This is a genomic window from Nesterenkonia sp. AN1 (assembly GCF_000582475.1).
Taxonomy (GTDB): domain Bacteria; phylum Actinomycetota; class Actinomycetes; order Actinomycetales; family Micrococcaceae; genus Nesterenkonia; species Nesterenkonia aurantiaca.
Genome location: NZ_JEMO01000001.1, coordinates 111,067 through 166,745, shown reverse-complemented (window position 1 = coordinate 166,745; position 55,679 = coordinate 111,067). Strand labels below are relative to the sequence as shown.

The 55,679-nt window shown below is 68.8% G+C and carries 53 protein-coding genes, 4 tRNA genes and 4 pseudogenes (2 of these 61 only partly in view); 28 read left to right on the top strand and 33 right to left on the bottom strand.

Annotated elements, in window-relative coordinates:
- Together BG28_RS14005 and BG28_RS00805 are read left to right on the top strand one after the other, a co-directional pair.
- Positions 1-933, top strand: the 3' portion of a protein-coding gene (locus BG28_RS14005; RefSeq protein ID WP_051500773.1) for a PspC domain-containing protein. Its footprint begins 441 nt before the window's first position; the window shows 933 of its 1,374 coding nt (coding positions 442-1,374); the start codon falls outside the window, past its left edge; it ends in the stop codon at positions 931-933.
- The gene (locus BG28_RS00805; RefSeq protein ID WP_036473232.1) at positions 930-1,397 is read left to right on the top strand and encodes a hypothetical protein; all 468 of its coding nucleotides are present in this window, start codon (positions 930-932) and stop codon (positions 1,395-1,397) included. The genes BG28_RS14005 and BG28_RS00805 overlap by 4 nt, the downstream gene beginning before the upstream one ends.
- Before the next feature lie 154 nt (positions 1,398-1,551).
- On the opposite strand, the gene rplL is transcribed toward BG28_RS00805, so the two are convergent.
- The 7 genes from rplL to BG28_RS00770 form a co-directional block, all read right to left on the bottom strand.
- A complete protein-coding gene (gene rplL, locus BG28_RS00800) occupies positions 1,552-1,929 on the bottom strand; it encodes a 50S ribosomal protein L7/L12 (protein ID WP_036473230.1) in 378 nt (125 codons plus the stop codon).
- A gap of 60 nt (positions 1,930-1,989) precedes the next feature.
- Positions 1,990-2,508 (bottom strand): 50S ribosomal protein L10, encoded by a 519-nt coding sequence (rplJ, locus tag BG28_RS00795; RefSeq protein ID WP_036473229.1) that lies wholly within the window; start codon positions 2,506-2,508, stop codon positions 1,990-1,992.
- 378 nt (positions 2,509-2,886) lie between these two features.
- A complete protein-coding gene (gene rplA / locus BG28_RS00790) occupies positions 2,887-3,591 on the bottom strand; it encodes a 50S ribosomal protein L1 (protein WP_036473228.1) in 705 nt (234 codons plus the stop codon).
- Positions 3,592-3,699: 108 nt separating this feature from the next.
- The gene (rplK, locus tag BG28_RS00785) at positions 3,700-4,131 is read right to left on the bottom strand and encodes a 50S ribosomal protein L11 (protein ID WP_036473227.1); all 432 of its coding nucleotides are present in this window, start codon (positions 4,129-4,131) and stop codon (positions 3,700-3,702) included.
- A gap of 239 nt (positions 4,132-4,370) precedes the next feature.
- Entirely contained in the window at positions 4,371-5,267 is an 897-nt protein-coding gene (gene nusG / locus BG28_RS00780) for a transcription termination/antitermination protein NusG (RefSeq protein ID WP_084479290.1), read from the bottom strand.
- Positions 5,268-5,371: 104 nt separating this feature from the next.
- Positions 5,372-5,683 (bottom strand): preprotein translocase subunit SecE, encoded by a 312-nt coding sequence (gene secE / locus BG28_RS00775; protein ID WP_084479289.1) that lies wholly within the window; start codon positions 5,681-5,683, stop codon positions 5,372-5,374.
- Between the two features lie 38 nt (positions 5,684-5,721).
- Positions 5,722-5,794: transfer RNA gene (locus BG28_RS00770), tRNA-Trp, on the bottom strand.
- A gap of 174 nt (positions 5,795-5,968) precedes the next feature.
- On the opposite strand from BG28_RS00770, the gene BG28_RS00765 reads away from it, so the two are divergent.
- The 3 genes from BG28_RS00765 to BG28_RS14000 all read left to right on the top strand — a co-directional run bounded on the left by BG28_RS00765 (position 5,969) and on the right by BG28_RS14000 (position 9,128).
- Positions 5,969-7,183 (top strand): pyridoxal phosphate-dependent aminotransferase, encoded by a 1,215-nt coding sequence (locus BG28_RS00765; protein WP_036473225.1) that lies wholly within the window; start codon positions 5,969-5,971, stop codon positions 7,181-7,183.
- 139 nt (positions 7,184-7,322) lie between these two features.
- Positions 7,323-8,354 carry a 6-phosphofructokinase gene (locus BG28_RS00760; RefSeq protein ID WP_036473224.1) on the top strand — a complete coding sequence of 344 codons (1,032 nt, stop codon included), beginning with the start codon at positions 7,323-7,325 and terminating at the stop codon, positions 8,352-8,354.
- 66 nt (positions 8,355-8,420) lie between these two features.
- On the top strand, positions 8,421-9,128 hold the full coding sequence (locus tag BG28_RS14000; RefSeq protein ID WP_051500772.1) for a hypothetical protein: 708 nt from the start codon (positions 8,421-8,423) through the stop codon (positions 9,126-9,128).
- Between the two features lie 58 nt (positions 9,129-9,186).
- Here BG28_RS14000 and BG28_RS00750 read toward each other — a convergent pair whose 3' ends face one another.
- The 4 genes from BG28_RS00750 to BG28_RS00740 form a co-directional block, all read right to left on the bottom strand.
- The gene (locus BG28_RS00750) at positions 9,187-10,350 is read right to left on the bottom strand and encodes a folate-binding protein YgfZ (protein WP_036473223.1); all 1,164 of its coding nucleotides are present in this window, start codon (positions 10,348-10,350) and stop codon (positions 9,187-9,189) included.
- An 81-nt stretch (positions 10,351-10,431) separates the two neighbouring features.
- Positions 10,432-11,067, bottom strand: coding sequence for an FABP family protein (locus BG28_RS00745; RefSeq protein ID WP_036473221.1), 636 nt, complete (start codon positions 11,065-11,067; stop codon positions 10,432-10,434).
- 60 nt (positions 11,068-11,127) lie between these two features.
- Positions 11,128-11,262 carry a hypothetical protein gene (locus BG28_RS16425; protein WP_255342456.1) on the bottom strand — a complete coding sequence of 45 codons (135 nt, stop codon included), beginning with the start codon at positions 11,260-11,262 and terminating at the stop codon, positions 11,128-11,130.
- A gap of 18 nt (positions 11,263-11,280) precedes the next feature.
- On the bottom strand, positions 11,281-12,126 hold the full coding sequence (locus BG28_RS00740; protein ID WP_036473219.1) for a hypothetical protein: 846 nt from the start codon (positions 12,124-12,126) through the stop codon (positions 11,281-11,283).
- Between the two features lie 166 nt (positions 12,127-12,292).
- Between BG28_RS00740 and BG28_RS00735 the strand changes: the two genes are divergently transcribed.
- From BG28_RS00735 to asd, 8 genes and pseudogenes are all read left to right on the top strand, one after another.
- Positions 12,293-13,003 (top strand): response regulator transcription factor, encoded by a 711-nt coding sequence (locus tag BG28_RS00735; RefSeq protein WP_036473218.1) that lies wholly within the window; start codon positions 12,293-12,295, stop codon positions 13,001-13,003.
- Between the two features lie 39 nt (positions 13,004-13,042).
- A pseudogene (gene mshD / locus BG28_RS16615) lies at positions 13,043-14,061 on the top strand (mycothiol synthase).
- 32 nt (positions 14,062-14,093) lie between these two features.
- Positions 14,094-15,116 (top strand): NUDIX domain-containing protein, encoded by a 1,023-nt coding sequence (locus BG28_RS00725; protein ID WP_036473525.1) that lies wholly within the window; start codon positions 14,094-14,096, stop codon positions 15,114-15,116.
- 50 nt (positions 15,117-15,166) lie between these two features.
- Entirely contained in the window at positions 15,167-15,502 is a 336-nt protein-coding gene (locus BG28_RS00720) for a GNAT family N-acetyltransferase (RefSeq protein WP_036473216.1), read from the top strand.
- 70 nt (positions 15,503-15,572) lie between these two features.
- Positions 15,573-16,382, top strand: a complete 810-nt coding sequence (locus BG28_RS00715) for a thymidylate synthase (protein WP_036473215.1) — start codon at positions 15,573-15,575, stop codon at positions 16,380-16,382.
- A gap of 29 nt (positions 16,383-16,411) precedes the next feature.
- Positions 16,412-16,915 (top strand): annotated as a pseudogene (locus BG28_RS16610) (dihydrofolate reductase); the annotation flags it as partial.
- Positions 16,916-16,924: 9 nt separating this feature from the next.
- Complete coding sequence (locus tag BG28_RS16605; RefSeq protein ID WP_369797169.1) at positions 16,925-17,332, top strand: NF038396 family protein; 408 nt, start codon at positions 16,925-16,927, stop codon at positions 17,330-17,332.
- 37 nt (positions 17,333-17,369) lie between these two features.
- A complete protein-coding gene (asd, locus tag BG28_RS00705; protein WP_051500771.1) occupies positions 17,370-18,578 on the top strand; it encodes an aspartate-semialdehyde dehydrogenase in 1,209 nt (402 codons plus the stop codon).
- A gap of 71 nt (positions 18,579-18,649) precedes the next feature.
- On the opposite strand, the gene BG28_RS00700 is transcribed toward asd, so the two are convergent.
- The 7 genes from BG28_RS00700 to BG28_RS00670 all read right to left on the bottom strand — a co-directional run bounded on the left by BG28_RS00700 (position 18,650) and on the right by BG28_RS00670 (position 23,877).
- On the bottom strand, positions 18,650-19,828 hold the full coding sequence (locus BG28_RS00700; protein ID WP_235180901.1) for a UDP-N-acetylmuramate dehydrogenase: 1,179 nt from the start codon (positions 19,826-19,828) through the stop codon (positions 18,650-18,652).
- A gap of 59 nt (positions 19,829-19,887) precedes the next feature.
- Positions 19,888-20,736, bottom strand: a complete 849-nt coding sequence (locus BG28_RS00695) for an amino acid ABC transporter ATP-binding protein (RefSeq protein WP_084479307.1) — start codon at positions 20,734-20,736, stop codon at positions 19,888-19,890.
- Between the two features lie 14 nt (positions 20,737-20,750).
- Positions 20,751-21,545 carry an amino acid ABC transporter permease gene (locus BG28_RS00690; protein ID WP_036473213.1) on the bottom strand — a complete coding sequence of 265 codons (795 nt, stop codon included), beginning with the start codon at positions 21,543-21,545 and terminating at the stop codon, positions 20,751-20,753.
- 5 nt (positions 21,546-21,550) lie between these two features.
- Positions 21,551-22,300, bottom strand: coding sequence for an ABC transporter substrate-binding protein (locus tag BG28_RS00685; RefSeq protein WP_084479288.1), 750 nt, complete (start codon positions 22,298-22,300; stop codon positions 21,551-21,553).
- A gap of 369 nt (positions 22,301-22,669) precedes the next feature.
- Positions 22,670-23,167, bottom strand: a complete 498-nt coding sequence (locus tag BG28_RS00680) for a MaoC/PaaZ C-terminal domain-containing protein (protein WP_036473211.1) — start codon at positions 23,165-23,167, stop codon at positions 22,670-22,672.
- Positions 23,164-23,616, bottom strand: coding sequence for a MaoC family dehydratase N-terminal domain-containing protein (locus BG28_RS00675; protein ID WP_036473209.1), 453 nt, complete (start codon positions 23,614-23,616; stop codon positions 23,164-23,166). The genes BG28_RS00680 and BG28_RS00675 overlap by 4 nt, the downstream gene beginning before the upstream one ends.
- Positions 23,617-23,877 carry a hypothetical protein gene (locus BG28_RS00670; RefSeq protein ID WP_036473208.1) on the bottom strand — a complete coding sequence of 87 codons (261 nt, stop codon included), beginning with the start codon at positions 23,875-23,877 and terminating at the stop codon, positions 23,617-23,619.
- 213 nt (positions 23,878-24,090) lie between these two features.
- Here BG28_RS00670 and BG28_RS00665 point away from each other — a divergent pair.
- The 4 genes and pseudogenes from BG28_RS00665 to BG28_RS00650 all read left to right on the top strand — a co-directional run bounded on the left by BG28_RS00665 (position 24,091) and on the right by BG28_RS00650 (position 29,293).
- A pseudogene (locus BG28_RS00665) lies at positions 24,091-25,502 on the top strand (MFS transporter).
- Positions 25,502-27,763, top strand: a complete 2,262-nt coding sequence (locus BG28_RS00660) for a molybdopterin oxidoreductase family protein (RefSeq protein WP_036473206.1) — start codon at positions 25,502-25,504, stop codon at positions 27,761-27,763. The pseudogene BG28_RS00665 and the gene BG28_RS00660 overlap by 1 nt, the downstream one beginning before the upstream one ends.
- A gap of 160 nt (positions 27,764-27,923) precedes the next feature.
- Positions 27,924-28,661 (top strand): annotated as a pseudogene (locus tag BG28_RS16600) (FAD-dependent oxidoreductase); the annotation flags it as partial.
- 452 nt (positions 28,662-29,113) lie between these two features.
- Positions 29,114-29,293, top strand: a complete 180-nt coding sequence (locus tag BG28_RS00650) for a (2Fe-2S)-binding protein (RefSeq protein ID WP_036473203.1) — start codon at positions 29,114-29,116, stop codon at positions 29,291-29,293.
- Between the two features lie 31 nt (positions 29,294-29,324).
- Here the strand turns inward: BG28_RS00650 and BG28_RS00645 are convergent, their stop codons facing one another.
- The 3 genes from BG28_RS00645 to nirB are packed head-to-tail and all read right to left on the bottom strand — an operon-like array spanning position 29,325 to position 34,047.
- Positions 29,325-30,494: a uroporphyrinogen-III synthase gene (locus BG28_RS00645; RefSeq protein ID WP_084479287.1), complete on the bottom strand. Its 1,170-nt coding sequence runs from the start codon at positions 30,492-30,494 to the stop codon at positions 29,325-29,327.
- Entirely contained in the window at positions 30,494-31,309 is an 816-nt protein-coding gene (gene cobA, locus BG28_RS00640) for a uroporphyrinogen-III C-methyltransferase (protein ID WP_133726307.1), read from the bottom strand. The genes BG28_RS00645 and cobA overlap by 1 nt, the downstream gene beginning before the upstream one ends.
- Complete coding sequence (gene nirB / locus BG28_RS00635) at positions 31,306-34,047, bottom strand: nitrite reductase large subunit NirB (RefSeq protein ID WP_084479286.1); 2,742 nt, start codon at positions 34,045-34,047, stop codon at positions 31,306-31,308. The genes cobA and nirB overlap by 4 nt, the downstream gene beginning before the upstream one ends.
- A gap of 259 nt (positions 34,048-34,306) precedes the next feature.
- Between nirB and nirD the strand changes: the two genes are divergently transcribed.
- The 4 genes from nirD to BG28_RS00615 all read left to right on the top strand — a co-directional run bounded on the left by nirD (position 34,307) and on the right by BG28_RS00615 (position 39,581).
- Complete coding sequence (nirD, locus tag BG28_RS00630) at positions 34,307-34,675, top strand: nitrite reductase small subunit NirD (RefSeq protein WP_051500769.1); 369 nt, start codon at positions 34,307-34,309, stop codon at positions 34,673-34,675.
- A gap of 10 nt (positions 34,676-34,685) precedes the next feature.
- On the top strand, positions 34,686-35,447 hold the full coding sequence (locus tag BG28_RS00625; RefSeq protein WP_036473507.1) for a sirohydrochlorin chelatase: 762 nt from the start codon (positions 34,686-34,688) through the stop codon (positions 35,445-35,447).
- 110 nt (positions 35,448-35,557) lie between these two features.
- Complete coding sequence (locus tag BG28_RS00620) at positions 35,558-37,123, top strand: alpha/beta fold hydrolase (protein WP_051500768.1); 1,566 nt, start codon at positions 35,558-35,560, stop codon at positions 37,121-37,123.
- A gap of 331 nt (positions 37,124-37,454) precedes the next feature.
- Entirely contained in the window at positions 37,455-39,581 is a 2,127-nt protein-coding gene (locus BG28_RS00615; RefSeq protein WP_036473502.1) for a DEAD/DEAH box helicase, read from the top strand.
- A gap of 131 nt (positions 39,582-39,712) precedes the next feature.
- On the opposite strand, the gene BG28_RS00610 is transcribed toward BG28_RS00615, so the two are convergent.
- The 6 genes from BG28_RS00610 to BG28_RS00585 all read right to left on the bottom strand — a co-directional run bounded on the left by BG28_RS00610 (position 39,713) and on the right by BG28_RS00585 (position 45,973).
- A tRNA-Met gene (locus tag BG28_RS00610) sits at positions 39,713-39,786 on the bottom strand.
- A gap of 98 nt (positions 39,787-39,884) precedes the next feature.
- Positions 39,885-39,956 (bottom strand) — tRNA-Thr (locus BG28_RS00605).
- A 139-nt stretch (positions 39,957-40,095) separates the two neighbouring features.
- Entirely contained in the window at positions 40,096-42,255 is a 2,160-nt protein-coding gene (locus BG28_RS00600; RefSeq protein ID WP_084479285.1) for a DEAD/DEAH box helicase, read from the bottom strand.
- A gap of 388 nt (positions 42,256-42,643) precedes the next feature.
- On the bottom strand, positions 42,644-43,270 hold the full coding sequence (locus BG28_RS00595) for an MOSC domain-containing protein (RefSeq protein WP_084479284.1): 627 nt from the start codon (positions 43,268-43,270) through the stop codon (positions 42,644-42,646).
- A 4-nt stretch (positions 43,271-43,274) separates the two neighbouring features.
- On the bottom strand, positions 43,275-44,432 hold the full coding sequence (locus BG28_RS00590; protein ID WP_036473200.1) for a cystathionine gamma-synthase: 1,158 nt from the start codon (positions 44,430-44,432) through the stop codon (positions 43,275-43,277).
- Positions 44,429-45,973 carry a pyridoxal-phosphate dependent enzyme gene (locus tag BG28_RS00585; RefSeq protein ID WP_036473199.1) on the bottom strand — a complete coding sequence of 515 codons (1,545 nt, stop codon included), beginning with the start codon at positions 45,971-45,973 and terminating at the stop codon, positions 44,429-44,431. The genes BG28_RS00590 and BG28_RS00585 overlap by 4 nt, the downstream gene beginning before the upstream one ends.
- Before the next feature lie 116 nt (positions 45,974-46,089).
- Between BG28_RS00585 and BG28_RS14685 the strand changes: the two genes are divergently transcribed.
- Positions 46,090-46,995: a hypothetical protein gene (locus BG28_RS14685; RefSeq protein WP_051500767.1), complete on the top strand. Its 906-nt coding sequence runs from the start codon at positions 46,090-46,092 to the stop codon at positions 46,993-46,995.
- A gap of 20 nt (positions 46,996-47,015) precedes the next feature.
- Positions 47,016-47,171 carry a hypothetical protein gene (locus BG28_RS15965; protein WP_235180899.1) on the top strand — a complete coding sequence of 52 codons (156 nt, stop codon included), beginning with the start codon at positions 47,016-47,018 and terminating at the stop codon, positions 47,169-47,171.
- A 61-nt stretch (positions 47,172-47,232) separates the two neighbouring features.
- Here the strand turns inward: BG28_RS15965 and trxA are convergent, their stop codons facing one another.
- The gene (gene trxA / locus BG28_RS00575) at positions 47,233-47,619 is read right to left on the bottom strand and encodes a thioredoxin (protein WP_036473198.1); all 387 of its coding nucleotides are present in this window, start codon (positions 47,617-47,619) and stop codon (positions 47,233-47,235) included.
- A 145-nt stretch (positions 47,620-47,764) separates the two neighbouring features.
- Positions 47,765-47,849: transfer RNA gene (locus tag BG28_RS00570), tRNA-Tyr, on the bottom strand.
- A gap of 207 nt (positions 47,850-48,056) precedes the next feature.
- Here BG28_RS00570 and BG28_RS00565 point away from each other — a divergent pair.
- Both BG28_RS00565 and BG28_RS00560 read left to right on the top strand, forming a co-directional pair.
- Positions 48,057-49,424 (top strand): PLP-dependent aminotransferase family protein, encoded by a 1,368-nt coding sequence (locus BG28_RS00565; RefSeq protein WP_051500766.1) that lies wholly within the window; start codon positions 48,057-48,059, stop codon positions 49,422-49,424.
- 206 nt (positions 49,425-49,630) lie between these two features.
- Positions 49,631-50,119 (top strand): YajQ family cyclic di-GMP-binding protein, encoded by a 489-nt coding sequence (locus BG28_RS00560; protein WP_036473196.1) that lies wholly within the window; start codon positions 49,631-49,633, stop codon positions 50,117-50,119.
- A gap of 100 nt (positions 50,120-50,219) precedes the next feature.
- Here the strand turns inward: BG28_RS00560 and BG28_RS00555 are convergent, their stop codons facing one another.
- Positions 50,220-51,197, bottom strand: a complete 978-nt coding sequence (locus BG28_RS00555; protein WP_235180898.1) for a Na/Pi symporter — start codon at positions 51,195-51,197, stop codon at positions 50,220-50,222.
- Positions 51,197-51,454, bottom strand: a complete 258-nt coding sequence (locus BG28_RS15960; RefSeq protein ID WP_235180897.1) for a hypothetical protein — start codon at positions 51,452-51,454, stop codon at positions 51,197-51,199. Before BG28_RS15960 ends, BG28_RS00555 begins: the two co-directional genes overlap by 1 nt.
- Before the next feature lie 275 nt (positions 51,455-51,729).
- Between BG28_RS15960 and BG28_RS00550 the strand changes: the two genes are divergently transcribed.
- Positions 51,730-52,611 carry a M48 family metalloprotease gene (locus BG28_RS00550; protein ID WP_036473194.1) on the top strand — a complete coding sequence of 294 codons (882 nt, stop codon included), beginning with the start codon at positions 51,730-51,732 and terminating at the stop codon, positions 52,609-52,611.
- A 76-nt stretch (positions 52,612-52,687) separates the two neighbouring features.
- Here the strand turns inward: BG28_RS00550 and BG28_RS00545 are convergent, their stop codons facing one another.
- Positions 52,688-54,127, bottom strand: coding sequence for an FAD-dependent oxidoreductase (locus tag BG28_RS00545; protein WP_036473193.1), 1,440 nt, complete (start codon positions 54,125-54,127; stop codon positions 52,688-52,690).
- A 99-nt stretch (positions 54,128-54,226) separates the two neighbouring features.
- On the opposite strand from BG28_RS00545, the gene BG28_RS00540 reads away from it, so the two are divergent.
- Both BG28_RS00540 and BG28_RS00535 read left to right on the top strand, forming a co-directional pair.
- The gene (locus tag BG28_RS00540) at positions 54,227-54,673 is read left to right on the top strand and encodes a hypothetical protein (protein WP_036473190.1); all 447 of its coding nucleotides are present in this window, start codon (positions 54,227-54,229) and stop codon (positions 54,671-54,673) included.
- A complete protein-coding gene (locus BG28_RS00535; RefSeq protein ID WP_084479282.1) occupies positions 54,670-55,179 on the top strand; it encodes an HIT family protein in 510 nt (169 codons plus the stop codon). The genes BG28_RS00540 and BG28_RS00535 overlap by 4 nt, the downstream gene beginning before the upstream one ends.
- A gap of 28 nt (positions 55,180-55,207) precedes the next feature.
- On the opposite strand, the gene BG28_RS00530 is transcribed toward BG28_RS00535, so the two are convergent.
- Positions 55,208-55,679, bottom strand: the 3' end of a protein-coding gene (locus BG28_RS00530; protein WP_036473188.1) for a polyprenyl synthetase family protein. Its footprint extends 581 nt past the window's final position; only the last 472 of its 1,053 coding nucleotides appear in the window; its start codon lies off the right edge, out of view; its stop codon occupies positions 55,208-55,210.

Genomic DNA, 55,679 nt, shown 5'->3' with positions numbered 1-55,679 from the left:
GCAGGCACGCAAGGATCAGCCTCCGGCGCCGCGGGCCGGTCGACCCCGGGCCGCTTCGACGCCTCAGGTCAGGGCAGCGCGGGAAAAGCTGAGGCCGGGAACTCGAAGCCGCCGCGTGCGGACGGGAAACCGGCCTGGTATCCCAAGGAAGATTCAGCCACACCGAGCCCGGCCGCTCACGCCTCCCCTGCTGCTTCCGCTGCGGCCCCGGCGAGCTCCGTGTCCGCCAGGACCCGGGAGCCCCGCCCGCAGCCCTCGTTCCGAGAGCAGGCCGCCCGGCGTCGTCGCCGTCAGCTGAGCTGGGGTCTGGCGATGCTGGCCCTGCCGGTCATCGTGGGACTCGCCTGGTTCGGCGGAGGACTCGGGCTCTCCAGCACCACCGTGGCCATCGCGGCCACCGCCGGTCTGGTGCTGGTACTCGGGCTGACCCACTTCACGGCGGCGCTGCGCGGGCGCCCCGGCACTCCGGGGCTGCTCGCGCTGAGCACTGCGGTCATGCTGGTGCTCTTTGCCGGACAGAGCGCCTCCGGCTTCGGCGGCGGATCGAACCACGCTTTCGGCGACTACACCACCACGGAGACCCAGGTGCAGAGCGTCTTCGCCAACACCACGGTGGACCTGCGCGACCTTGAGGCGCTGAGCGGACCGGCTGATCCCGTCGTCTGGGACGCCCAGGTCAACCAGGCCTTCTCCAACACCACGGTGATCGTCCCCGACGAGACCCAGGTCCTCCTCAGCAACGGGCAGGCGCTGAGCAACCTGGAGATCGCCACGCAGGACGACGGCCTGGAGCGTTCGGGCATCTCCGGCGGGGACCTGGTCATAGGACCCGAGGACTCCGAGGATCAGATCCATCTGGAGCTCAACTCCGCCTTCGGCAACATCACGATCTATGACTCCACCACCTACGAGCAGGAAGGTGAGCAGCGATGACCGCAGAGCACCCCGAGCAGGACGCGCGCACCCACCCCACCCGGCCGCTTCCGCCCGAGCCGGCCGAAGTCGACGAGCTGCTGGCTGAGTCGCTGCGGGCGCAGAGCGAACGAGACTTCACCTGGAAGGAGCCCGAGCGCGGCCCCCGCTGGTTCGAGCGCGCCGAGGCGGAGGCGGCGCTCAGCGCCGGGACCGCTCCCCCGACCGGCACAGCGGCGGCCCCCGCCGGGAAGGGTCCCCTGGCGGCGACCTCCGGCCGAGCGGACTCCAGGTCGATCCACGGACCCCGCATCTCCGGGGCCATCTATGCCGCGATCGCGGTGGCCCTGGCGCTGTGGGTCTTGGCGAGCACCGTGCTGGGGATCTACATCGACTGGCTCATCGTGGCTCTCGGAGTCTTCGCCCTGGCCGGGCTCGCCCTGGTCGCGACCGGGCTGATGCCCAAGCCTGGCAGCCGACTCTGATCAGACATCCAGCGTCTCGGGAACACGGAGTTTCTGGAACACGGAGTTTCAGCAATACAGAGATCCAGCAATACAGAGATCCCCCGGAAGGAAGCCTTCCGGGGGATCTCTGTATGCAGTCAAGACTGCCTGGATGCGGCTCTCGCCGCCCCGATCACTTGAGGGTGACGGTGGCGCCTGCGGCCTCCAGGGTCTCCTTCGCCTTCTCGGCGGTTGCCTTGTCGACACCCTCCAGGACGGCCTTGGGAGCGGAATCGACGACGTCCTTCGCCTCCTTGAGACCGAGGGAAGTCAGACCGCGCACCTCCTTGATGACACCGATCTTCTTCTCGCCTGCGGCCTCGAGGACCACGTCGAACTCGGTCTGCTCTTCTTCTTCCTCAGCGGCTGCTGCGGGAGCTGCTGCGGCTGCTGCGGGAGCAGCTGCAGTGACGTCGAAGGTCTCCTCGAAGACCTTGACGAACTCGGAGAGCTCGATCAGGGACATGTCCTTGAACTGTTCGATCAGTTTGTCGTTGCTCATCTTCGCCATGGGGGCGCTCCTTCTAAGTGTTTAGGGGGTGTTGCTTGCGGATCTGTGGTGAGCTCGAGCTCAGGCAGCTTCCTGCTTCTCGCGCAGCGCCTCGACCGTGCGAACGGCCTTCGACAGCGGCGCCTGGAACAGTGCAGCAGCCTTGGACTGGACGCCGATGAGGGCACCAGCCATCTTGCCGAGCAGAACCTCACGGGATTCAAGATCCGCGAGCTTCTTCATTCCTGCCTCATCGAGGGCTACGCCATCCATGTAGCCGCCCTTGACGATGAGCTCAGGGTTGCTCTTGGCGAAGTCACGCAGCGCCTTGGCCACGTCCACGGGGTCCCCGTGGACGAAGGCGATTGCGGAGGGTCCGGACATCTTGCCTTCAAAGGCGTCGATGCCGACTTCCCGGGCCGCAATCTCGGTGAGCGTGTTCTTCACCACAGCGTAGTGTGCGTTCTCTCGCACGGACCGGCGCAGAGTCTGCAGCTGGCCCACGGAGAGGCCGCGGTATTCCGTGAGCACTGCGGCAGTCGAGTTGTTGAAGAGTTCCTTCAACTCATCGACGGCGGCAGCCTTCTCAGGATTCGCCATGGCACTCCTTCCGATCATGTAAGCCGGTCACCACCCTCGAGCTGGGGCATAAAAAATGCCCCGCTGCGCAAGGCACGGGGCAAGGCTTCCGACGTGAGGCTGGCCGCGTTTCACCGCGAGCAACTTCATAGAAGAAGAGCTGATCGTGTCCTGCGCAGGTCGCCCGATTCGGGTCTTTACGTTGCATCGCCTCACAGACATGATGTCTGCTGACCACGCAGATCAGCCAATGATCTGCGCACGAGAACAACGACCGGCGGTCTTTGGTCAACACTCACGGTACACGCGGATCATCCTCCGCGCAAAACGGGGTGAACCGATGAGGCCCCCGTCCGTGTGGACGAGGGCCTCAAAGGGTGCTGCGTGAAGTGCGAGGTGTCAGTCCGTGAGCACCTTGGTCACGTTCGGGTCCACCGGGATGCCGGGGCCGAAGGTGGTGGTCACAGTGGCCTTGGCGATGTAGCGACCCTTCGAGGCCGAGGGCTTCAGGCGCAGGATCTCTTCCAGGGCTGCGGCGTAGTTCTCCGCCAGCGCCTTCGCGTCGAAGCTGGTCTTGCCCACGATGAAGTGCAGGTTCGAGTGCTTGTCCACGCGGAAGGTGATCTTGCCGCCCTTGAGCTCGTTGACGGCCTTGGCGACGTCCGGGGTCACCGTGCCGGTCTTCGGGTTCGGCATCAGGTTACGCGGACCCAGGACCTTGCCCAGGCGACCGACCTTGCCCATCATGTCGGGCGAGGCGACGGCGGCGTCGAAGTCGGTCCAGCCATCGGCGACCTTGGCGATGAGCTCATCGCCGCCGACGTAGTCAGCCCCGGCCTCTTCAGCCTTGGCGATGTTGTCACCCTGGGTGAAGACCACGACGCGGGAGGTCTTGCCGGTGCCGTTGGGCAGGATGACCGTGCCGCGGACCATCTGGTCGGCCTTGCGCGGGTCCACCGAGAGCCGCATGGCGACCTCGACGGTCGCGTCGGACTTCGACGGGTTGATCTCCTTGGCCAGGGCTAGCGCCTCGGCCGGGGAGTACAGGGCATCTTCGTTGACCTTCTGTGCCGCTGCTTCATAAGCTTTGCTGCGCTTTGCCATCTGCGTGTTCTCCTTAGCAGTCGTGGTACGCGGGTCGCGCTCGACCCTTCCCACCGTCCGACTCATGGGCCGGACTGTTTGTCAGTTGATGGTGGGCGTGAGCCCGGTTCAGCCTTCGACCGTGATGCCCATGGAGCGGGCAGTTCCGGCGACGATCTTGGAGGCCGAGGCGAGGTCGTTCGCGTTGAGGTCCTCCATCTTGGTCTGAGCGATCTCTTCGACCTGTGACTGGCTGAGCTTGCCGACCTTCTCGGTGTGCGGCACGCCCGAGCCCTTGGCCACGCCTGCTGCCTTCTTGATCAGCTCGGCGGCCGGCGGGGTCTTGGTGACGAAGGTGAAGGAGCGGTCCTCGTAGACCGTGATCTCCACAGGGATCACATTGCCGCGCTGAGCCTCAGTCGCGGCGTTGTAAGCCTTGCAGAACTCCATGATGTTGACACCGTGCTGACCGAGTGCGGGACCAATCGGCGGGGCCGGGTTAGCGGCACCTGCCTTGATCTGCAGCTTGATCAGGCCGGAGACTCTCTTCTTCGGGGCCATGTTTAAGCGTCCTTTGCTTGCGTGGTGGCCTCAAGCTCTCGCGCCGCCGAAAGCGGCGCGTGGGGCTTGAACCCTCACCTGGTGTCCCTGTGCCACAGGAGCGTGACGCAGGGGGGTGGCCATCATGGCGTGATGACCGGTTCGACGCCGCCGGCCAAAGCCACCTGCGGCATCGAAAGTCTTGAGTTTTCGCACGATCCGGACCCACGACGTCGTCGGCCCGGCCATGCTGGTGAACCTCAGTAGATCTTCTCGACCTGGTTGAAGTTCAGCGTCACCGGGGTCTCGCGCTCGAAGATCGAGACGAGGACCACGAGCTGGCGCGAGTCTGCGTGGATCTCCGAGATCGAGGCCGGCAGCGTGGCAAAGGGGCCATCGGTGACGGTGACCGATTCACCGATCTCGAAGTCCACCTTGACATCGGAGGCCGCCGGAGCGGCCGAGCCGTCCTCGCCGTGCTTGGGCGCATCGGGCTTGCCCAGGAGGTGATCCGAAAGCATGTCGAAGACCTCCTCGGAGCTCAGCGGGTGCGGGTCGTGGGCGTTGCCGACGAATCCGGTGACCCCCGGGGTGTGGCGCACGACGCCCCATGAGGCGTCGGTGAGCTCCATGCGCACGATCACATAGCCCGGGATGCGGACCCGGCTGACGACCTTGCGCTGAGTGCCCTTGATCTCCACGACCTCTTCCATGGGGACCTCGATCTCGAAGATGTGGTCCTCCATGTCCTGGGTCTGGATCCGGGTCTCCAGGTTGGACTTCACGCGCTTCTCGTAGCCCGCGTAGGTGTGCACCACGTACCAGTCGCCGAGCTGGCGGCGCAGCGTGGACTTCAGTGCGGCGGCGCGCTCCTCGTAGGACTTCTCCTCCTCGGGAACCTCGGCCTCGGCGGGAGCCTCAGCCTCGGCGTGAGCCTCAGAGTCGGCTTCGACGTCGGCATCGGTCTGCGCCTCGGTCTCCTCGGCGGCCACATCGGCGTCCGCGGACTCCTCGTCGGTCCCGGCTTCGGTCTGCTCGGCCGTCTCGACAGCGGCTGAGGTCTCCTCGGCCGCATCGGTGCCCGCTGCTGAATCGGCGGCGGCATCCTGGGCGGCGTCGACCTCTTCGGTCTGCTGCGAAAGATCCTGTTCAGACACTGTTCTCCTGCTTTCCGTGGTGCTCACCGACACACGGCGAGCTCTCGTTCACGTGGTGGATGCCTGGCTGCGGCATCTCGTCATGGTCATCTGGCAGGCCCGGCTCAGTCCTCGGCGCCGCCGTCGACTCCGGCGGGCGGCTCCACTGGCTGCTCGACGCCTCCGGTGGACCCGAAGAGCGCCTCGGCGCCTCGGCTGAAGATCGCGTCGAAACCGGTGACGATTCCGATCACGATGACCACGAAGACCAGCACCACCAGCGTGTAGTTGGTCAGCTCCCGGCGGGTCGGTACGACCACCTTGCGGAGCTCGTCGATGACCTGGCGAAGGAACAGCCACAGCTTCCCGAACGGGCCCTTCGGATCGCCGCCGGCAGGCGTGGAGCCCTGATCATGCGTCGAAGGCGACTGGGACACGAAGACTCCATCTGTTCACGGTTAAGGCGGGTGCCTAGCAGGGCAGACAGGACTCGAACCTGCAACCTACGGTTTTGGAGACCGTTGCGCTACCAATTGCGCCACTGCCCTAGGGGAAACTGACCCTCCGCCACATTACCGCATCGAGAACCGGAGCACCGGTTTCGGGGCACGATGGATCGGAGGTGCCTGAGACACCGAACGATCACTCTACGCCCTCGGCCCGGTGGGGGACAAACCGGTAGGCTTGGATCAGTCCATGAATCCCGAAAGGATCCCCCAGACATGACTGCTCCGAGCTCCCGCATCTCCGACCGTATCGGCTCCATCGCCGAGTCCGCCACCCTTGCCGTGGACGCGAAGGCCAAGGCGATGAAGGCCGCAGGTGAGGACGTCATCGGGTTCGGTGCAGGCGAGCCGGACTTCCCCACCCCGGGATACATCGTCGAGGCGGCGCGTGAGGCGGCGCTGAACCCCCGGTTCCACCGCTACTCCCCCGCCGCCGGGCTGCCGGAGCTGCGCACCGCGGTGGCACAGAAGACCACCCGGGACTCCGGCTACCGGATCAAGGGCGAGGCGCTGGAACCGGCGAACGTGCTGATCACCAACGGCGGCAAGCAGGCGGTGTACAACACCTTCGCCACGCTGCTGGATCCCGGGGACGAGGTGATCCTGCCGGCTCCGTTCTGGACCACCTACCCCGAGGCGATCAAGCTGGCCGGCGGCGTGCCGGTGGATGTCTTCGCCGGACCCGAGCAGGGCTACAAGGTCACCCTGGCGCAGCTGGAGCAGACGCTGAGCCCAGCGACGAAGGTGCTGGTCTTCGTCTCCCCCTCCAACCCCACCGGCGCGGTCTACTCCGCCGAAGAGGTCCGTGAGATCGGCCGCTGGGCCGCGGAGAAGGGCCTGTGGGTGGTCACCGATGAGATCTATGAGCACCTCACCTACGACGAGGCCGAGTTCACCTCGATCGCCGCCATCGAGGAGCTGGCCGATCAGGTGGTGATCCTCAACGGTGTCGCCAAGACCTATGCGATGACCGGGTGGCGTGTGGGCTGGATGGTGGGCCCGACCGACATCATCAAGGCGGCGGCGAACCTGCAGTCCCATGCCACCAGCAACGTCGCCAACGTCTCACAGATGGCCGCGCTGGCCGCCGTCGAAGGCCCGCTGGACGCGGTCGAGGAGATGAAGACCGCCTTCGACCGGCGCCGCCGCGCCATCGTGAGCGGACTCAATGAGATCACCGGGTTCTCCTGCCCCACACCCGAGGGCGCCTTCTACGCCTATGTCGATGTCCGCGAGGCGCTCGGTCGCGAGATCGCCGGTCGCACCCCGCAGACCACCGCAGAGCTGGCCGAGCTGATCCTGGAGGAGGCGAAGGTCGCCGTCGTCCCGGGCGAGGCCTTCGGACCCAGCGGATTTCTGCGGCTCTCCTACGCGCTGGGTGACGAGGACCTGGCCAAGGGGCTGCGCCGGCTGCAGGACCTGCTCGGCTGATCCCCCTCGCCGCAGAGACCCGGCTGGCCCGGGCCTCTGCGGATTCCGCTGCACCCCATAGACTGAGGCGAAGCAACCTGCCGAGGAAGTCAGGCCTGAGATTTTTCCTGAAATCCATGAAGGGACGAGCTGAATCACCATGCGCATCGGACTGCTCACCTCCGGCGGCGACTGCCCCGGCCTCAATGCCGTCATCCGCTCCGCCGTGCTGCACGGCATCAAGAGCTATGGCGATGAGTTCGTCGGCCTCAAGGGAGGCTGGCGAGGGCTCATCGAGGGCGACTACATCGACCTTCCCCGACAGTCCGTGCGTGGACTCTCCCGCGAGGGCGGCACCATCCTCGGCACCTCCCGCACCCACCCTTACAACCACCCGGGCGGCGGGCCGGAGAACATCGCCAAGCAGCTCAAGCGCCATGACATCGACGCTGTCATCGCCATCGGCGGCGAGGGCACCCTCGCCGGCGCCAAGCGGCTCGCCGACGACGGGATCCCTGTGGTGGGCGTGCCCAAGACGATCGACAATGATCTCAAGGCCACCGACTACACCTTCGGCTTCGACACCGCGATCTCCATCGCCACCGACGCGATGGACCGGCTGCGCACCACCGGCGAATCCCACCACCGCTGCATGGTCGCCGAGGTCATGGGCCGCAACGTCGGCTGGATCGCGCTGCACTCCGGCATGGCCGCCGGGGCCCACGCCATCCTGATCCCGGAGCACAAGGTCTCCATGGACCAGGTCTGCGAATGGGTCGAGCAGGTCCACTCGCGCGGACGCTCACCGCTGGTGGTCGTCGCCGAGGGCTTCATCCCCGAGGACGCCGAGTCCGCACTGGCGGGCAAGGGCGAGGAATCCGACGGACGCCCCCGGCTGGGTGGCATCGGGGAGTGGGTGACCCACCAGATCGAGGCCAAGACCGGCATCGAGTCCCGAAACACGACCCTGGGCCACATCCAGCGCGGCGGCAACCCCACCGGCTATGACAGGGTGCTCGCCACCCGATTCGGCATCCGCGCCCTGGACCTGGTGCACGAGCAGGCCTGGGGCCATATGGCCGCGCTGCGCGGCACCGAGATCGTCAAGGTCGATCTCGCCGAGGCGCTGGACGGGCTCAAGACCGTGCCGCAGGAGCGTTATGAAGAGGCCCAGATCCTCTTCGGCCGCTGAACCGGTGCCGCGGACCACGAACCCGACAGCTCCCCCAGGCCGGCCCCCAGAGAGGGGGCGCACCGGATGAGCCTGGCGGACCATACGCGCAGCATCATCGCGCTGTCCTGGTCTCGGATGCTCGGCCTCGAGGACGAAGCCCTGCTCGGCGAGGGATCCCATCATGAGGTCGTCACCTCCGACGGCTCCTCGGCGACGTTCCTGCAGCTCTTCGATCACACGGTGCTCAGCGCGCCCACCGAGGTGCTCCGCCAGGCTCGCAGGCTCGCGCCGGGCGAGCTGGCCGAGGAGCGTCGCCTCTTAGAGATCTGCCACCGGCATGCCGTGGGCACGCGCAGCCTGGGTGCCGCGAGGCTGCTCTACGCGGAGGAGCCGCCTGCCCTCGACGCTGCGCAGCGCGGGGCGGTCTCCTTCGATCCGAGGCATGTGGGCGCGGCGCTCGCGGCGTCACCGGCGGATGACGTGCTGGCCTCCGGCATCGCGGAGGCCCCTTGGACCGCCGCCCTGGTGGACGAGGACACCGGAACGGTGCTCGGCGCCGCCGGGCGTGAGCTCTGGGCCGGGATGCTGGGCCACCTCGGGGTGCTCACCGTGCCGCAGCAGCGCCGCGGCGGGGTCGGGCTGCACCTGGCCGTGGTCGCGGCGGAGGAGGCCTTCACCGAGGGGCTGATTCCGCAGTGGCGCGCCCGCACCGAGTCCCTCGGGTCCCTGCGCATCGCCGCAGCGCTGGGGTTCAGCCCCGCGGGGGCACAGATCACCGTGGTCTTCGACTGAGCCCTGTGTCTAGCGTCTGGCGTCTGGCGTCTAGACGAGCCTGCTCAGCCGCCGCGGATCAGCGGCGCTGGCCGCGCAGGAAGTCGCCCTGCGGGCGTCCTACGGCCTGGCCGGCGTCGGGCCGCACGATGACCTCCTGCGCCGCGGCATAGTAGGTCGCCGAGTCGGCGTCGCCGTCGCGCACCACCAGCTGCAGCGTGGGATCCACCTTGCGCTTGACCAGGGCCAGCGCGATCGGACCCATCTCGTGGTGGCGAGCCACCGAGGTCAGCTTCCCGACCGGACGCTCCTGGGCCAGCTCCTCCGGGGTCGCCGAGGGGTCGGCCGCCAGGATGTCGGCCCCGAGGGCCGGAAGCGTGTGTTCGCTGCCGTCCAGGTGCAGGAAGACCAGGCGGCGCGGCGGGTGGCCGAGGTTGTGCACCCGCGCCACGGTCTCCTGGCCCTTATAGCAGCCCTTGGACAGGTGCACGGCGGTGCGGATCAGGTCCAGCTCATGCGGGATGGTCTTCTGATCCACCTCGCGGGCCAGCCGGGGGCGCCAGGCGGCCACCCGAAGCGCCTCTGCGGCCATGGTGCCGGCCAGGTTCCAGCCGGCCTGCTCCAGTCCGGCGACCGTGGCTTCCAGCGCGGTCCGCGGGACCACGCTCAGCCGCCAGGACCAATCCACACCGGGGTGGTCTGCCTCGGCGACCTGGGCGTAGCTGGCCGCGCCAGGGCCGAGCTGCGGCCACGGGTCGTCCCAGCCGACGACGACCTCGGCGGCGGCTGGAGCAGGCAGAGCGGCGGTGGATCCGAGCACGGCGTAGTCGGCGGTGCGATCGGTGATCTCCACGCGAAGCATGAACTTCATCGAGTCCAGCCACTGGGCCAGCACCCCGCCGTGGGAGTTCTCAGTGATCAGCCAGACGGTCTCGCCGTCGTCGACCACCGCCGCGTCGTGCTCGATGCGTCCGGAGATGTCCAGCAGCAGCAGCTCGGTGGACTCCCCCGGCTTCAGCCCGGCGACCTCCTGGGAAGACAGGGTGGTCAGCCAGGTCAGCCGGTCGGGCCCGGAGACCGTGACCACGCTGCGGTGGGAGAGATCGACCACGGCGGCGCCGCGGGCCAGGGCTCGCTGCTCGCGGGTGGGGTCCCCGTAGTGGGCGGCGACGGCGGCATCATCTCCGCCGTCAGCCACGGCACCATTGCGGTCGAGCAGGGGCGACTTCGAGTTCTCATCCACGGGCGGACTCCTTCATCGGTGCGGCGCGTGCGCTGGGCGCACGGCGCGGGGGTCCTGCCGCGGGTCGGGCGAGCGGCAGGCTCAGGCGGTGCGCTTGGCGCTGACCTCTTCTGCGGAGGCCGTGCGGTCCAGGATTGCGGAGGCATGGGGAAGCATCTCCCCATCGGCGGCGCGAAGGTCCCAGCGCCAGAACAGCTGGCTGTTCACCAGTCCGAACATGCGGGAGGCCCCGGGATATTCCGCGGCATGCTCGCCGCGCATCACGGCGTCGGTGGCGAGCTGCAGCTGCGGGCCTTTGATCTTGCCGTAGTAGAGCTCGGAGATGCTGCCCGGGTGGGTGATGGTGGCGGTGATGGCGAAGGCGCCGTCCGGCTGCGCGAGCTGGTCGACGTCGGCGGCGCTACGGTACGCCGGGACCAGGTCTGCCGGCGCCAGTCCGGGACCGACGTCGGCGTCGGTCCGGGCACGGTCCAGTGACCAGAAGCCGGTCTCCACCGTGAGCGGTCGCAGCCGCGCCCCTGCCTCGTCGGCGAGCCAGGTCTCGGCGCGGTACTCCACGAACTCCAGTCCGGTGTCCCGGAAGGTGACGTCCTGGGTGAAGATCGGATCATCCTGCTCACCTGAGCCCAGGCGTCCCTGGCCGCGCCAGCTGCCGAGCAGCCAGTACAGCGGGGCCAGCTCCGGGGTCAGGTCGGTGGGAAGCTCGATCGGGGCCATGGGCTCAGCTCCTCAGCGCGCAGGTGACACCGGCGTGTGCCGTGGGACGGTCCGGGCGGATCAGCGCTGACCCTTGTACAACCGGGAGATGACGGTCCAGGAGATCCCGGCGATCATCAGCGTCACCAGGACCAGCAGCCCGATGAAGAAGATCTCCAGTGCGAGCAGCGAGACGTTCTGCAGTGCGAAGTTCATGGAGCAAAGTGTACAACTTCACACCAGCAGAAGGCGCTCCGTGAAGTAGGTCAGCGCGCCCATGGCCGCGATCGGGGCTGTGCCGACCGCGATCCCGGAGAGGATCCCCTGCGGCGGACCCTGGGCGAGCAGGAATCTGCGGAAGGAGGCCAGCAGCAGTCCGGCCACCAGCCCGAGCGTCCCGGCGAAGAGCAGGGTGAGCTCCCCCCAGGCCAAGGTCATGCCGATGGCGGCCCCGACGCTTCCCAGGACCACCAGGAGCATCGCCCATGCGTTGGGCAGCGGAATCGCGGCCAACAGCGTCGCGACGATCAGGGTGCCCGCGGCCAGCGTCACCACGGCAAGCTCCCCCGAGGCTCCGGTGACCGCCAGCAGCGTGGTGTCCTCCAACGGCAGCAGGCCGCGCACGGCCAGGAGTCCCCCGGGGACCCCGTTCCCGGTCGCGTCGGCGAGCTCCACGGGGTAGCGCAGTCCGGCCACCCAGCCGGCGCCGGTGGTGGCGATCAGCACCCCGGCGCAAGCCCCGATGGTGGACTCCAGCCGATGCGGCCGACCGGTGCCGCGCAGCACCTGGATCAGGAAGACCCCCATGACCCCGAAGGCCAGGGCCACGGAGGACCAGAAGAAGAGCTCATCGGCGGTCTCCACGATCCCGGCTCCGAGGGCCGCGATGACTCCGGCGCAGGCGATGACGGCGGAGAGCGAGCGCCGAGCCGCGACGCCCATCAGCTGGGGCCAGCCCAGCGCGATCAGGATCGAGAGCCCGCAGACCACCAGGGTCATCGCGATGGTCCCGGCCCAGGAGGCCAGGGCGAGCGCTGTGGCTGCGAGCAGGGCGGAGGCTGCCACTGGGATGTACTTCACAACAGGCCATCCTAGAGGTCCACGCTTCGGACGTCGCATATACTCATCTGCAGATCGCTGAATGGTGTTTCCGCATTGTGAAATCACCGGCGTCGAAGACTGTAATCACCGCTGATGACCCTGCCGCACCCGGTGAAGATCGTGACCCAAGGGGAAGGAGTCATGCATGGCTCAAGTTCTGCTGCTCTCAGACACCCCCGACGACGCACTGCCGTCCCTGGATCTGCTCACCCACCGCATCCGCAGCTTCCCCGCCGAGGCCTCCTCGATCGTGCGAGCCCCCAATGTCGATGTCACGCTGATCGACGCACGCACCAAGCTCGCCCACGCCCGTTCGCTGTGCCAGCTGGTGAAGACCTCGATGCTCTCCCCGGTGCTGGTGATCGTCACCGAGGCCGGACTGGCCACGTTGAACGAGTCCTGGCAGGCCGATGACTTCATCCTCGGCGAGGCCAGCCCGGGCGAGATCGACGCCCGCATCCGGCTCGCCGCGGTGGAGGCCGTGGAGGAGACCCCGGTCGGGGAGATCCGCGCCGGCGGGATCACCATCGACGAGACCACGTATATGGCCACCATCAATGGGCGCCTGCTGAACCTGACCTATAAGGAGTTCGAGCTGCTCAAGCACCTGGCTCTGCACCCGGGCCAGGTCTTCACCCGAGACCGGCTGCTCCACGACGTCTGGGGCTATGACTACTTCGGCGGCACCCGCACCGTGGACGTGCACATCCGCCGTCTGCGCGCCAAGCTCGGACCCGATCACGAGTCCCTGATCGGCACCGTGCGCAACGTGGGATACCGCCTGGTGATCAGCGGCATAGAGGCAGCAAGTCCCAGCGATGACGACCGGCGCGACGACGGAGCGGACGCCGCCTGAGCCGGTGACCTGAGGGTTCGGCTCGACTACAGTGAGCCTATGAAACCAGGCGATGTCACCCCCGAAGCTGTCGAGTCTGCCGTGGTCGAGCTCAGCGAGGGCGCACCCGATGCCGATCTGCACCACGCGCTGCTGGAGCTCGCCGCCGTCGCCACCGAGGCGGACGCGAATCCGCCGTTCTCGGAACAGACGCTCGTGGAGCTGCACCGCGCCGCCGAGCGAGTGACCACCGGCTCAGCCGCCACCGAGTCCGCGCGTCGGGCTCCGCTGCGCATCGCCTACGCCTGGACCGACGCGCGACCCGACTCGCGACTGCTCGCCGGGGCCGGCGTCGTCGTCGAGGGCCAGGACGACGCTCCTGACGTGCTCGAGATGGTGGTCCGGCCCGACTGCCGGCAGCGTGGGATCGGCACCGCCCTGACCGAGGCGCTCACCACGAACGCGCTCTCCCCCGAAGCCGGTCGCGTGCAGCGGGCCTGGGCCCATGGCGAGCACGACGCCGCCGCCCGGCTCGCCCGACGCTACGGCTGGACCCCGGTCCGGGAGCTCTGGCGGATGCGGGCTCACCGACCTCGACGAGGCGCCCGCCCCCGAGCTGCCGGAGACCGTCACCCTGCGCGGCTTCCGCCCCGGCGTCGACGACCAGGCCTGGCTGGCCGCGAACGCGGCGGCCTTCGCCGATCACCCCGAGCAGGGCCGGCTCACCCTGGAGGACCTGCACGCCCGGATGGCCGAGGACTGGTTCGACCCGGAGGGATTCCTGCTGGCCTGGGAGGGCGAGGAGCTCCTCGGGTTCCACTGGACCAAGGTCCAGGGCGCGAGCTCGGCGAGGTCTACGTGGTCGGCGTCGTGCCTGCGCCCGCGGGCGGGGCCTGGGCCGCAGCCTCACCCTGGCCGGGATCGAACATCTGCACCGGGCCGGGCTGGCCGCCATCATGCTCTATGTCGACGCGGACAACACCGCCGCGGTGGAGCTGTACAAGAAGCTCGGATTCACCAAATGGGATGCTGACACGATGTACGCCCCGACCGTGGAGCCCGACGCCGAACCAGCCTGATATCTTGGTCTCTCGTGAGCTCCTCCGAGACCATGAGCAAGGTCCCCCGCCGCAGAACTGTCACGGTCTCCGATGACGGGCCGGATGCCGAGATACTCGCCGCAGGCGCCCTGTGCTGGCGCCTCCGCCGCGGGGAGCTCGAGGTCCTGCTGATCCACCGCCCCCGCTACGACGACTGGTCCTTCCCCAAGGGGAAGCTCGACGAGGGTGAGACCCTCCCGGAGTGCGCGGTCCGCGAGGTCCGCGAGGAGATCGGGCTCAAGGTCCGGCTCGGGATGCCGCTGCCGATCACGCGGTACTCCGTGGGCAAGGCGCGCGGGGCCAAGAACGGCAACGGCGGCAACGGCGGCAACGGCCGTAAAGATAAGGCCGTCTGGTACTGGGCCGCCCAGGTCGCTGAGGGCACCCCGATCCCCGACGGCGAGGAGGTCGACGAGACCGCCTGGGTCAGCGTGGACCGGGCTCGGGAGCTGCTGACCAATCGCGGCGACGTGCTGCCGCTGGACGAGCTGGCCCGCCTGAACGCAGACCGCCGGCTGCACACCCTGCCCTTCGTCGTGCTGCGCCATGCCAAGGCCAAACCGCGCTCCTCCTGGTCCCGAGCCGAATCCGAGCGTCCGCTGGCGGCCACCGGAAAGCGCCAGGCCCGATCTGTGGAGCGGCTGCTGATCTGCTGGCGGCCCCGCCACCTGGAGTCCAGCCCGTGGAGACGCTGCGCCGAGACCATCGCCCCCTACGTCAAGGCCCACCGGAGCCGAGCCACCTACCGGAAGTCCTTCACCGAGAAGCGCGCCGAGGCCCACCCCGAACGGACCCGGACCCGGGTCCGACGCTGCCTGGAGCTGCTGCTGCCGACGCTGATCTGCAGCCACCGCCCGGTGCTGCCGCTGATCCTGGACACCATGGGCGGCTGGCTGCAGGACCCCCAGCTGTTCCAAGCGATCCCGGACGAGGACCCCTACCTGCGCCCAGGTGCGGTGCTGGTGGCCCAGCAGGCCATGGACCGCGACGGAGAGATCGTCTCGATCGAGGTCTACGAGCCCTTCGAAGACTGAGCCGCGGCGGGACTCCTGACATCGGCAGGATGTGACGGTAGTCTCAATACATGAGTGCGCCCAAGAACGTCCACCCGACCGCCGAGCTGAACATCGACGAGGACCGGGGCCGGGCCGAGCTCTGGGACACCATCAACGGGAGGCGCACGTTCATCGGGTTCATCGGCTTCACCCCCGAAACCCTGCGCGGCCAGGAGGTCACCCTTCTGCAGCACACCATCGTGCACCCGCAGTACGGCAGGCAGGGCTACGCCCGCTGCCTGGTCACCCTGCTGCTGGACCAGCTCCAGACCGAGGGCCGGCTCTTCGCCTCCGAATGCACCTACGTGGACGCCTATCTGCACCGGTACCCCGAATACCGCTCCCTGCAGGCCACCTTCTCCTGAGCCCAGGGACCGACGGGCCCGCTGACGGGCCTCCTGACAGACCCTCGGCCGCCACCGGTATGCTGATGCCGTGAACTCGCCGATCCCCACCCCGTACGAGGACCTGCTCGCAGACGTGCTGAACACCGGCACCGCCAAGTCTGACCGCACCGGAACCGGCACCAGAAGTGTCTTCGGGCGTCAGATCCGGTTCGATCTCGCGGAGTCCTTCCCTCTGATCACCACCAAACGAGTGCACTTCAAGTCCGTGGCGCTGGAGCTGCTCTGGTTCCTGCGCGGGGACTCCAACGCCGGCTGGCTTCAGGAGCGCGGTGTGCGGATCTGGAACGAATGGGCTGGCGAGGACGGCGAGCTCGGCCCGATCTATGGGGTGCAGTGGCGCTCCTGGCCGACGCCGGACGGCGGACACATCGATCAGATCGAGCAGCTGATCAGCTCGCTGAGGACGGACCCCGACTCCCGGCGCCACGTGGTGAGCGCATGGAACCCGGCGCAGATCGATCAGATGGCGCTGCCCCCGTGCCACATCATGTTCCAGTTCTACGTGGCCGAGGGTCGACTCTCCTGCCAGCTCTACCAGCGCAGCGCCGACATGTTCCTCGGTGTGCCCTTCAACATCGCCTCCTATGCGCTGCTGACCCGGATGGTGGCCCAGCAGGTGGGGCTGACCCCGGGGGAGTTCATCTGGACCGGCGGGGACTGCCATATCTATGACAATCACGTGGAGCAGGTGCAGCAGCAGCTCTCGCGCACCCCCTACCCGGCGCCCACCCTGGCGATCACGCGCACCCCGGACTCGATCTTCGACTACGAGTTCGAAGACTTCGAGGTCCGCGACTACCAGCACCACCCTGCGATCAAAGCCTCCGTGGCCGTATGAGCGGCGGCTCGGCCACCACTGAGATCGGCATGATCTGGGCGCAGACCCACACCGGTGTCATCGGCGATGCCGGGGCCATGCCCTGGCACCTGCCCGAGGACCTGGCGCACTTCAAGACCACCACTCGCGGCGCTCCGGTGGTGATGGGACGACGGACCTGGGAATCCTTCCCGGAGAAGTACCGACCACTCCCTGGCCGCCAGAACATCGTGATCACCACTGATGCGCACGCCGCCGAGCAGATCCACGAGCGGGGCGGCCACCCCGTGGCAAGCCTGGACGAAGGGCTCGAGCTCGCCTCCGGCTTCGCGACGGAGCGTATCTGGGTCATCGGCGGCGGCCAGGTCTACTCCGAGACCGTGACCCGCGGGATCGCGGACCTCGCGGTGATCACCGTGATCCAGAGCCCAGCCTCCGGTGACACCTCGGCCCCGGCGCTCACCGCCGATTGGGAGCTGACCCGACGCGATCCCGCCGTGGGCACGCATCAGGGCGCCAACGGACTTCAGTACCACATCGAGACCCACCGACGGAAGCCTGAGATGACCGAGACCTCCCGCGCCACCGAGGCCCAGCCAGCCGCGCCGAACACCGCCCAGGCCGCGCCGAAGTCCGCGCCGCAGGCCATGCCGCAGAGCGCCTCTCAGGCCACCCCTCAGGGCGCGTCGCAGAGCCCGGACCAGGCCTCCCAGGCGACCTCCACGAATCTGATGATGCTGGGCCTCGGCGGATATCTGATCCTGCCGTTCCTGGCCCTGTTCACGGTGACCCTCGGCTTCGTCCTGGTGCTCAATGACCGGATCCTGCCCGGTCTGGCCTTCCTATTCGTCGCCCAGCTCTGGGTTGCCGGAGGGCTGTGGGCGCATCTGAAGCGCCGTCGGCTGCTCCAGGAGATCAAGGAGGCCAGAGGCTCCACGGAAAGCCCGGAGACTCCCGGCGCCAGGGGCTGACTCTGACGCGCTGAGCCGACTCCGCTACCCTGGAGGCATGACTTCTGCCGTGAATTCCTCCGTGTCCCCTGCCCTCTCCGCCGTGCCCGGTGAGACCCCCTCGGTGGGTCTGATCGGTTGGCGCGGCATGGTCGGCTCGGTGCTGATCAACCGGATGCTCGAGGAGGGGGACTTCGCGCACATCAACCCGGTGTTCTTCTCCACCTCCAACGCCGGGGGCCAGGCACCGAGCTTCGAGGGCGTCACGCCTGAGGAGACCATCCTGCAGGACGCCTTCGATCTGGACACGCTGATCAAGCTGCCGATCATCGTCACCGCCCAGGGTGGGGACTACACCTCTGAGGTCTACCCGAAGCTGCGTCAGGCCGGCTGGGACGGGATCTGGATCGATGCCGCCTCCACCCTGCGCATGGCCGAGACCTCGATCATCGCGCTGGACCCGATCAACCGCGAGGTCATCGACGCCGGTCTGGCCGCCGGGGTCAAGGAGTTCATCGGCGGCAACTGCACCGTCTCGAACATGCTGATGGGCCTGGGCGGGCTGTTCACCAATGACCTGGTCGAGTGGGGCACCGCCATGACCTATCAGGCGGCCTCCGGCGGCGGCGCGAAGCATATGCGGGAGCTGCTGAACCAGTTCGGCACGCTGCATTCCACGGTCGCCGAGGACCTCAGCGACCCCGCCGCGGCGATCCTGGACATCGACCGCGCGGTGCTCGACGCCCAGCGCAACGACCTCGACGCCACCCAGTTCGGCGTCCCGCTGGCCGGCTCGCTGATCCCCTGGATCGACGCGGATCTGGGCAATGGCGTGGCCAAGGAGGAATGGAAGGCCGGGGTCGAGACGAACAAGATCCTGGGCCGCGGTGAGAACCTCGCCCCCGGGGTGACCTCCCGCGGCGAGGCCGTGCCCTTCGACTCGCTCTGCGTGCGGGTGGGCGCGCTGCGCTCACACTCGCAGGCGCTGACGCTGAAGCTGCGCGAAGACCTGCCGCTGGCCGAGATCGAGCAGATCGTCGCCTCGGGCACCGAGTGGTCCAGCTTCGTCCCCAACGAGAAGGAAGCCACCGTGGCACGGCTGACCCCGGTGGCGGCCACCGGCTCGCTGGAGATCCCGGTGGGGCGGATCCGCAAGCTGGAGATGGGTCCGGAGTACATCTCCGCGTTCACCGTCGGAGACCAGCTGCTCTGGGGCGCCGCCGAGCCGCTGCGCCGGATGCTGCTGATCACGGTGGGCAAGCTCTGATCCCAGGGCTGTAGAGCTTCTGGACCGGCTCCGGGGCACCCCGGAGCCGGCCGGGCCGACCTGAGGTCTGGCTAGAGCGCGTGGCCGATCAGCACGGGTTCTTCATGCATCGTGATGCCGAAGGCCGTGCTGACCTGTTCCCGGGCAGCCCGGGCCACGGCGAGCAGGTCATCTGTGGTCGCTGAGCCTCGGTTGGTCACCGCCAGCGTGTGCTTGGTGGAGAGCGAGGCCCGGCCCTCGGCGATGCCGGTTCCCTGCGCCCCGCGCCCGGCCACCGGCCCGTCGGGCAGTCCGAAGCCCTTCCCGCAGCCCGCGTTGTCGATCAGCCAGGCCGCGGAGAGCTTGACCAGCGGGGCACCCGCCTCGTCGACCCCGGCGGAGAACCGCGGCGCCCCGGCAGGGAGCGCTGCGGCGACCTCGCGCGGGACGATCGGGTTGGTGAAGAAGGAACCGGTGGACCAGGTGTCATGGTCGCCTTCGCTCAGCACCATGCCTTTGCCCTCGCGCAGCCGCAGCACCGTGCTGCGGACCTCCTTCAGCGGGGCGCGGCGCTCGTGGTCCGCGCTCTCGGCGTCGAGTCCCAGGGTCCGGGCCAGCTCGCCGTAGCGCACCGGGGCGGAGAGCCCGTCGGGGCGGTTCTGCAGCAGGAAGCGGACCTGGGTGACCACGTAACGGGGTGAACCGTGCACGGTGGTCTGCTTGAGCACCGAGTCGCGGTAGCCGAATCCCAGCTCGGCGTTGCTGAAGCGCACCAGCTCGCCGTGCTCTCGGTCCCAGGCCTGGATGTCCTTGATCGTGTGGGCCACATCGGCGCCGTAGGCGCCCACATTCTGCACCGGGACCGCTCCAGTGGCGCCGGGGATCCCGGAGAGCGCCTCCAGTCCGGTGAGGCCGCGGGCCACGCTGAACCGGACCAGGTCGTCCCAGTTGTGCCCGGCGGCGACGGAGACCAGGACCTCACGGTCGCCGTGGAACTCGGTGCTGATCCCGTTGAACGCCAGCTGCAGCACGGTGCCGGGGAAGCCGTTCTCGGTGACCAGCAGGTTCGATCCGCCGCCCAGCACGATGAGCGTGTCCTCGCCGCGCTCACGTGCGGCGTGGTCTGGCAGCGGGTGCTCCCGAAGCACCTCCAGCGCCTGCTCGGGGGTCTCTGCGCGGACCCACCGGCCAGCGGGTCCGCCGACCCGGGCCGTGGTGTGATCGCTGAAGCGGCGCAGCGATACGCGGGGGGAGGTTTCAACACTGGTCACAGCCCAGAAGCCTACCCGGCGTCGCTGAAATGGTCATCTGCGCGCCGCGCAGGTGCTGACTACTCGCCCAGCGGGTGCAGCACTCGCCGCAGGAAGTCCTGGGTGCGCGGCTGCTGGGGGTCACCGATGACCGCAGCGGCGGGGCCCTCCTCGACCACGAGGCCCTGGTCCATGAAGACCACCCGGTCCGCCACCTCGCGGGCGAAGCCCATCTCATGGGTCACCACGAGCATGGTCATCCCGGCCTGGGCGAGCTTGCGCATGCTGGCGAGCACGTCGCCCACGGTCTCGGGGTCCAGCGCGGAGGTCGGCTCGTCGAAGAGCATCAGCTGAGGCTTCATGGTCAGCGCCCGGGCGATGGCCACCCGCTGCTGCTGTCCGCCCGAGAGCTGGTCGGGCCGGCGCTCGGAGAGGTGCTCGAGCCCGACCGCGTCGAGCTGGGCCAGCGCCTCGGTCTCCGCCTCGGCCTTGGACTGTCCCAGCACCCGGCGCGGGGTGATGGTGCAGTTCTCCAGCACGCTCAGATGCGGGAACAGGTTGAACTGCTGGAAGACCATGCCGATCTGCCGGCGCATGGCGTCGAGGTTGACGTCCGGGTGGGTGGCCTCGTGCTCGCCCACGGTGATCGTGCCCGCGTTGGGGGTCTCCAGCCGATTCACGCAGCGCAGCAGCGTGGACTTTCCGGAGCCGGAGGCGCCGATCAGGCAGACCACCTCGCCGGGCGCCACGCTCATATCGATGCCTTTGAGCACCTCGTTGTCCCCGAAGGACTTGTGCAGCCCGGTGATGGTCACCCCGGCCGCGGAGGTGCCGTGGCCGCCGGGCACACCGGTGCCCTTGGCCGCGGTGGTCTCAGGGCGCGGGGTCCTCGCTGCGTCGCTCTGGCTCTGGCTCTGGCTCTGGCTCATGTTCGCGTCCATCTCTACTTCTTCGCCGTGCGGGGGTTGCGGTGCTCCATGCGGCGGGCCAGCAGCGACAGCGGCACGGTCAGCAGCAGGTAGCAGAATCCGGCCACCACCAGCGGGGTCAGTCCCGCCTGGTAGATGTTGATGCCGTCGCGGCCCATCTTGGTCAGCTCGGCGGCACCGCCGGCCATGCCGACCACGAAGATCAGCGAGGAGTCCTTGGTCAGCAGGATCGCCTCATTGGTCAGCGGAGGCAGCACGATCCGGAAGGCCTGCGGGATCTGGATGGTGACCATGGCGCGCCAGGCGGGCATGCCCAGCGCGCGGGCCGCCTCGAGCTGTCCCTTGGGGACGGCCTGCAGGCCGGCGCGCAGGGTCTCGGCGATATATGCGCTGGCCACGATGGCCAGCGCCGAGCCGGCGATCTGCAAGGTGGAGAGGTTCCACCCGAAGGCCAGCGACGCACCGAAGCCGAGCGCGATGAACACCAGGATCGCAGGGATGCCTCGGAAGAACTCGATGTAGGCGGTGGCCACCCACCGGTACACCGGGAACGAGGACATGCGCATCAGCGCCAGCAGCGTTCCGCCGAGCAGACCGAAGACGAAGCCCACCACCGTGTACTGGACCGTGTTGAACAGTCCGACGGTGATGATCTCCGGGAACATCGGTCCCAGGTTCTCGAAGGCGAAGAAGCTGCCGCGGATCGCGGTCCAGTCGATCAGGATGGCCAGCACGATCACGACTGCAAGGAAGATCCCTGCCTGGATCCCGAGGCTCAGTCGCGCTCGGTCACGGGTTGTCATTGCCATGAGGGTTATTCGTCACCCTCGTCTTCGGTGGCGGCGTCCTCGGCGGGCTCCTCCTCAGAAGCCTCGTCGGAAGCCTCGTCCTCGGCACCTTCGCCCTCTTCGGGGGTGTCACCCTCGCGGAACCAGCGGTCCTCGAGCTCTTCCATGCCGCCGGAGGCGTCCAGCTCGGCAAGGACCTGGTTGACCGCGTCGATCAGCTGATCGTTGCCGGTCGCCACGGCGATCCCGAGCTGCTCGCCGGTGTCGATCTCCTCGATGAACTCCGCCGTGTCAGATTCGCCGGCCTGGTAGCCCAGGATGGAGATGTTGCCGATGGCAGCCTCCACCTGGCCGGATTCCAGGCCCTGGATCAGCAGGCCGGAATCGGAGTACTCGCGCACCTCATAGCCCTGCTCCTCGGCGAAGTCGGAGCCCGTGGTCTCGGTCTGCACCCCCACGGTGAGGCCCTCGAGGTCGTCGAGTGAGCTGACGTCGGCCTCGGTGACGGCGAGCAGGCCCAGGTTGTCATCGAGGTAGGGCTCGGAGAAGAGCATGTTGCCCGCGCGCGCCTCGGTGATGGACATGCCGGAGATCGCCAGGTCACAGGTGCCGGCGTCAAGCGCCACCCCGGATTGGATGCCTTCGAAGCCGGTCTGCACGACCTCCAGCTCCGCGTCCAGCGCGCCGGCGATGACCTCGGCGATGTCGATGTCGAAGCCGACGACGGCGCCGTCCTCGTCGTAGTACTCGAAGGGCGGGTAGGGACGTCGGAGCAGACCTGCAGGGTGCCCTCGTTGTTCAGCTCGACCTCGCCGAGATCGAGATCCACGGTGATCTCGTTCTGCGGCTCGGCCTCGAGGCTTTCGCCACCTTCTTCACTGTCGCCGCAGGCGGTCAGCAGAAGTGCTGCCAGCGCGGAGGCGCCTACGGCCTTGGCCGCGGTCTTGTGCATGGGCATGTTGGGATCCTTAGGTTGATCAGCAGAAACCGACATCAGGCGGTTTCCGCGAGTATACGGTGAGGCTGTGTCCCCGCCCTATGTCAGCGGTGCGAGAGCTTGACGGCGTGTCCGCCCGGCAGACCCGCAGCTGCCTCAGCATTCCAGACGGCACGGGACAGCGCCAGGCCTGGAACGCGGCGAGGTCCTAGAGCTGCACCACGGCCTGGGACTTCGCGAGCACCTTGGTGCGGACCGGGTCTGGGTGCGCTCCCCTACCCGGTTCCTCCTCGGCGGCCGGTTCGGTCAGCAGCTCCACGCTCAGATCGATCCGGACCCGGCGCTGCTCGGCGTCCACCGCGCCGATCTTGCCGCTGAGCTGCAGCCGCGCGGTCGGGGTCTCCGGGGACCCCGAGGCCGCATCCGGGACCGGGACCGGCTTGGTGAACCGGGACTGATAGTCCACGATGGCACCCGGGTCGCCCGCCCACACGCTGACCAGGTCCACGGCTGATCCCATGGTGAGCATGCCGTGGGCGATGACCCCGTCGAGCCCGACCTCCCGGGCGAAGCGGTCGTTCCAGTGGATCGGGTTGTGGTCGCCGGAGGCGGCGGCGTAGCGGATCAGGTCCGCGCGGGAGAAGCTCAGCTCACGGGTCCCGATCTGCTGGCCCTTCTCGAGCTCTTCGAAGACCGGCGTGCTCATGCGTCATCTCCTGAGTTGCGGACCAGCAGGCTGGAGGTCACGGTGGTCCGCGCAGACCCGTCCTCGGCGCTGATCTGCACCACTGTGGTGACCATCGCGCCGGCACCCATGGTGCGGATCCGTTCCAGGGTGACCTGGGAGCTCAGCGTGTCTCCGGCCAGGATCGGGCTGTGGTGGGTGAAGCGCTCCTCGGCGTGGACCACGCGGGAGAAGTCGATGCCGGCCTCGGCGTCGTTCACCACGGCCGCCTCGGCGCGCTGTGCGATGACCACCGCGAAGCTCGGCGGTGCGACCAGATCGCGGTGACCCAGCTCCCGGGCGGCCTCGACGTCGTGGTGCGCCGGGTGCTCGGCCTGCACGGCGAGCGCGAACTCGCGGATCGCCTCGCGGCTGACCTGGAACGGCGCGGCGGGAGGGTACTGGTGGCCCTGGCGTTCTGGGTTGATCATTCAGTCGTCCTTCGCTCGGCGGGAGAGGATCTGGGCGGCCTGGCGTCGGCGCAGTCCGATGGCGATCAGGTGGCTCAGGATTCCGGCGCCCAGGAAGACCAGACCGGTGCGCTGCAGCGCGCCGGTCATCTCCTCGGCATCGAGCAGCGCCGCCAGCACCACCAGGATCACGCCCACGGCGGTGGAGGCCATGCCCAGGACCAGGGTGACCCGGTAGGCGCGCGTCCCGCTGCTCCACGGGTCAAAGGACTGAGTGCTCACGGCCGCCAGCTTACAGGGACCGAGGGGGCGAGCTCGAAAAACCTCACAGCGCCCGGCGCGGAGTATGAGCCTGGTTTATCGCAGCCGAAACTCCCCGCTCCACTGTCGGAAACACGGTCTTGTCAGAGTGGGAGCACCATCACCGGACCACCGGACCCCGAAGGGTCACCGTGCGGCCCAGCCCCGCGAGACGCCAGGAAGCAGGACATCGCGATGAACCCCCAGAGCTCCACCGCCACGGCTGAACACCACAGTCCGACCGCCGAGACCGCCGCGCCGACCGACCGGCTGGTCGTCGAAGAGGGTCGCTGGATCACCAACTGGCAGCCGGAGAACGCCGAATTCTGGGAGGGGCCTGGCCGCCCGACGGCACGGCGGAACCTGATCTGGAGCGTGTTCTGCGAATTCCTCGGGTTCGCCGTATGGCAGCTCTGGTCGGTCACGGTGGTCTTCCTGCCCCTGGTCGGCTTCGATCTGACCACCTCCGAGCAGTTCTGGCTGGTGTCGCTGCCACCGCTGGTGGGAGCAACGCTGCGGGTCCCCTACAGCTTCATGGTGGCGATGATCGGCGGACGCAACTGGACCATCATCTCCGCGCTGCTGCTGCTGATCCCCACCGTGGCGATGGCGCTGACCCTGGGGAACCCGGAGACCCCGAACTGGGCGCTGTTCGCCATCGCGGCGGCAGCCGGGTTCGGCGGCGGCAACTTCTCCTCCTCGATGGCCAACATCACCTACTTCTATCCGGCCAGGGAGAAGGGCGCGGCGCTGGGCGTCAACGCCGCCGGCGGCAACCTCGGGGTCGCCGTCGCCCAGTTCACCGTGCCGATCGTGGTCACCGCATTCGCCTTCGGCGCGCTGCAGCCGAACCTGCCCGCCGCCGGGCTGTTCTGGATCCCGTTCATCCTGCTCGCCGCCTGGGGTGCGCGGAAGTACATGCATAACCTCTCCCACGCCAAGAACGACCTCAAAGGCTCGCTCTCGGCGCTGAAGGAGAAGCATCTGTGGATCATCTCGCTGATCTACATCGGCACCTTCGGCTCCTTCATGGGCTTCGGCTCGGTGTTCCCGACCCTGATCAACATCCAGTTCCCCGAGTTCTCCAGCATCCAGGTCCTCGGCGCCGCGCTCTCGCTGGCCTTCCTCGGCCCACTGGTGGGCTCCCTGGCCCGACCTTATGGCGGCAAGCTCGCCGACCGGATCGGCGGCGCCCGGGTGACCATCACCAGCTTCCTGGCCATGGCGGGCGTCACCGCTGCGTGGTGCTGACGCTCTCGATGGCGAACTTCTGGATCTACCTGCTGCTGTTCCTGGCGCTGTTCACGCTCACCGGCGTGGCCAACGGGTCCAGCTACCGGATGATCCCGGTGGTCTTCAAGCTCTCGGTCGACCCGGCCGACCGGGTGGGGCACGAGCGCAAGGCCTCCTCGGCGCTGGGTCTGATCGGCTCGATCGGGGCCTACGGCGGGTTCGCGATTCCACAGATCCTGCGGATCTCCAACGAGTCCACCGGATCCTTCGACATCGCCTTCTGGGTCTTCGCCGCCGGCTACATCGCCCTGGCCGGACTGACCTGGTTCGTCTACATGCGCCCCGGCACCGTCTTCGCTCGCGCCAACGTCTGATGCCGGCGCACAAGACCACCCGCGAGGTCGGGACCCACTGCCCCTACTGCGCACTGCAGTGCGCCATGACGCTGCAGATCACCGAGAGACCCAACGGCGCGGTGACGGTGGACGGCGCCGGGCCGGCCTCTCCAGAGATCACGGTCCAGGGCGCGGAGTTCCCGACCAACCGGGGGCGACTGTGCCGCAAGGGCAGCACCGCCGCGGAGCTGCTGAGCTCCCGCCACGACCGGCTCCGCTCCCCCTTGATCGCAGAGACCGACGACGAGGGTGAGCGCGGATTTCGCGAGGCCTCCTGGGAGGAGGCGCTGGATCACATCGCGGACCGGCTGCGCAGCATCCAGGCCGCCCACGGCCGGGACGCGGTCGGGGTGTTCGGCTCCGGCAGCCTGACCAATGAGAAGACCTATGCGCTGGGGAAGTTCGCCCGAGTCGCGCTGGGGACCGCCCAGATCGACTACAACGGCAGGTTCTGCATGTCTTCGGCGGCCAAGGCCTCCACCGAGGTCTTCGGACTCGACCGCGGACTGCCGTTTCCACTCACGGATCTCGACGCCGCCTGCACGGTCCTGCTGCTGGGCTCCAACGTGGCAGACACCATGCCGCCGTTCGTGCAGCACCTCGAAGGGGCCCGGTCCAAGGGCGGGCTGATCGTGGTGGACCCGCGGCGCAGCACCACCGCTGAGCTCACCGCCGAGGGTGCCGGCTTACATGTGGCCCCGGCGCCCGGCGGGGACCTGGTGCTGCTGCTCGCGCTGGCCAACGTGCTCTTCGAGGAGGGTTACACCGATCAGCGCTACCTCGCGCAGCGGGTCAGCGGCACCGAGGAGTTCCGCAGGTCCACCGCCGCGTGGTGGCCCGAGCGGGCTCAGGCCGCCACCGGCGTCGGCGCGGACCAGATCCGCTTCATCGCTCGCCGACTGGGCTCGGCCGCCGTGCGCGCCCGCCACGGCGGGGACCCGGTGTTCATCCTGACCGGGCGCGGAGTGGAGCAGCACCGCGACGGCACCGACACCGCCCGGGCGGCGATCAGCCTCGCGCTGATCCTGGGTCTGCCCGGCGGCCGTGGCGGCTACGGGACCCTGACCGGGCAGGGCAACGGGCAGGGCGGCCGTGAACTGGGACAGAAGTCTGATCAGCTCCCTGGCCTGCGCTCGATCACCTCGCCCACCGACCGGGCGCACATCGCCGAGGTCTGGGGCGTGGCCCCGGATTCGATCCCCGGCCCCGGGACCCCAGCCACCCAGCTGCTGCACACCATGGGGACTCGGACCGAGAAGGGGCCTGAAGGGATCCGCGCCCTGCTAGTGCATGGCTCGAACGTGGCGGTCTCCGCGCCGGACAGCTCCCGGGTGCTGCAGAACCTGCGCGCACTGGACCTTCTGGTAGTGGCCGACTTCTTCCTCTCCGAGACGGCCGCCGAGGCCGACGTCGTCCTGCCGGTCCTGCAGTGGGCCGAGGAAGAGGGCACCATGACCAGCCTCGAAGGCCGGCTGCTGCGCCGCCGTCGGGCGGTGGACCCGCCCCCGGGCTCTCGTTCCGAACTATGGATCTTCGCCGAGCTGGCCCGCCGACTCGGAACCCCCACCGGCTTCCCCACCGACCCGGCTGAGGTGTTCGAAGAGATCCGCCGGGCCACCGCAGGAGCGAGCGCCGACTACTCCGCCATGAGCTGGGAGCTGTTGGACACCGGCCACGCAGGCTACTGGCCGCACCCGACGACCGGTGAACCATCCGCAGACACCGGCAGGCCGGGTGGGCCCGAGCTCACCAGCACCGGGGAGCCGATCATCGGGACCCCTCGAATGTTCACCTCGCGCTTCGCGCACCCCGATGGCCGGGCGGCGCTGCGTGGAATCCGACCGCGCGGCCAGGCGGCGCCGGGCGCAGCGGAACTGACCTTCACCACGGGCCGGCTCATGGAGCACTATCAGTCGGGCAACCAGACCCGGCGGGTGCCGGCCCTGGACGCCGCGCACCCGCAGGTGACGGTTCAGGTCCACCCGGCCACCGCGCGCCAGTTCGGGCTGACCGAGCACGGCTTGGCCGTGGTGGAGAACGCCCAGGGAGCACTGACCGCGAAGGTCGTCCTCGATGCCGGGATCCGCGCGGACACAATCTTCTCACCCTTCCACTTCGGCGGCCGAGGTGCCGCCAACCTGCTCACCCGGGGCCTGACCGACCCGGATTCGAAGATGCCGGAGTTCAAGAACACCCCGGTGCGGATCCGCCCCGCCACAGCTCTGGAGGCCGCCGCATGAGCCAGAGAATTCCGCACCTGCTGGTGCTCGGCTTCGGCCCGGTCGCGGCCCGACTCATCGATGAGCTCCTCGGGGAGGTCACCGCAGGAAGGCTGCGCCTGACCGTGATCGGGGCCGAGACGACCCGGCCTATCAGCGCATCCGCATCGGAGACGTCTCCGTGGGCCGGATCCGGCCGGCCGACCTCGCGCTGACCGACCTTGAGACCCTGCGTGCGGCCGGCGTCGAGGTGCGCACGGCGGTGTCCGCCACCGAAATCGACCGAGAGCACCGCCAGGTGACGCTCGAGGACGGCGGCACGCTCTCCTACGACCGGCTGGTGCTGGCCACCGGTGCGGAGCCGCTGACGCCCAGCTTCGAGGTGGAGTCCCGACGCGGGGGATCCATCGACGCGGAGGTCAGACCCAGCGGACTGCCGGAGGGGATCCTGGCGCTGCGCGAGATGGGTGATGCGCTGCGCCTGGCCGAGGTCGTGCGTCGCGGCGAGCCGGTGATCGTGCTCGGTGGAGGCGTGCTCGGCGTCGAAGCCGCGCTGGCCATCGCTGAGGTCGGCGCCCCGGTGACCCTGGTCCACCGCGGCAACGTGCCGATGAGTCGGCAGATGGACACCGATGCCGGGATGCTGCTGCGCCGCGAGCTGATCCACGCCGGGGTCCAGATGCGGGCGGCGGCAGACATCACCACAGTCATCGCCGAATCCGGCAGCCTGTGCGCCGTGCGAACCTCCCTGGGAGAGAAGCTGTCCGCCTCGCTGCTGGTCACCTGCATCGGAGTCCGCGCTCGGGACCGGCTCGCCGCGGCGGCCGGCCTCCTGACCCGTTGGGGGGTGCTCACCGATCGGGCATGCCGCAGCGTCACCGACCCGCGGATCTACGCGATCGGTGACTGCGCCACCGTGGACGGGAAGGTCTCCGCAGGACTGATCACCCCGGGCTGGGAGCACGCCGCGACCGCCGCCCGGGCCCTGCGCGAGGACCTCGAGCTGGAGCAGGCGCTCGAACGCGATGCCGCCGGCGCCCCGGTGCACCTGGAGGCCCGGACCGGGCTGGACGTGATCCTGCTGAAGTCCCACACGCTCAACGTCGCCTGCGCCGGAAGCACCGACGTGGACCCCTGGGACCCCGAGTCGCCCACCGTGTCCACCTGGTCAGACCCCAAGGGTGGCCAGTACCTGCGCATCGTCTCAGAGGCGGACCGGATGCTCGGGTTCGTCTCGGTGGGCATGCCGCGCTCGGCCGCCGAGCTGGCCATGCATGCCGGACGCGGCACACTCCCGGTGACCGACCGCACCGCACTGCTGGCCGCCGAGCACGCCACCCGTGAGGCCCAGCTGGGCACGCAGGATGTGCTGTGTCGCTGCGCCGGGCCACCCTGGCCCAGGTGCAGGATGCCGCCGCCTGCGCCGGCACCGTGGAGGAGGTCGGGGCAGCCTGCCGGGCCGGCACCGGCTGCGGCACCTGCCACGTGCGCATCGAGCAGGTGCTCGCCGCCGAGACCCCCGAACAGCTGCCCAAAGCGGTGCACGCCTGAGCACCGCGGGGCGGACCGGCAGGTCGGCCGCTCAGACCGCAAGCCGGTACCCGCGCTTGACCACGGTGCTCACCAGTCCGGTGACCGGCAGCGACTTGCGCAGCCGGGAGACCCACATCTCCAGGGCGTGCTCCGAATCGCACTGGCCCAGCACCTGCATCAGATGGTCGCGGGAGAGCACCGCCCCCTCGGCCTTGACCAGCGCTCGCATCAAGGACAGCGGGCCCGGCGGCAGACGCACCGCTTCGTCGGTGACCTGCGGCACCCGCACCTCGGAGCCGCGCAACTCCACCGGGCCGTGCCGGGTGGAGATCCGCAGCGTCTGGTGCTCCTCCAGGTGGTCGCAGACCAGCTTGATCATCGCGCCCAGACGCCAGCGGGAGGGGATGATCGGGCTGAGCCCGGCGTCGTAGAGCGGTCCAGCGGTCACGGCGCCCACCGCCACCGAGACCACGTCTCCGCGCAGCGCGGCCACCAGCGCCTCGAACCTGCCGTACTGCCGGGCCACCGAGAGGAACGCCTCCACGGCCGGGGCGGCGGTGAAGGTGACCAGATCGAGCTGGCGTTCGATCACGGCGTCGATCATGCGCAGCAGGTCTGAATCCTCATCGGGCTTGGTCCAGGTATAGGGCAGCACGGTGACCACCGTGGCGCCGGCCGCCTTCAGCCGGTGGATCTGGGAGTCATCACTGGCCCCGTGCTGCTGCAGCGCCACGGTCTTGTCCCGCACGTCCCGGGTCAGCAGCATCTCCACCACGGTGGCGGTGCGCTCGTCCTCGGCGGAGCCGTCGTCGTCGAGCCCTGCCGCCCGGACCGCGCCGCGCGCCTTGGGACCGCGGACCAGGATCGTGGCCTTCTCCAGGGTCTCGAAGAGCTCGGTGCTCAGCCCGTAGGTGTCGGCCGCCTCGGACCAGCGGCGCATCCCGTAGGCGGTGGTGATGATCGCGAAGTCCGGTGCGGCCTCGATCACCCTGCGGGTGTCCTGCTGCAGGGTCACGGATTCGGTCAGCGCGACGATCCGCAGCGCAGGGGCATGCATCACCTCGGCCCCGCGACGTCGGAAGGCGCAGATCAGGTCCTCGCTGCGTCGGTCCGAGGTGACCCCGATCCGGAAGCCCGCCAGGGTCTGCGGCACGGAGGCCGTGGCCTCCCCAGCGGGACCGGCGGGCATCGAGGCGCTGGAGGAGCTCACCGTGGTCATCAGAGCACCGCCCCGGCCATGGCGCGGATGACCTGTTCCCCAGCGACCGCCGGGGAGGAGTCGGTGTCGGTGCGCGCCTCACCGGAGCAGGGCTCGGTCGCGGCCAGCCGGACCACCTCCCCGATGACCAGCACCGCCGGCGAGCGCAGCCTGGCCTCGGCCGCGACGCCGAGGATTTCGCCCAGGGGTGCGATGAGCACCCGCTGGTCGGGGCTGAAGCCGCGCTCCACGATGCCCACCGGGGTATCCCGGGTGAGCCCGTGGCGCTGCAGCCCGGTCATGGTGTGTCCCAGCGTGCCCACGCCCATCAGGATCACCGCGGTGCCGCCCAGCGCGGCCAGCCCGGCGAGCTCCTGCTCCCCGAGCGGGTCGTGTCCGGAGATCACGGTGAAGGACTTCGAGACGTTGCGGGCGGTCACCGGGATGCCGGCCGCGGCGGGCACCGCGATCGCCGAGGTGATGCCCGGGACCACTGTCACCGGGATGCCGGCGTCGCGGCAGGCGGCGACCTCCTCGCAGCCGCGTCCGAAGACGAACGGGTCACCGCCCTTGAGCCGCACCACTCGGCGGCCCCGGCGCGCGGCGTCGGTCATCATCGACTGGATGTCCTCCTGGGTCACCCGATGATGGCCCGGACGCTTGCCCACGTCGAAGAGCTCCGCGGCCGGGGCCCATTCGCGCAGCCCCTCGGTGGGTGCGAGCCGGTCGTAGAAGACCACGTCAGCGATCGCCAGCGCGTCGCGGGCTCGCACGGTCATCAGGTCGGCGGCTCCAGGTCCGCCCCCGATCAGTGTGACCTCTCCCAGATCCATCATGAGCTTCCCTCCGCCGGTGCCATATTGACGGGGGCCGGAGCACCCTCCCGCGCCCGCACTGCCGCCTGATGCGCTGCGTCTTCTCGGGCCATCTCTTCGCGCACCGGAATCCGCGGCCCGGTCAGCAGCACCGGGCCGTCTCCGGAGGCGGCCTCGGCCTTCTCCTGCTCGGTGGCCGGGCGACGCTGGCCGCGTTCCAGCACGTAGGCCAGTCCGGTGTCGGGGGCGTCAGGGGCGTTGACGAAGCTGCGGAAACGACGCAGCCGCTCCGGGTCGCGCAGCGTGGCGGCCCATTCATCCTCGTAACCATCCACGTGCTGGGCCATGGCCGCTTCCAGGTCCTCTCCGATGCCCAGCGAGTCCTTGACCACCACGTCGTAGACATGCTCGACTCCCCCGGGCAGCTCCTCGATCCAGCGGGCGGTGCGCTGGAGCCGATCCGCGGTGCGCACGTAGTACATGACGTAGCGGTCGATGTAGCGCAGCAGCGCCTCGTCGTCGAGGTCCTTGGCCAGCAGCTGGCCGTGGGCCGGTGTGGCCCCGCCGTTGCCGCCCACGTACATGTTCCAGCCGTCGCTGGTGGCGATCACGCCGACGTCCTTGGCCCGGGCCTCTGCGCACTCGCGGGCGCAGCCGGAGACGCCGAACTTCATCTTGTGCGGCGAGCGCAGTCCGCGGTACCGGTTCTCCAGCCGGATGCCCATGGCCACCGAGTCCTGGACCCCGTAGCGGCACCAGCTCGAACCCACGCACGACTTCACGTTGCGCAGCGCCTTGCCGTAGGCCTGTCCGGATTCAAAGCCGGCGTCGACCAGTCTGCGCCAGATCTGCGGCAGCTGTTCCAGCCGGGCGCCGAACATGTCCACCCGCTGCGCGGCGGAGATCTTGGTGTAGAGATCGAAGTCGGCTGCGACCTCGGCGATGACCTTCAGCTTCTGCGGGGTGATCTCCCCGCCGGGGATCCGCGGCATCACCGAATAGCTGCCGTCCTTCTGCATGTTCGCCAGCGCCCGGTCGTTGGTGTCCTGCAGCGAGCCGCGGCCCGATTCCAGGATGTATTCGGCGCCGTGCTGGGCGGCCAGGATCGAGGCCACCACGGGCTTGCAGATGTCGCAGCCGAGGTTGCGCTGCGCGTCCGCCGGGCTGCCGAACCGCTCGACGATCTCGGTGAAGGTTCTCAGCTGTGTGGCGCGCACGGCTTCGAAGAGTTCGGCGCGGGAGTGCCCGAAATGCTCACACAGCGCCTTGGAGACCTCCAGCCCCAGGGAGAGCATCTGACGCTCCATGATCTTCTTCACCATCGGGATGCAGGAGCCGCACTGGGTGCCGACCTTGGTGCAGCTCTTCATGGCGGCCATATCGGTGCAGCCGGGTGTGGTGGCGTCCCCGGCGACGGCGGACCGGATCTGGCCCGCGCAGATGTCCTTGCAGGAGCAGACCTGGGCGTCGTCGGGCAGCTCCAGGTCCAGCTCTGCCCCGCCGGCGGCGGAGAGGAAGGCGCCGGGGGCGGCGGGGAGCTCCCGGCCCAGCAGCGGGCGCAGTGAGGAATACGGGCTGGCGTCGCCGACGAAGACCCCGCCGAGCAGGGTGGTGGCGTCGTCGGTGACCACGATCTTCTGGTAGATCCCGCCGACGGCGTCGGCGTAGACCACCTCGAGCGCCCCGGGGGTCTCGGCGAAGGCGTCGCCGAAGGAGGCTACGTCCATCCCGGCGAGCTTGAGCTTCGCGGCGGTGTCGAACCCGACGAAGGCGGCCTGGCCACCGCTGAGCCGGTCGGCGACGACCTCGGCCATGGCGTTGGCCGGGGCGACCAGGCCCATGGAGATGCCCTGGTAGCTCGCGACCTCACCGATCGCCCAGATGTTCGGCGCCGAGCTGGCGCAGGTCTCGTCGATGACGACTCCCCCGCTCTCGGCGCAGTCGAGTCCTGCCGCGGCGGCGAGCTCGTCACGAGCGGTGATGCCGATGGCGGCGACGACGAGGTCGGCCGGGAGGTCTTCGGTCTGCGCGAACTCCAGCGTGTAGCGGCTGCGATCGGGGCCTGCCTCCGGGTCCACGGCCATGCGGGTCGGCCGGTGGCCCAGTTGCAGCCGGTACCCCTCCTGCTGCAGAAGCCGGTTCAGGGTGCGACCGCCGTACTCGTCGACCTGGGCGTTCATCAGCCAAGGGCGGGAATGCACCACGGTGACCTCGGCGCCGAGGCCGCGCAGCCCTCCGGCGGCCTCCAGGCCGAGCAGACCACCGCCGATCACCGCGCAGCGGGCCGGGCGGCCCAGCTCGGCGCTGAGCTCGGCGGCCCGCAGGCGCAGCCAGTCCACGTCGTCCAGGGTGCGGTAGACCGCGATATGCTCGCTGCCCTCTATCGGGGGGCGCGGCGCGGAGGATCCGGTGGCCAGCACCAGCTCGTCGAAGCTGATCAGCTCACCAGCCGCCGTGCGCAGCGTCTTGGCCTTCGCATCCAGCTCGGTCACCGCGGTGCCGGTGTGCAGCTCCACCCGGGGGTCCTCCCAGAGCGCCGGGTCCCCCAGCAGCAGCTCATCGTCGAACTGCGCGAAGCGCCGGGACAGCGCCACCCGGTCGTACGGCGCCGACGTCTCCTCGGTGAACACGCTGATCCGCAGACCCGCCGGGTCTCGGGAGATCATCGCCTCGGTCAGCCGGTGCGCGGCGGGGCCGCCTCCGACGACGGCGATGTGCCGCTTGGTCCCGGCCGGGGCCGAGTGTGTGGATGCGTCCATGGGGGTTCACCTTCGCGGTAGACGATGAGTGCGATATGCCTTCACGTCGATCGGGCGGAGGTGCTCGGTGTTCGACAGGGTCCGCCAGACCGTCGAGGGTTCGCTTCAGCCTAGGAACACGCGGTTTCTACGCGGTGTCGCATTTGTAACACCAATGTGACGAAGTTCTCATCGTGATCTCAGGGCCCGTGAGATCAGTGTCATCAGGCCTTTACACACTGGCGTTTCGAGCGAAACCGGTCCGGCCTACGCTGGGAGGATGAGCCCTGGGACCACACCTTCAGCCACGCCCACCCACCGCGCCGAGCCCGACTGGCATCGAGTGTGCCGCGTGGCAGACCTGGAGCCGATGTGGGGAGAGGCCGCGCTGGTCGAGGGCACGCAGATCGCACTGGTCCGGCTGCAGGGTGAGACCGTGCACGCGGTGTCCCAGTGGGATCCCTACGCCCGCGCGAATGTGATGTCTCGGGGTATCGTCGGGTCCAAGGCTGGCAGGCCCACATTGGCCTCACCGATCCATAAGCAGCCCTACGACCTGGCCACCGGTCAGTGCCTCAGCGATGAGGCGCTGCAGCTGAAGTCCTATCCGGTGCGCGTCGAGGCCGGATTCGTCGAGGTGAAGGTCTGAGGTGTCCTGGATGACCCACGCCGCACCAACAACGGCCGCGCTGTTGGCGATCTCCCACGGCACGTCCAACCCCGAGGGTCAGCGCCTGGTCGCGCAGCTCGCGGACCGGGTCCGCGAGGTCGCCGCCGCGCGAGGGCAGGAGGATCTGGTCAGGCTCGGACACGTCGATGTGCAGCAGCCCGACGTCCCCACCAGCCTGGCGGCACTGCCCGAGGAGCTGGCCGCCGTCGTCGTGCCGCTGCTGCTCTCCGCCGGGTTCCACGTCAATGTGGACCTCAGGGAGGACACCGCCGACCTGGACCGTCCGGTGACCGTCGGCGGCGCGCTGGGCCCCGATGACCGGCTGGTGGATCTGCAGCTGCGTCGGATGCAGGAATCCGGGGTGGACCCCGTTCGAGACACTTTGATCTTCGCCGCCGCCGGCTCCTCGGACAGCTCGGCCGTGCGGGACTGCCAGGACATGGCGGCTCGGCTCCAGACGAGACTGGGCCACCCGGTCCAGGACGCCTACCTCTCCTTCGCGCAGCCCTCGGTGAAGACCGCGGTGGCGCAGGCCCGGGAGACCACGCAGGGACGGGTCGTGCTGATCAGCTATCTGCTGGCCCCGGGGTATTTCCAGAACCTCCTGCAGCGCGCAGGCGCCGATCTGGTCACCAGCTCCCTGCTGCCGCAGGGTTCGACCCAGGCGCCGGAGGAGCTGGTGGAGATCATCCTGGACCGGTTCGCCGCAGGGCTGAGCGCGCTGTCACCAGCCTCGCCGGCTGTGCGCTGACACCGCCGGACAGGGCCATTGGTCACTGGTGGTGGCCTCTGCACGGTCGTACGGTGATCGTGTACTGGCGAGGTCGTTCCGGACTCGTGGTGCAGAGATGAGGGTCTGCCATGGGTGACATGCGCGCCGGGGAAGGGCCGGGCCTTCAGCCTGCGCCCCGCGACAGCGCAGCCGCAGACCGGCTCGCACCGCCAGCTCATGGTGCTCGGGACGACCGGCCCCTCACCGTTCGGTCGGTGTTCTTCGCCGTGCTTCTGGTGGCCGCAGCCGGGCTGTTGGCTGCCTGGGCCACTCCCCGCGGCCCGTTGAGCGCCGCGCAGGTGCTGTGGTCGATGCTCGGCGCTCTCGGGGTCGGCATGCTCGCCGGAGCCCTGCTGCGCAGCCGGTGGAGCATGCTGGTGACCCCCGTGACCTTCCTGATCGTGTTCGAGCTCGCCCGGCTCGGCACCACCGGGGCCACCGTCGAGGAGATCCGCCTGGACTCCATCATCGGCGCGCTCGGCTTCGTGTCCGGGCGCGGCGTCCACGGACTGCTGGTCCTGGTGCCCATGGTCCTGGGCTGCCGTCTCGGTGTCGAGGTCGCAGCGCGCCGCCGCTCCGAGAGTGCCGCCCGGATGACGAAATGGGGCTGGGCCGGGGTGCTGCTGGTGGGCGTGGCGGTCTTGGCACTTGCCGCGCTCATCGCCCGCCCCGCCTCGACGGCGCCGATCCTCGACACCGACGGCGACCCAGCCGCGGGGAGCATCGCGGAGCTGGTCACCATTTCGGTAGGTGGGTCGGAGCAGACCTTGATGATCCGCGGGGCAAGCGCTGAGAACCCACTCCTGTTACACCTTGCCGGCGGGCCGGGAGGCACCGACCTGGGGGCGATGCGGCTGGATCCGTCCCTGGAAGAGGACTTCCTGGTGGCCACCTGGGACCAGCCGGGCACCGGAAAGTCCTACTCCGCTATCGATCCGGTCCAGGACATGACGCTGCAGCGGGTCACGCAGGACACGCTCGAGGTGACCGAATACCTGCGCGATCGGTTCAACCAGGACCGCATCGTGCTCACCGGCCAGTCCTGGGGCACACTCCCGGGGGTGCTGGCGGTGCAGCAGCATCCGGAGCGCTATCGGGCCTTCGTCGGGACCGGGCAGATGGTCGACATCCGCGAGACCGACCAGATCTTCTACGACGAGAGCCTGGAGTGGGCGGGTGTGACAGGGGACCAGGAGCTTCAGTCGCAGCTGGAGGCGCAGGGCCCTCCGCCGTACTCGGACATGCTCGACTACACAGCGATCGTCGGCACCGAGCGAGCCATCTACGCCTACCCGGAGTTCGACGGCTCCACCGAGATGACCGCGACCATCTGGGTGCCGGAGAACACCTTCATGGACCGGGTGAACGCGATCCGCGGCCTGCTGGACACCTACTCACTGCTGTACCCGCAGCTGCAGGACCTGGATCTGCGCCAGGAGGCACCCCGGCTTGAGGTCCCGATCTACGTGGTCATGGGCGAACATGAGGCGCGCGGCCGGGTCGGACCGGCACGAGAATGGTTCGACCAGCTGGAGGCTCCCGAGAAGACATGGGTGGAGTTCCCCGCCTCGAGCCACCGGGCGTCCTTCGAGCGGCCAGAGGACTACGCTGCGCTTCTTCGACAGGTCCTGGCTGAGACTGACACAGAGGGCTGAAGCGCTTGCCCTACGCTCCACTCGTGAGCACGCTCCGCCCGACTGACCCTTCGGCCTGACCATGATGTCCACGAGACGATGGACCTGTTCGGGTGTGGTCAGCGTCATGAACGCCCGCCCGAGGGCTGAGATTCGCCCAGCACGCGGTACGCTGGCGGGGCCCTCCCGGCTGGGTACGTCCGACGCGTCGATCTCTTTGCGGATCCGCTGGACCAGCATGTGCGCCGGGACGTCTCTGCCGAGACTGCTCGGACGTCCCTCGCCCCGCCGCGGGTGCAGTGCGGGCACCGTCCCGCCGCTATGAATGATCCATCGCTCCGAGGAGGACTCCGTGGCTCGAGGAGCCCAGCGTCAGAACGGCGCACGCACGCGCACCCGCCGGCGACCCCGCCGGCACGACGACGGCGGCATCATCGCGCTGCTCGCCAAGCTCGTCCGCGAGGTCGAATCCGCGGTCCAGCGTGGCACCGACCTGCCCTCGACCCGGACCAAGTTCCAGGTCGCGGCGCTTCTCACCCGCGAGGAGCGCACCCGGCTCAAGGCGGTGGAGGCCAAGACGGGATCCCGGGGGGCCGAAGACCTGAAGCGCCTCGACGGCATCGCCACCATCCTGGCGACGACGGCCGCCCGCGACACCTCCCTGCTGGGGCTGCTCGCCGAGGACGCGGTCCTCTCCGACCGTGCACGCTCGCTGCGCCGCGAGCTCCTCGAGTCCGCTGGCCGCGAGGCGCCGGAGGAGCCTGCTGCAAAACCTGAGCCGGCCGCGCCCAAGCCGGACCTGCAGCGCCGCGTGGTGCCCGTGTCGGTGGAGTCCCGCCAGCTGGCGAATCCCTTCCTGGAGCCCGACTACTCCGCGGTCGCCAAGCGCACCGCGCAGCCCCGTCGCCTCGTGGGCTGGGAGCTCATCGAGCCGCTGATGAAATCCTTCGCCGACGGCGGCTCGCTGGCCTGCATGGACCTGCCGGAACCGGCCACCACTCGGGCGACCCGGGCGCTGGATCTCATGCCCCACCAGGGGAGGCTGGTCGCCGCCGCAGCGGGAGGGCACCGGACGTTCCTGCTCGCCGACGAACCCGGCCTGGGCAAGACGGCACAGGCGCTGCTCGCCGCCGAGGCGGCCAACGCCTACCCGCTGCTGGTCGTGGTGCCCAACGTCGTGAAGATGAACTGGGCGCGCGAGGCCGAACTGTGGACGCCCAACCACCCCGCGACCGTGGTCCACGGCGACGGCGAGCGGATCGACGGCTTCGCCGACATCATCATCGTCAACTACGAGGTGCTGGATCGGCACGCGGGCTGGCTGCAGGACCTGGGGCTGCGCGGGATGGTGGTCGATGAGGCGCACTACATCAAGAACCGGAAATCGCAGCGGTCGCAGAACGTGCTTCACCTCTCCGAGCGCATCCGTACCCGGATCGCCGACCCGCTGCTGATCGCCCTCACCGGCACGCCGCTGATCAACGACATCGAGGACTTCCGGGCGATCTGGCAGTTCCTCGGCTGGGTCGACGAGACCAAGCCGATCGGTGAGCTGATGGGCGCGCTGGAGAAGATCGGTCTGACCCCGGCTGACCGCGGCTTCTCCCCCGCTGCCCGTGCGGCCGTCATCGACCGCGGCATCGTGCGGCGGCGCAAGGTGGACGTGGCCGCCGACCTGCCCGCACGCCGCGTGGCCGACGTCCCGGTCGAGATCGACGATGAGGCCGGGCGCTCCATCCGGGCCGCCGAGCAGAGCCTCGCGCGTCGCCTCCTCACGCGCTATGACCGGGCGCTGGCGGCGCGGCCCGCCGGCGAGGGCATCGACCACGTCCTGGTGCGCCAGGTCGCCGCACAGGAGCGTGCCAGCAAGTCCACGAAGAAGTCGAGCGAGAACGTGTTCACCATGACGCGGCGCATCGGGCAGGCGAAGGCAGGCCTCGCGGCCGACTACGCCGCGCAGCTCGCCCGCAGCGCCGGCAAGGTCGTCTTCTTCGCCAAACACATCGATGTGATGGACACCGCCGAGGCGACCTTCGCCAAGCGGGGCATCCGGTACGCCTCGATCCGCGGCGACCAGAGCGCATCGGCGCGGCAGAAGCACATCGACGCATTCACCAATGACCCGGAGGTCGCCGTGGCGGTGTGCTCCTTGACGGCCGCCGGCGTCGGCCTCAACCTGCAGGTCGCCTCGAACATGGTGCTCGCGGAACTGTCCTGGACCGATGCCGAGCAGACCCAGGCCATCGACCGGATCCACCGCATCGGGCAGGAGGAGCCGGTGACCGCATGGCGGATCATCGCCGCGCAGACCCTCGACACGAGGATCGCCGAACTCATCGACGCCAAGGCGGGGCTGGCCGCCCGGGCGCTCGACGGGGACGACCAGGAGATCCCTGACTCCGCAGACGTGCAGCTCGAGGCGCTCGTCACGCTCCTCGAAGATGCGTTGGGCGAGCGGGCCGGCGGCCAGGAGGACTGAGGCCCGAGCTCCGCCCGCGCCAGAAGCGGGCGGAGGCCTCGGACCGGACCCGCTGCCAGAAACACTTCGGGCCCCCACGCTGTSAAGCGTGGGGGCCCGAAGTGTTTCTCTCGCCTGTGCGGCGTTCTCGGTAGCGGTGGGGGGGCTCGATCCCCCGACCTCACGATTATGAGTCGTGCGCTCTAACCAGCTGAGCTACACCGCCATCCCCGGTTCTCCACCCCGCTGCGCGGGAGGAAGATCGGTGTGAATGAGAAACACCCGCGCCGCGCATTTTGCTGCGCTGCGCGGGCTCTCAATCAGAGCCCCAAGCGGGAATCGATCCCGCGACCTCAGTCTTACCAAGACTGCGCTCTACCACTGAGCTATTGGGGCAACAGCACTGAACTCTACCATCAGTCCAGCGCCGTTCAAAAACCGGTCAGCGTGAGCTGCCTCTCCCTGACCGGAGGTCTCCGCCGCCTCGGATCGAGACCGTTGGCGGCGGAGACCGGACCCCCTTTCGGGGGACGAATCACTTCCAGCGGGGCTTGCGATCCTTGTTGCCGAATCGGCTGTCGCCGGAGCCTGCGCGGCCGCCTCGATCGCTCGAGCCGCCCTCGCGCTTGCCGGCGTAGCCGCCGCGGGACTCGCCGTAGCCGCCGCGGGACTCGGTGCCGCCGGAGGGAGCACCGGTGTCGCGCTCCATCTTCAGCAGCTCGCCACCGATGCGAGTCTTGGCCAGGGCGGCCCACTGCTCGGAGGAGAGCTTCTCGGGCAGCTCCACCAGGGAGTGCGTGGGCCGGATGTCGATGCCGCCGATCTCGCGGGCGCTGAGCCCGGCTTCATTGGCGATGGCCCCGACGATGTGCCCGGGGTTCACCCCGTTGCGACGGCCGACCGCGATCTTGTACATCGCGTTGCCCGGACCCGCGGTGCGCGGACCACGATCACGCTGCGGACGCTCGGGGCGATCTCCGCCGCGGTCCTCGCCGACCTCGCGCTTGGATTCGCGGACGAGCTCGTCGTCGCGCTTCTCATCGAGCAGCAGCGGGCGTCCGTCGTGGACCATGGCGACCAGGGCGGCGGCCACATCCTCGGCGGGGGTGTTGTGCTCATGGGTGTAGGAGGCCACCAGTCCGCGGTACTCCTCGAGCTCCTCCGAGGCCAGGGTCTGGGTGATCCGCTCCGAGAAGCGATCCAGCCGCGAGGAGTTCACGTCCGCGATGGTCGGCATGGACATCTGCTCGACCGGCTGGCGGGTGGCCTTCTCGATGGAGCGCAGCATCCGCTTCTCGCGAGGCGTCACGAACAGCACGGCGTCGCCGGAGCGGCCCGCACGGCCGGTGCGTCCGATGCGGTGCACGTAGGACTCGGTGTCCAGCGGGATGTCGTAGTTGAAGACGTGGGTGATGCGCTCGACGTCGAGTCCGCGGGCGGCGACGTCGGTGGCGACCAGGATGTCGATGCGTCCGGACTTGAGGTTCTCCACGGTCTTCTCGCGCAGGTTCTGCGGGATGTCACCGTTGATCGCCGCGGTGCGGAATCCGCGGGCCGCCAGCTTGTTGGAGACCTCCTCGGTGGCCGAGCGGGTGCGCACGAAGACGATCGCGGCGTCGTGCGGCTCGGTCTCGAGGATGCGGTTCAGCGCCTCGTTCTTCGCCGAGTGCTTGATCAGCACGAAGCGCTGGCGGGTGTTGGTGCCGGTGGAGGTCTTGGACTTGACCGAGACCTCGACCGGATCGTTGAGGTAGTCCGCGGAGATCCGGCGGATCGCCTTGGGCATCGTGGCGGAGAACAGGGCGACCTGCTTGGTCTTCGGGGTGCGGGCCAGGATCTGGTCCACCTCCTCGGCGAAGCCCATGCGCAGCATCTCGTCGGCCTCATCGAGCACCAGGTGCTTGATCGTGGAGAGGTTCAGCGATCCGCGGGTCATGTGGTCGATGACGCGGCCGGGGGTGCCGACGACGACGTGGGCGCCGCGACGCAGGCCCTCGAGCTGCGGGCCGTAGGGGGAGCCGCCGTAGATCGGCAGCACGGTGATGCCTGGAACGCCCTGGGCGTAGGTGGCGAACGCCTCGGCGACCTGGATGGCCAGCTCACGGGTGGGGGCGAGCACCAGGGTCGAGGGGGAGTTCCCCAGCTCTCCGGCGTCGTTGGCGCGAGCCATGTGGGACAGCGCCGGCAGCGCGAAGGCCGCGGTCTTGCCGGTGCCGGTCTGGGCGAGGCCGACGACGTCGCGACCCTGGCTCAGCAGCGGGATGGTCTGTGCCTGGATCGGGGAAGGGGTCTCGTAGCCGAGCTTGGTCACCGACTGCAGCACTCGGGCGTCCAGGCCCAGTTCGGAGAACTTCGGGCCGGTCGGCTCCTCCTCGGCCTTGGGCGCCTGCTCAGCGGCCTTCGGGGCCTGCTCTGCGGGAGCTGCGGGAGCCTCCTCGGCAGGGGCCTGCTCCGCGGGAGCTGCGGGAGCCTCCTCGGCAGGGGCCTGCTCTGCGGGAGCTGCGGGAGCGACCGTGACCGGAGCCTCGGTCACGATCGGCGCAGCCTCGGCCTCGGCCGGGGCCGACTCAGAGGGGGTGGCAGTCTCCGGAGTCTGCGTCGCGCCAGACTCGGTGGTGGCTGCGGCCTGGGCTGCAGCGGCGGTCTCGGCCTCGGCCGGGTTCGGCTCTGCGGAGTTGTGGTCCTGGATCGTCATGTTGACTCCTCGTCACATGTCATGCGACCGAGAGGACCCGCTGAAGATCCAGTCCCAGAAGACCTGCGCAATCAACCACCGCTGCTCGAAGAGGCTGGGCATGCCGAAGGGCACTGCACGCAGCATCTGCATGGGCAGGGCAGGTTGCTTAAGGTTCTAGGACGGGACTGGATCAGTCACAGGGACTCGGCCGGCTTGTCGGCTCCGGAGTCGACCCGTGGATACACACAACCCTCAACGAGCTTCCGGCCCCATGTGGATGAGGCACGCTCGGAGTCAGCAAGAGAAAACGGGAATATCCGGAGAATGCCTGTTCAGTCTAGCCCAGGTGGGCCCTGACTGTCGCCTTTGGAGACGAAGCTCACTCCCGGGACGCTGAGCTGGACCTTCAGTCGTTCGGCCGAGCCCGTTCCGGGCCGTATCGCCACGCGGTCTCTCGAATGCTCGTACCGGGGGCCTCCGCGACGGCGATCACGGCGGCGCGGTCCCCCGCCTGCACCTTGCCGGGGGTGATGACCTTGAAGTAGGTGCCGGGCCGGCCCGCCGCGAGGAATCGCTTCACCCAGCCGGGCTGATCCAGCCAGCGCCCGAAGGTGGCACACGGAATCCGCGGAACCGTGGCCTCGAGCACCAGCTGATCTCCGATCTGCCAGCGCTCTCCGGGGTGGGCGCCGTCGAGATCGATCCCGGAGAGTCTCAGGTTCTCCCCGAAGCTGCCTGCCGGGAGCTCCCGGCCCAGCTCGGCCGCCCACCACTGGGCGTCCTCGGCGGCGTAGGCGTAGACCGCCTTCTCGGTCCCGCCGTGATGCTTCCGGTCGGCCTGCACGTCACCATGGAGCCCCAGGGGCCGCACCCGGACCGGGCCGGAGACCGGGCGCTTGTCGATCCCGCTGACCCCGACCGAGCCGGCGTGGTCGTCGATCAGCTGGTGCACCACGCAGACCGCATCCACCGTGCCGGTGAGTCCCAGCCGGTCCGCGGCGCCGGCCAGGCAGGTCGGCGAGGCTTCTGTCACCGGTCTAGAGCCCGGCGAGGGCGGTGTCGAGATCGTTGATCAGATCCGCCACATCCTCGATTCCCACCGAGAGGCGCAGCAGGTTCTCCGGGACGGCGAGCTCGGTGCCGCGCACCGAGGCGTGGGTCATCTCATGCGGGTAGTTCATCAGCGACTCGATCCCGCCCAGGGACTCCGCGAGGATGAACAGTCGGGTGCCCTCGGCGACCTTCCGGGCCGCAGCCTCGCCGCCGGCGAGCTGGATCGAGACCATGCCGCCGAAGCCGCTCATCTGCGCCTTCGCCAGCTCATGGCCCGGGTGGTCCGGGAGGCCCGGGTAGAGCACCCGTTCCACGGCGGGGTGGTCCAGCAGGTGCTCGGCGATCGCCTGGGCGTTGCTGCAGTGCCGGTCCATCCGCACCGCCAGCGTCTTGAGCCCGCGGGTGGTCAGGTAGGCATCCAGCGGGCCGGAGACCGCGCCCACGGCGAACTGCTGGAAGCCGATGGAGGCGGCCAGCTCGTCGTCGGAGGTGATCACGGCGCCGCCGACGACGTCGGAGTGCCCGCCGATGTACTTGGTGGTGGAGTGCACCACGATGTCCGCCCCCAGCGCCAGCGGCTGCTGGAGGTAGGGGCTGGCGAAGGTGTTGTCCACCAGCAGCAGCGCCTGGTTGGCGTGGGCGATCTTGGCCAGGGCCGCGATGTCGGTGATCGCCATCAGCGGGTTCGAGGGCGTCTCGACCCAGAGCAGCGTGGCGTCCGGCTTGGAGAGCTCGGCCTCGACCCGGTCGAGGTCGGTGAGATCCAGCGGGGTGTTCGCAATGCCCCAGTCGCCGTGGATCCGGCTGATCAGCCGGTAGGAGCCGCCGTAGGCGTCGTTGCCCATCACGATCCGCTGCCCGGGCCGGGTCACCGCGCGGATGATCGCATCCTCGGCGGCCAGCCCGGAGCCGAAGCTGAACGCATGGCGTCCGCCCTCCAGCGCGGCCAGCTGGGTCTGCAGCGATGTGCGGGTGGGGTTGCCGGCGCGGCCATAGTCGTAGCCGCGGCGCAGGTTGCCGATTCCGTCGGGGGCGTAGGTGGTGGAGAAGTGCAGCGGCGGCACCACTGCTCCGAAGACCTCATCGATCTCTTGTCCGGCGTGGATGGCGTCGGTGGCGAATCCGTGGCGGTTCTCGGTCATCGGGTCTCCTTCTCCTGGGCACCTGAGAGGTGAGCAAGCAGGTCATTGCGGGTGAGCACCCCGACGATGTCGCCGTTCTCGGCGACCAGCAGCGTCGGGTTGCTCCTGAGCTTCTTCAGTATCTGCGGGAGGGTCTCGGTGATCCCCACCAGCGGCAGATCGATGGAGAGGTGGTCGGCGACCAGCTCGTCGGGGGTGGCGTGCCCGACGATCAGGTCCTCGGAGAGGTGTGCGACATCGACGACTCCGTAGACCTCCCCGATCCGGGCCACCCGGCCGGGCTGGTCGATCACCGGGACGATGTCGATGCCGTAGCGGTTCATCACCGAGACCGCCTCGCGCAGCGTGGTGTGCCGCGAGATCGAGACCACCTCGGGCATCGCCGAGGAGAACAGCGAGCTCTTGGCCAGCAGCACGTCGGAGGCGGTGACGGGCGCGGCGGCGGCGCCCTGGGTCGTGGACCCGCCGGCATGATCAGCGGTCGGGTCGGCCCCGATCAGTCCGGTGTCCACCGCCTCGCTGAGCTCCTCGGAGCTCTTCACACTGATCTCGACACCGGTGGAGTTCGAGACCACTGCACCGAAGCCGTGGTCGATCATCCACTGGTCGTTGAAGATCTTGCCCAGGTAGCCGCGACCCGAGTCGGGCAGCACCGCGACCACCACGTCCTCGGGGCCCAGGTCCTTCGCGATCCGCAGCGCCGCGACCACGGCGGTGCCGGAGGAGCCGCCGACCAGCAGACCCTCCTCGGTGGCGAGGCGTCGCGCCATGGCGAAGGACTCGGCGTCGGAGATCGCATGGTGCTCGTCAGGGATGGACGCGTCGTAGTTCTTGACCCAGATGTCCTCCCCGACGCCTTCCACGAAGTACGGGCGACCTTCACCGCCGGAGTAGATGGAGCCGTCGGGGTCAGCGACCACCACGCGCACCGGCCCGCCCTCGCGATCGGCGGAGACCTCCTTGAGGTAGCGTCCGGAGCCGGTGACGGTGCCACCTGTGCCGGCACCGACCACCAGGTGGGTGACCTTGCCCTCGGTGTCCTCCCAGATCTCGGGGCCGGTGGTCTCGTAGTGCGAGTTCGGCGCGGCCGGGTTGGAGAACTGGTCCGGCTTATAGCCGCCCTCGATCTCGGCTGCCAGCTGGTCGGAGATCCCGTAGTAGGACAGCGGGGACTCGGCCGGCACCCCGGCGGGTCCCACGACGACGTCCGCGCCATAGGCGCGCAGCACATCGCGCTTCTCCTGGGCCACCTTGGGAACGGTCACGAAGACCGCCCGGTAGCCCTTCTGCTGCGCCACCAGGGCCAGACCGACGCCGGTGTTGCCTGAGGTCGGCTCGACCACCACTCCCCCGGGCTTGAGCAGACCGGCGGACTCGGCCTCCTCGATCATCTTCAGCGCGATGCGATCCTTGATGGATCCACCGGGGTTGAGGTATTCGAGCTTCACAAGGACAGTGGCAGAGACGCCCTCGGTGATCCGATTCAGCTTCACCAGGGGGGTGCGGCCGATCAGCTCGACGACGGACTGGGCATATTTCATGCCGCCAACTCTACCGATGCCCGAGCAGATCAGTCAGATTCCGTCTTCTGACGAAACTTCGCCCGGCTGATCTGCGCCCGGCTGCACCGTCCCTGGGCCTGTGCCACAGTGGATGCATGACCACGGGACCGAGCATCGGGGCGAGCACGGGGGCGCACCAGCAGGAGGTGCTGCTGGACTTCGGCGGCCCGGTGGACCTGCCCCGAACGCTGTCGGTGCTGCAGCGCGGGGCCGCTGACCCGAGCATCCGGGTGGACCCCGGCGCAAGGTCGATGACCGGGGGCCCTCGCGGAACTCCCGGAGCCGGGGCATGGATGTGCCAACGGATCCATGATCCGACCGGGACGGAGCTCGGCGCTGCGACTCTGCGCTTCGACCAGATCCGCGCCGCCACCGTGCGGGTGCGCGTGGCCACGGCTGGTCCGGGCATCACCGCCGAGGTGGTGGCCGATCTCGCCGCGCGGCGAGCAGCGCAGATCCTGGGGGTCCAGGACAGCTGGCTGGAGACCGAGCTTCTGCTCGATGCCCTCGGCGATCAGCTCTCCAACGCTCTGGTCAGGGTACGACGGCGGCATCCGGGAGTGCGCCTGCCGGCCACCGGAGGACTCTTCGACCAGCTGGTGACGGCCACCTTCGAGCAGAAGGTCACCCACGATCAGGCGCGCACGGGCTGGCGCCAGCTGCTGCGCCGCCATGGGCAGGCGCCCCCGGCTTCGGCCCTGGTACCGACTCCTGAGTGGATGCGGCTGCCGCTGACCGGGGCCCAGCTGCGCCGGATTCCCTCCTGGGAATGGCATCAGCTCTGGGTCCAGCCGGCCTTGTCCAAGACCATCCAGCGGCTGGCTGAACGCGCCCTCACGATCCATAGGCTCAGCGCGGACACCGGCGTGGACACGGAGTCGGTGGCCGAACTGGGTCTGCGACTGCGCTCGATTCCAGGGACCGGAGAGTGGACGGTGGCCGAGGCGCTGCAACGCTCGCACGGAGCGGCAGATCTGCCTCCGTCGGGGATTATCACCTGAGCAACTTCGTCGGAGCCGCGATGACCGGTGCGCGCACCGACGACGCGGGCATGCTGCGTCTGCTGAGCCCCTATGCCCCGCACCGACAGCGCATCATCCGACTGCTGAAGCTCTCGGGCTTCCGAGATCAGAAGTACGGGCCGAAGCTGACCCCGGCCGATCACCGGGGCCGCTGAGCGGCTGGGACCGGGCGGGCCGGGGCTTATGAGCAGGCCCAGGGATCAGGCCCGGGCGGACTCAGCCCTGGGGCTTGGTGTCCTGCTCGGCCGCGTCCTCGGCGATCTGCTTATGCACCTCGGCCATGTCGAGGTCCTTCACCGCGGTGATGACCTCGGTGAGCTGCTCGGCGTTCAGCGCGCCGGGCTGGGAGAAGACCAGGACCTTCTCGCGGAAGGCCATCAGGGTCGGGATCGAGGTGATGTTCGCAGCGGCGGCGAGCTCACGCTCGGCCTCTGTGTCGACCTTGCCGAAGGTGACATCGGGGTGCTGCTCGGAGACCTGGGAGTACACCGGAGCGAACTGCTTGCAGGGGCCGCACCAGTCGGCCCAGAAGTCAACGAGCAGGATGTCGCTGTCCTCGAGGGTCTGCTGGAAGTCTGTTGTGGTCAGATCAGTGGTAGCCATGCCTCGCCACCCTACGCGAGGAGCGCCGCGTTGTCGGCCTCTCCCCCGATGGCCCGGGCCCACTTAAGCGCCCAGCGGAACCAGCCACGGACACACGAAAAAGGGCGGTCCGGATCTTTGAGATCCGAACCGCCCTAGAACGACGTGGTGGCAGATGAGGGATTCGAACCCCCGTAGGCGATGCCAGCTGATTTACAGTCAGCCCCCTTTGGCCGCTCGGGTAATCTGCCGTGCAACCACACGAATGCTCCCGGAGGAGTTTTCGGCGCCCCGTATGAGGCACCCCATTACCTTAGCGACAACACCGGAAATTTTCGAATCCGTTTGTTGAACAAGGAGTAAGGTTGGCCTCAACCACGCTTGCGTGTGGGACGGTCCCGTTCAGTTCCTCCGCACTGATGCATGCCCCTACCCAGCACCCACCCTCAAGGAGCACTGTGGCCGATATCGAGGCCGAGACACTGGCACGACACCTGAGCGAACGCAGCCCCAGCGGCCTCGCCGAGCAGGTGCGCGAGCTGATCAGCGCGGGCACGCTCAGCGGCGGTATGCGTCTGCCCACCGTCCGCGACCTCGCCACGGAGATAGGAGTCAGCGTCGGCACCATCGCCCAGGCCTGGAGCCTGCTGCGCGAGTCCAACCTGGTGGAGACTCGCCGCCGCGGCGGCACCCGCATCGTGGAGCCCGGCGACGTCGGCGGGCCCAACTTCCGCAGCTGGTCTGGCGTCGACCTGCTGCACTGCAGCCCAGACCCGCGGCTGCTGCCCTCCCTCGAGGAGGCCATGGTGCGCAGCCTCAAGCAGCCACAGCTGCACAGCTGGAGCCGGGAACATATCCTGCCCGAGCTGCAGCGCGCCGTGGAGAAGAAGCTCGGCCAGCAGGCCGAGAGCACCCAGACACGCAGCTTCGCCGCCATCTCCTCCGCCACCGAGGGGCTCTGGCTCGCGACCAAGTCCGTGACCAGCGGCGGGGACCTGATCGCAGTGGAGGAACCAGCCTCCCCCGGTTACCTCTCGGTGCCCAAGAGCCTCGGGCTGCGCACCATCGGGGTCCCGGTCGATGAGCACGGCCCGGTCCCCGAGGCGCTGCAGCGAGCCCTCGACGCCGGCGCCGTGGCGTTCGTGCACAGCCCCGGCGGAGCCTTCTCGCCGCGCCACCTGCTGAGCGCCGAGCGCACCCAGGAGCTCGCGCGGGTGCTGGAGTCCTCCCCCGAGACCGTCATCATCGAGGAGGACCCACTGGGCCCGCTCGCCGAGGTGGATCCCTTCGCGCACTCACTGGACGTCCTGCTGCCTGAACGCACCCTGCGCGTCATCGGCTTCGAACGCGCCTACGGCATGGACCTTCGCACCGCTGTGATGTCCGGACCCAAACAGCTCATCAACAGGGCGATCGCCGAGCGTTCCGGTGGGGTCAGCTCAAACAGCCGCATCCTGCAGAACACGCTGGCCTTCCTGCTGCGCGATCCAAGCGCCGGGCGCCGGCTCAACAGTGCCAGGACCCGCTACGCGAACCGGCGTCGGATGGCGCTGGAGGCCCTCGCCGAGGTCGGCCTCACCGCCCACGCGGGCCCGGCGAGCTGGGCGATCTGGGTCCAGGTGCCCGAAGAGCGCACCGCGGCGCTCACGCTCAGCGCCCAGGGCGTCATCACCGACGTCGGCAGCAGCTCGCACATGACCGAACAGCCCACCGGTCTGCTGCGGATCTCCTGCGCCCAGCTGCCCGAGGACAAGGAGCTTCTCGACGGTCTGGCTCAGCTGATCCTCCGCGCCACCGAGGATGGGCTGAACTCCACCTTCGTCTGAGGAACTTCGCGTGATCCACGACTCCAGGGTCGGCCCATCCGGGTCGACCCTGGAGTCGTCTCCCATGGATTCAGATTGGGCGGCATGGGACCTCACCGGAGACGCCGCAGGGCCAGAACGCTCCCGCGGGCGGGCTCAGCGCGCCACTCGACAGGCCATGACGATTAGACTCGGCGGCACATATCCATGCCGATCAGGAGGTACTCATGGCTAAGGACTCGACGTTCGACGTCGTCTCGAAGGTGGACAAGCAGGAGGTCGCCAATGCGTTGAACCAGGCGCAGAAGGAGATCGCCCAGCGCTATGACTTCAAGGGCACCGGCGCGGAGATCGACTACTCCGGGGAGAAGCTCCTGATCAAGGCCAACTCCGAGGAGCGCGCCAAAGCAGTGGAAGATGTCTTCGGCTCCAAGCTGGTCAAGCGTGGCATCTCACTGAAGTCCTTCGACTCCGGAGAGCCCTACGCCTCGGGCAAGGAGTTCCGGATCGAGGGCGAGATCAAGGAGGGCATCGACCAGCCCACGGCGAAGAAGATCACCAAGCTGATCCGCGACGAGGGCCCGAAGACCGTGAAGGCCACGATTCAGGGTGACGAGCTGCGCGTGACATCGAAGTCCCGCGACGACCTGCAGGAGGTCATCGCGATGTTGAAGAACTTCGAGGACGCCGACCTGCAGTTCGTCAACATGCGCTGACCCTCCCCCAGACACCAAAGACCCCGCCAGTTGAGTTCTCCGGTCGATACGTATCGACCAGAGAACTCGACTGGCGGGGTCTTTGTTCGTGGAGCGCGGGTCAGAAGATGATGCTCAGGCCGATCAGCGCCAGCGGGATCACGACGAACACGCCCAGGACCCAGGCGAAGGCGAAGGCCTTCTTCTCGGCGGCCAGGTCGGCGAGCCAGGTGGCTCCGCGCGGCGGGAGGTCCCGCAGCCAGGGGGTGCAGAAGATGAGCAGGGTGGCCAACACGTTGAAGAACAGGTGGGCCAGCGCCGCGGTCAGCGCGATCTCACCGGCGGGACCGTCGAAGGCGAAGGCCGCGATCAGGGCGGTGACCGTGGTGCCGATGTTGGCGCCCAGGGTGAAGGGGTAGAGCTGCTTGAGCGTGAAGGCACCTGAACCGGCCAGCGGCACGATCAGTGCGGTGGAGGTCGAGGAGGACTGCACCATCACGGTGACCGCCGCGCCGGAGCCGATGCCGGCGATCGGACCGCGCCCGATGGCCGCATGCAGCACCTGCTTGGCCTTGCCGACCAGCAGCACCTTGAGCAGCTTGCCGATGAAGTTGATCACCAGCAGGATCAGCACGATGGCGACGACGATCATCGCCACCCCGTGCCAGCTGCCCGGGATGAAGCTCAGCGTGTCCTCGATCAGGTTCGCCAGCGGCTTGGTGCCGGCCTTGATGGTGGAACCCACTCCCGCCAGCACATAGGCGACCGGGCCGCCGTCGGTCCCTACGGCAAGTCCGGCGAAGAACGTGGAGAGCCGCTCGAGCAGGCTGAACATCATCTCCAGCGGCAGGAAGATCACCACGGCGATGAGGTTGAAGAAGTCATGCACGGTCGCGGCGGCGAACCCGCGGCGGAAGGACTCCTGCTCGCGCACCATGCCCAGGCTGACCAGCGTATTGGTCAGGGTGGTGCCGATGTTGGCGCCGAGCATGATCGGGATCGCGACCCCCAGCGGCAGCCCGCCGGCGACCAGGCCCACGGTCACCGAGGTGGTGGTGGAGGAGGACTGGGTCAGCGCGGTGGCCGCGATGCCGATCATCAGCCGATGATCGGGTTGGTCGCGAAGGCGAAGAGGCTCTCGGCCTGGTCCCCGGTGGCGATGCCGAAACCGGTGCCGATGACGTTGACCGCCGTGATCAGCACGTAGATGGCCAGAGCCACGGAGAGCCAGTTCACGGCGTCCAGGGTGCGACCGGAGAGTCCGAACCGTTCGAAGGGGCTGACGGGTCGCTTGGCGGGTGCTTCGTCTACGGTGCCGGCGACCCGCTGCGGGGCCTGGATCGACGGTGCGGACATGCAATCTCCTCTTGGAACACGAGCGTTGGTGAGCCTGCTGAAGTGGTGGCGCTGGCACTGCCTGGATCCGGTCCGCGCAGCTGGCGCGAGGTGCATCACAGGGGTGATTACCACTGCCGGATGAAGGGCCGTAGAACACTGTGCACCGCGTGCCTGACGAGCGTCACACGGGAAGGTGAACTGCAGGTGAACGATCCGTCGAAACCCGGCCAGAGTAGAATGTCCTTGGTCACAAGCGGGCCGGCTTCACCCCTGAACCCCTCTGAGGAGAGTCAATGCACCAGCACCACGGACGGCTGCGCACCGCAGGTCTGCTCGCGTTCCTCTTCGCGATGCTCCTGCTCGTCGGCGCCGTGATCGCCTACGCCACCCAGACCCCCGGACTGATCTTCGTCTTCGGGCTGATCGGCCTGGTCTCCGTGGCCTACTCCTACTGGAACTCGGACAAGATCGCGCTGAAGGCGATGAAGGCCTACCCGGTGACCCGGGAGCAGGCGCCCCAGCTTTACCAGATGGTCGAGGAGCTCGCGCAGCGCGCCCAGCAGCCCGCGCCGCGGATCTTCATCGCCCCGGCGCCCACGCCGAATGCCTTCGCCACCGGGCGCAACCCGGAGAACGGCGTGGTCTGCTTCACCGAGGGCATCCTGAACCTGCTCAACGAGCGTGAGCTGCGCGGGGTCACCGGCCACGAGCTGATGCACGTGTACAACCGCGACATCCTGATCTCCTCGGTGGCCGCGGCGGTGGCCGGGTTCCTCACCACGATCAGCCAGTTCTTCCTGCTCTTCGGCGGCGGCCGGGGCAACAACCAGGGCGGCAACCCGCTGGCGCTGGTCGGCGCGATCGTCGCGGTCTTCCTGATGCCCATCGCGGCCAGCCTGATCCAGATGGCGGTCAGCCGGACCCGGGAGTACGACGCCGACGCCGACGGCGCCGCACTCACCGGAGACCCGCTGGCGCTGGCCTCGGCGCTGGACAAGCTGGAGCGCGGCATCTCGCGCTACCCGCTCAAGGAGGACCCCAAGCACGACGCGCACGCCCATATGATGATCGCCAATCCCTTCGGGGCTCGGGCGAAGAAGCTCTTCAGCACCCATCCGCCGATGCCGGAGCGAATCGCCCGGCTCGAGGCGATGGCCGGGCACAGCCCCAGCTGAGACGCTCGGACACAGCAATGCCCCCGCGCCAGACGGCTCGGGGGCATTGCTGTGTCAGGAGGGTTCCCTGCGGGACTCAGCCCTCCCGGGAGATCCGGATCATGTCCTCGCGCTCAACGACCTTGACCCGTTCCCTGGCGCCGCCGTCGGGCAGCGGACCGTAGGCCTCACCCAACGAGACCTCGTGGGCGTCGAGCTTCTGCCAGCCGTCCCAGGTGGTGTACTCCACCTCGCGGGATTCCAGCAGCTCGATCACCGCGTCCTCGGCGGGCTCCGGGGCCACCGGCAGGTGGTGCAGGTCCTCGAGCAGGCAGCCGATGGTCTCCAGGGCGTCACCCTTGGTGTGCCCGATCAGCCCGACCGGTCCGCGCTTGATCCATCCGGTGGCGTAGATGCCGTTCACGTGGGCGCCGTCCTGCTCGGTGACCCGTCCGGCCTCGTTGACCAGCACGCCGCGCCGCTCGTCGAAGGGCAGCCCGGGGATCGCGGAGCCGAGGTAGCCCACCGCGCGGTAGACGGCCTGGACGTCGAAGTCCTGGAACTCGCCGGTGCCGCGCACCTTGCCGGTGCCATCGAGCTCCATGCGCTCGAAGCGGATGCCCGCGACGGCGCCGGTGCCCTGACCGGAGGCATCGGTGCCTTCCAGGATCTTCTCCGGCTGCAGCAGGAAGTGCAGGTGAAGCTTGCGGGAGGCCTCGGCCTCGCGCTCCTCCTGCTCCACCAGCCAGTTGCCCAGGGTGTTGACCATCGTCTTGACCTGGTTGTTGGTCTTGATCGCCTCATCGGAGCCGGCGTCGAAGTCGAAGTCCTCCTCGTAGAGCACGATGTCGACGTCGCGGCTGTGCGAGAGTTCGCGCAGCTCCAGCGGGGTGAACTTCACCTGGGCCGGGCCGCGCCGTCCGAAGACGTGGACATCGGTGACCGGTGAGGTCTTGAGCCCGTTGTAGACGTTCTCCGGGATCTCGGTGGTGAGCATGTCCTCGGCGTGCTTGGAGAGCACCCGGGCCACGTCCAGAGCGACGTTGCCGTTGCCGATCACTGCCACGCGTTCCGCGGTAAGCGGCCACTCGCGGGGATAGTCAGGGTGGCCGTCGTACCAGGAGACGAAGTCGGCGGCGCCGAAGCTGCCCTGCAGCTCGATGCCGGGGATGTCCAGCTCGGCGTCCTTGATCGCGCCGGTGGCGAAGATCACGGCGTCGTAGTGCCGACGCAGGTCCTCCAGAGTGAGGTCCTTGCCGATCTCGACGTTGCCGATCAGCCGGATGTCGCCGCGGTCCAACACCTTGTGCAGCGCCTTCACGATGCCCTTGATCCGCGGATGATCAGGGGCGACGCCGTAACGGATCAGCCCGAACGGCGCGGGATACCGGTCGTAGAGGTCGATGCTGAACTCAAAGTCGCTCTTCTTCTGCGCCTTGGCCAGGATGTCGGAGGCATAGACGCCTGCGGGGCCGGCGCCGATGACGGCGATTCGGATCGCCCGGTCTGCTGGCCGCTGCGAGGAATTCTGGGACACGGGTGGGTTCCTTCTGATTGATTAACTCAGCACAGTATGCCGTATTGGGGTGAACGTCGGCGGCGAATGACTCTGTTCCCGGTCTTCTAGACTGAGGCTATGCCTGATATGTTCCTCGACAAGTTCCGCTCCCTGGTGCCCGCCTATCTCGACGCCAAGTGGACCCCCGCCGAGGGGCTCACCGTCGAAGAGCTGCGCCAGATGATCGCCGATTCCGAGCTGCCGGACGACCTCAAGGCGCGACCACGGCTGCCCCAGGTGCTCGAGGAGTTCTACCTGGCGCTGGGCCGCTGCGAGGAGATCATGGAGGCCTACCACTTCTTCTTCGACCCCGATGAGCTCGTCGTCGAGGACGGACACCTGCTCTTCCTCGAAGATGAGGAGGAGCGCTGGGCCTGGGGCGTCGACGTGGACACCCTGGATGTCCCGGACCCGCTGATCGTGCGGCGCAGCAGCAACTCCGGCATGTGGAACGACGAGGGCGCGACGGTCAGCGAGTTCATCTTCGACCTGCTGGAGTTCTCCTTCGAGGAGGAGTCGCCGTGAGCGTCTCGGATCTGGCGGATCTGTGGAGCTCTCACGCCCCGCCGGGGTATAGCTGCCCTTTCTGCGGGCTGGCCCGCGGCGAGGTGGAGGACCCCGCGAACCGGTGCGAGCTCAGCGACCTGGTCTATCAGGATGATGACCTGATGGTCTTCATGGCCTGTGACGGGTTCGGTCCGCACGAGGGTCACGCGATGATCTCCCCGGTGCAGCACCGCGAGGCGCTCTACGACCTCGACGACGCGCTGCTGGGAAAGATCGCGATCATGTCCCGCGAGGTCTCCAAGGCGATGAAGCTGGCCTGGGACCCGGAGGGCACCTCGGTGCGGCAGCACAACGAGCCGGCCGGGAACCAGCACGTGTGGCACTACCACCTGCATGTGTTCCCGCGCTACGCCGATGACATGCTCTACCGGCAGGTCCGGCACCCGGTCGAGGTCGCGGTGCGCGCAGAGAAGGCGCTGGAGCTGCGCGCGGCACTGCAACAGGTGCTGGCCGGCGGCAGCTGAGGCTCGCGGGGAGATCGAGCGGCTGAACTCAGCCCTCGCGCTCGACCACCGCATCGGCGAAGGCGATCAGCGCCGACTTCACGGTGGACTCCGGGAGCTCGGCGATCGCCTGCTTGGCCCGCTCGGCCCAGCTGTGCGCCACCTGCCAGGACTGCTCGGTCACCGGATGGGCGACGACGGCGGCCACCGCCTGCGCCAGCGCCTCGTCGGAACTGAGGTCGGCGTCGATCATGCTCAGCAGCGCGGCCGCGGCCTGCTGGTCCTGCGGTGCGGAGGCGTCCTGGGCCTGCTGGCGCAGAAGCAGCAGCGGCAGCGTGGGCACGCCCTCGCGCAGATCGGTCCCCGGGGTCTTCCCGGAGGACTCGGCGTCTGCGGTGAGGTCGATGACGTCATCGGCGAGCTGGAAGGCCACCCCGACCGCTTCGCCGTACTCCTGGAGCATCCCGATGGTCTGCGCCGAGCAGCCCCCGAAGTGCGCGCCGAGCCGGGAGGCCGCCGCG

Excerpts from the sequence above, each read along its gene's own strand:
- BG28_RS00745 (WP_036473221.1), bottom strand. The coding sequence starts at position 11,067 with ATGGCCCCGATCGAGCTTCCCACCGACCTGACCCCGGAGCTGGCCCCG.
- rplK (WP_036473227.1), bottom strand. The coding sequence starts at position 4,131 with ATGGCCCCGAAGAAGAGAGTCTCCGGCCTGATCAAGCTGCAGATCAAG.
- BG28_RS00540 (WP_036473190.1), top strand. The coding sequence starts at position 54,227 with ATGCCTGATATGTTCCTCGACAAGTTCCGCTCCCTGGTGCCCGCCTAT.
- BG28_RS00645 (WP_084479287.1), bottom strand. The coding sequence starts at position 30,494 with ATGACCACGGTGAGCTCCTCCAGCGCCTCGATGCCCGCCGGTCCCGCT.
- BG28_RS15965 (WP_235180899.1), top strand. The coding sequence starts at position 47,016 with ATGACCGGTGCGCGCACCGACGACGCGGGCATGCTGCGTCTGCTGAGC.
- BG28_RS00585 (WP_036473199.1), bottom strand. The coding sequence starts at position 45,973 with ATGAAATATGCCCAGTCCGTCGTCGAGCTGATCGGCCGCACCCCCCTG.
- BG28_RS14000 (WP_051500772.1), top strand. The coding sequence starts at position 8,421 with ATGAGCCTGGCGGACCATACGCGCAGCATCATCGCGCTGTCCTGGTCT.
- BG28_RS16605 (WP_369797169.1), top strand. The coding sequence starts at position 16,925 with ATGACCGAGACCTCCCGCGCCACCGAGGCCCAGCCAGCCGCGCCGAAC.
- BG28_RS00690 (WP_036473213.1), bottom strand. The coding sequence starts at position 21,545 with ATGGCAATGACAACCCGTGACCGAGCGCGACTGAGCCTCGGGATCCAG.
- BG28_RS00625 (WP_036473507.1), top strand. The coding sequence starts at position 34,686 with ATGACCCACGCCGCACCAACAACGGCCGCGCTGTTGGCGATCTCCCAC.
- BG28_RS00760 (WP_036473224.1), top strand. The coding sequence starts at position 7,323 with ATGCGCATCGGACTGCTCACCTCCGGCGGCGACTGCCCCGGCCTCAAT.
- BG28_RS00620 (WP_051500768.1), top strand. The coding sequence starts at position 35,558 with ATGGGTGACATGCGCGCCGGGGAAGGGCCGGGCCTTCAGCCTGCGCCC.
- BG28_RS14685 (WP_051500767.1), top strand. The coding sequence starts at position 46,090 with ATGACCACGGGACCGAGCATCGGGGCGAGCACGGGGGCGCACCAGCAG.
- rplJ (WP_036473229.1), bottom strand. The coding sequence starts at position 2,508 with ATGGCGAATCCTGAGAAGGCTGCCGCCGTCGATGAGTTGAAGGAACTC.
- BG28_RS00660 (WP_036473206.1), top strand. The coding sequence starts at position 25,502 with ATGCCGGCGCACAAGACCACCCGCGAGGTCGGGACCCACTGCCCCTAC.
- BG28_RS00680 (WP_036473211.1), bottom strand. The coding sequence starts at position 23,167 with ATGAGCACGCCGGTCTTCGAAGAGCTCGAGAAGGGCCAGCAGATCGGG.
- BG28_RS00555 (WP_235180898.1), bottom strand. The coding sequence starts at position 51,197 with ATGATCGGCATCGCGGCCACCGCGCTGACCCAGTCCTCCTCCACCACC.
- BG28_RS00675 (WP_036473209.1), bottom strand. The coding sequence starts at position 23,616 with ATGATCAACCCAGAACGCCAGGGCCACCAGTACCCTCCCGCCGCGCCG.
- BG28_RS00590 (WP_036473200.1), bottom strand. The coding sequence starts at position 44,432 with ATGACCGAGAACCGCCACGGATTCGCCACCGACGCCATCCACGCCGGA.
- BG28_RS00550 (WP_036473194.1), top strand. The coding sequence starts at position 51,730 with ATGCACCAGCACCACGGACGGCTGCGCACCGCAGGTCTGCTCGCGTTC.
- nirB (WP_084479286.1), bottom strand. The coding sequence starts at position 34,047 with ATGGACGCATCCACACACTCGGCCCCGGCCGGGACCAAGCGGCACATC.
- BG28_RS00805 (WP_036473232.1), top strand. The coding sequence starts at position 930 with ATGACCGCAGAGCACCCCGAGCAGGACGCGCGCACCCACCCCACCCGG.
- BG28_RS00765 (WP_036473225.1), top strand. The coding sequence starts at position 5,969 with ATGACTGCTCCGAGCTCCCGCATCTCCGACCGTATCGGCTCCATCGCC.
- BG28_RS00695 (WP_084479307.1), bottom strand. The coding sequence starts at position 20,736 with ATGAGCCAGAGCCAGAGCCAGAGCCAGAGCGACGCAGCGAGGACCCCG.
- cobA (WP_133726307.1), bottom strand. The coding sequence starts at position 31,309 with ATGATGGATCTGGGAGAGGTCACACTGATCGGGGGCGGACCTGGAGCC.
- nirD (WP_051500769.1), top strand. The coding sequence starts at position 34,307 with ATGAGCCCTGGGACCACACCTTCAGCCACGCCCACCCACCGCGCCGAG.
- asd (WP_051500771.1), top strand. The coding sequence starts at position 17,370 with ATGACTTCTGCCGTGAATTCCTCCGTGTCCCCTGCCCTCTCCGCCGTG.
- BG28_RS15960 (WP_235180897.1), bottom strand. The coding sequence starts at position 51,454 with ATGTCCGCACCGTCGATCCAGGCCCCGCAGCGGGTCGCCGGCACCGTA.
- rplA (WP_036473228.1), bottom strand. The coding sequence starts at position 3,591 with ATGGCAAAGCGCAGCAAAGCTTATGAAGCAGCGGCACAGAAGGTCAAC.
- BG28_RS00560 (WP_036473196.1), top strand. The coding sequence starts at position 49,631 with ATGGCTAAGGACTCGACGTTCGACGTCGTCTCGAAGGTGGACAAGCAG.
- BG28_RS00725 (WP_036473525.1), top strand. The coding sequence starts at position 14,094 with ATGAGCAAGGTCCCCCGCCGCAGAACTGTCACGGTCTCCGATGACGGG.
- BG28_RS00720 (WP_036473216.1), top strand. The coding sequence starts at position 15,167 with ATGAGTGCGCCCAAGAACGTCCACCCGACCGCCGAGCTGAACATCGAC.
- BG28_RS16425 (WP_255342456.1), bottom strand. The coding sequence starts at position 11,262 with ATGAACTTCGCACTGCAGAACGTCTCGCTGCTCGCACTGGAGATCTTC.
- BG28_RS00600 (WP_084479285.1), bottom strand. The coding sequence starts at position 42,255 with ATGACGATCCAGGACCACAACTCCGCAGAGCCGAACCCGGCCGAGGCC.
- BG28_RS00735 (WP_036473218.1), top strand. The coding sequence starts at position 12,293 with ATGGCTCAAGTTCTGCTGCTCTCAGACACCCCCGACGACGCACTGCCG.
- rplL (WP_036473230.1), bottom strand. The coding sequence starts at position 1,929 with ATGGCGAAGATGAGCAACGACAAACTGATCGAACAGTTCAAGGACATG.
- trxA (WP_036473198.1), bottom strand. The coding sequence starts at position 47,619 with ATGGCTACCACTGATCTGACCACAACAGACTTCCAGCAGACCCTCGAG.